This is a genomic window from Shewanella sp. 10N.286.51.B2 (genome assembly GCF_041469265.1).
Taxonomy (GTDB): domain Bacteria; phylum Pseudomonadota; class Gammaproteobacteria; order Enterobacterales; family Shewanellaceae; genus Shewanella.
Map to the genome: position 1 here is coordinate 1 of NZ_JBFRKH010000050.1, position 43212 is coordinate 43212.

General features: G+C 40.6%; 37 protein-coding genes and 1 other RNA gene. 13 read left to right on the plus strand and 25 right to left on the minus strand.

Annotation, left to right across the window (positions count from 1 at the left end):
* Positions 1-203 precede the first annotated feature (203 nt).
* Positions 204-689: a GNAT family N-acetyltransferase gene (locus tag AB4140_RS13820; protein WP_065601471.1), complete on the plus strand. Its 486-nt coding sequence runs from the start codon at positions 204-206 to the stop codon at positions 687-689.
* Positions 690-896: 207 nt separating this feature from the next.
* Here AB4140_RS13820 and AB4140_RS13825 read toward each other — a convergent pair whose 3' ends face one another.
* Complete coding sequence (locus AB4140_RS13825) at positions 897-2333, minus strand: tyrosine-type recombinase/integrase (protein ID WP_372001378.1); 1437 nt, start codon at positions 2331-2333, stop codon at positions 897-899.
* 416 nt (positions 2334-2749) lie between these two features.
* Here AB4140_RS13825 and AB4140_RS13830 point away from each other — a divergent pair, with 416 nt between their 5' ends.
* A complete protein-coding gene (locus tag AB4140_RS13830) occupies positions 2750-4447 on the plus strand; it encodes a hypothetical protein (protein ID WP_372001379.1) in 1698 nt (565 codons plus the stop codon).
* Between the two features lie 143 nt (positions 4448-4590).
* Here AB4140_RS13830 and AB4140_RS13835 read toward each other — a convergent pair whose 3' ends face one another.
* Positions 4591-6156 (minus strand): HNH endonuclease, encoded by a 1566-nt coding sequence (locus tag AB4140_RS13835; protein WP_372001380.1) that lies wholly within the window; start codon positions 6154-6156, stop codon positions 4591-4593.
* 217 nt (positions 6157-6373) lie between these two features.
* Between AB4140_RS13835 and AB4140_RS13840 the strand changes: the two genes are divergently transcribed.
* A complete protein-coding gene (locus tag AB4140_RS13840) occupies positions 6374-6928 on the plus strand; it encodes a recombinase family protein (protein ID WP_372001382.1) in 555 nt (184 codons plus the stop codon).
* Here AB4140_RS13840 and AB4140_RS13845 read toward each other — a convergent pair.
* The 5 genes from AB4140_RS13845 to rsmI form a co-directional block, all read right to left on the minus strand.
* Positions 6925-7512: a hypothetical protein gene (locus AB4140_RS13845; RefSeq protein ID WP_372001383.1), complete on the minus strand. Its 588-nt coding sequence runs from the start codon at positions 7510-7512 to the stop codon at positions 6925-6927. The genes AB4140_RS13840 and AB4140_RS13845 overlap by 4 nt on opposite strands.
* Before the next feature lie 85 nt (positions 7513-7597).
* Positions 7598-7960 carry a hypothetical protein gene (locus AB4140_RS13850; protein WP_372001385.1) on the minus strand — a complete coding sequence of 121 codons (363 nt, stop codon included), beginning with the start codon at positions 7958-7960 and terminating at the stop codon, positions 7598-7600.
* Between the two features lie 1131 nt (positions 7961-9091).
* Entirely contained in the window at positions 9092-10372 is a 1281-nt protein-coding gene (locus AB4140_RS13855) for a tyrosine-type recombinase/integrase (protein WP_372001387.1), read from the minus strand.
* 70 nt (positions 10373-10442) lie between these two features.
* Positions 10443-10786: RNase P RNA component class A (gene rnpB, locus AB4140_RS13860), an RNA gene on the minus strand.
* A gap of 113 nt (positions 10787-10899) precedes the next feature.
* Positions 10900-11742 (minus strand): 16S rRNA (cytidine(1402)-2'-O)-methyltransferase, encoded by an 843-nt coding sequence (gene rsmI / locus AB4140_RS13865; RefSeq protein ID WP_102440330.1) that lies wholly within the window; start codon positions 11740-11742, stop codon positions 10900-10902.
* An 89-nt stretch (positions 11743-11831) separates the two neighbouring features.
* On the opposite strand from rsmI, the gene AB4140_RS13870 reads away from it, so the two are divergent.
* The 4 genes from AB4140_RS13870 (at position 11832) to AB4140_RS13885 (ending at position 15240) form a co-directional block, all read left to right on the plus strand.
* Positions 11832-13655: a penicillin-binding protein activator gene (locus AB4140_RS13870; RefSeq protein WP_303462370.1), complete on the plus strand. Its 1824-nt coding sequence runs from the start codon at positions 11832-11834 to the stop codon at positions 13653-13655.
* Positions 13655-13993 (plus strand): YraN family protein, encoded by a 339-nt coding sequence (locus tag AB4140_RS13875; protein ID WP_372001410.1) that lies wholly within the window; start codon positions 13655-13657, stop codon positions 13991-13993. Before AB4140_RS13870 ends, AB4140_RS13875 begins: the two co-directional genes overlap by 1 nt.
* An 81-nt stretch (positions 13994-14074) precedes the next feature.
* The gene (locus AB4140_RS13880; protein ID WP_076541969.1) at positions 14075-14668 is read left to right on the plus strand and encodes a phosphoheptose isomerase; all 594 of its coding nucleotides are present in this window, start codon (positions 14075-14077) and stop codon (positions 14666-14668) included.
* Positions 14665-15240 (plus strand): BON domain-containing protein, encoded by a 576-nt coding sequence (locus tag AB4140_RS13885; RefSeq protein WP_102440332.1) that lies wholly within the window; start codon positions 14665-14667, stop codon positions 15238-15240. The genes AB4140_RS13880 and AB4140_RS13885 overlap by 4 nt, the downstream gene beginning before the upstream one ends.
* Positions 15241-15605: 365 nt before the next feature.
* Here AB4140_RS13885 and trpS read toward each other — a convergent pair whose 3' ends face one another.
* Genes trpS through rpe form a run of 3 tightly spaced genes read right to left on the minus strand, consistent with a single transcriptional unit; the run spans position 15606 to position 18011 of the window.
* Positions 15606-16607: a tryptophan--tRNA ligase gene (gene trpS / locus AB4140_RS13890; RefSeq protein ID WP_372001390.1), complete on the minus strand. Its 1002-nt coding sequence runs from the start codon at positions 16605-16607 to the stop codon at positions 15606-15608.
* Between the two features lie 4 nt (positions 16608-16611).
* A complete protein-coding gene (locus AB4140_RS13895; RefSeq protein WP_102440334.1) occupies positions 16612-17334 on the minus strand; it encodes a phosphoglycolate phosphatase in 723 nt (240 codons plus the stop codon).
* Between the two features lie 2 nt (positions 17335-17336).
* Entirely contained in the window at positions 17337-18011 is a 675-nt protein-coding gene (rpe, locus tag AB4140_RS13900; RefSeq protein WP_102440335.1) for a ribulose-phosphate 3-epimerase, read from the minus strand.
* A gap of 300 nt (positions 18012-18311) precedes the next feature.
* On the opposite strand from rpe, the gene AB4140_RS13905 reads away from it, so the two are divergent.
* Positions 18312-18680 (plus strand): hypothetical protein, encoded by a 369-nt coding sequence (locus tag AB4140_RS13905; protein ID WP_102440336.1) that lies wholly within the window; start codon positions 18312-18314, stop codon positions 18678-18680.
* On the plus strand, positions 18680-18862 hold the full coding sequence (locus tag AB4140_RS13910; protein WP_372001393.1) for a DUF2970 domain-containing protein: 183 nt from the start codon (positions 18680-18682) through the stop codon (positions 18860-18862). The genes AB4140_RS13905 and AB4140_RS13910 overlap by 1 nt, the downstream gene beginning before the upstream one ends.
* A 39-nt stretch (positions 18863-18901) precedes the next feature.
* Here AB4140_RS13910 and AB4140_RS13915 read toward each other — a convergent pair whose 3' ends face one another.
* The 9 genes from AB4140_RS13915 to AB4140_RS13955 all read right to left on the minus strand — a co-directional run bounded on the left by AB4140_RS13915 (position 18902) and on the right by AB4140_RS13955 (position 28082).
* A complete protein-coding gene (locus AB4140_RS13915) occupies positions 18902-19741 on the minus strand; it encodes a Dam family site-specific DNA-(adenine-N6)-methyltransferase (RefSeq protein ID WP_102475816.1) in 840 nt (279 codons plus the stop codon).
* A gap of 86 nt (positions 19742-19827) precedes the next feature.
* Positions 19828-21321 carry an AAA family ATPase gene (locus AB4140_RS13920; RefSeq protein ID WP_372001395.1) on the minus strand — a complete coding sequence of 498 codons (1494 nt, stop codon included), beginning with the start codon at positions 21319-21321 and terminating at the stop codon, positions 19828-19830.
* Positions 21322-21345: 24 nt separating this feature from the next.
* Positions 21346-22422 carry a 3-dehydroquinate synthase gene (gene aroB / locus AB4140_RS13925; RefSeq protein ID WP_102440338.1) on the minus strand — a complete coding sequence of 359 codons (1077 nt, stop codon included), beginning with the start codon at positions 22420-22422 and terminating at the stop codon, positions 21346-21348.
* An 8-nt stretch (positions 22423-22430) separates the two neighbouring features.
* On the minus strand, positions 22431-22946 hold the full coding sequence (aroK, locus tag AB4140_RS13930) for a shikimate kinase AroK (protein WP_076541984.1): 516 nt from the start codon (positions 22944-22946) through the stop codon (positions 22431-22433).
* Positions 22947-23242: 296 nt separating this feature from the next.
* Positions 23243-25291, minus strand: a complete 2049-nt coding sequence (locus tag AB4140_RS13935) for a type IV pilus secretin PilQ (RefSeq protein ID WP_102440339.1) — start codon at positions 25289-25291, stop codon at positions 23243-23245.
* Positions 25292-25310: 19 nt separating this feature from the next.
* Positions 25311-25826 carry a pilus assembly protein PilP gene (locus AB4140_RS13940; RefSeq protein ID WP_102440340.1) on the minus strand — a complete coding sequence of 172 codons (516 nt, stop codon included), beginning with the start codon at positions 25824-25826 and terminating at the stop codon, positions 25311-25313.
* Entirely contained in the window at positions 25826-26440 is a 615-nt protein-coding gene (locus AB4140_RS13945; RefSeq protein WP_076541990.1) for a type 4a pilus biogenesis protein PilO, read from the minus strand. The genes AB4140_RS13940 and AB4140_RS13945 overlap by 1 nt, the downstream gene beginning before the upstream one ends.
* The gene (locus AB4140_RS13950) at positions 26437-27015 is read right to left on the minus strand and encodes a PilN domain-containing protein (RefSeq protein ID WP_102440341.1); all 579 of its coding nucleotides are present in this window, start codon (positions 27013-27015) and stop codon (positions 26437-26439) included. The genes AB4140_RS13945 and AB4140_RS13950 overlap by 4 nt, the downstream gene beginning before the upstream one ends.
* Positions 27003-28082: a pilus assembly protein PilM gene (locus AB4140_RS13955; RefSeq protein WP_102440342.1), complete on the minus strand. Its 1080-nt coding sequence runs from the start codon at positions 28080-28082 to the stop codon at positions 27003-27005. Before AB4140_RS13955 ends, AB4140_RS13950 begins: the two co-directional genes overlap by 13 nt.
* A gap of 188 nt (positions 28083-28270) precedes the next feature.
* Between AB4140_RS13955 and AB4140_RS13960 the strand changes: the two genes are divergently transcribed.
* Positions 28271-30892: a penicillin-binding protein 1A gene (locus tag AB4140_RS13960; RefSeq protein ID WP_198589290.1), complete on the plus strand. Its 2622-nt coding sequence runs from the start codon at positions 28271-28273 to the stop codon at positions 30890-30892.
* Between the two features lie 135 nt (positions 30893-31027).
* On the opposite strand, the gene argH is transcribed toward AB4140_RS13960, so the two are convergent.
* From argH to argC, 5 genes are all read right to left on the minus strand, one after another.
* A complete protein-coding gene (gene argH / locus AB4140_RS13965; protein ID WP_102440344.1) occupies positions 31028-32398 on the minus strand; it encodes an argininosuccinate lyase in 1371 nt (456 codons plus the stop codon).
* 75 nt (positions 32399-32473) lie between these two features.
* Positions 32474-33694: an argininosuccinate synthase gene (locus AB4140_RS13970; RefSeq protein ID WP_372001400.1), complete on the minus strand. Its 1221-nt coding sequence runs from the start codon at positions 33692-33694 to the stop codon at positions 32474-32476.
* Between the two features lie 66 nt (positions 33695-33760).
* Positions 33761-34666 carry an ornithine carbamoyltransferase gene (locus tag AB4140_RS13975; protein WP_372001402.1) on the minus strand — a complete coding sequence of 302 codons (906 nt, stop codon included), beginning with the start codon at positions 34664-34666 and terminating at the stop codon, positions 33761-33763.
* An 11-nt stretch (positions 34667-34677) separates the two neighbouring features.
* Entirely contained in the window at positions 34678-35460 is a 783-nt protein-coding gene (gene argB / locus AB4140_RS13980; RefSeq protein ID WP_102440346.1) for an acetylglutamate kinase, read from the minus strand.
* A gap of 14 nt (positions 35461-35474) precedes the next feature.
* Positions 35475-36455, minus strand: a complete 981-nt coding sequence (gene argC / locus AB4140_RS13985; RefSeq protein ID WP_372001404.1) for an N-acetyl-gamma-glutamyl-phosphate reductase — start codon at positions 36453-36455, stop codon at positions 35475-35477.
* Positions 36456-36716: 261 nt separating this feature from the next.
* Between argC and argE the strand changes: the two genes are divergently transcribed.
* The 3 genes from argE to AB4140_RS14000 all read left to right on the plus strand — a co-directional run bounded on the left by argE (position 36717) and on the right by AB4140_RS14000 (position 41178).
* On the plus strand, positions 36717-37868 hold the full coding sequence (gene argE / locus AB4140_RS13990; protein ID WP_102440348.1) for an acetylornithine deacetylase: 1152 nt from the start codon (positions 36717-36719) through the stop codon (positions 37866-37868).
* 125 nt (positions 37869-37993) lie between these two features.
* Positions 37994-40642: a phosphoenolpyruvate carboxylase gene (gene ppc, locus AB4140_RS13995; RefSeq protein WP_372001406.1), complete on the plus strand. Its 2649-nt coding sequence runs from the start codon at positions 37994-37996 to the stop codon at positions 40640-40642.
* Positions 40642-41178, plus strand: coding sequence for a DUF1439 domain-containing protein (locus AB4140_RS14000; RefSeq protein ID WP_372001408.1), 537 nt, complete (start codon positions 40642-40644; stop codon positions 41176-41178). The genes ppc and AB4140_RS14000 overlap by 1 nt, the downstream gene beginning before the upstream one ends.
* Positions 41179-41256: 78 nt before the next feature.
* Here AB4140_RS14000 and AB4140_RS14005 read toward each other — a convergent pair whose 3' ends face one another.
* Positions 41257-42531: a CinA family nicotinamide mononucleotide deamidase-related protein gene (locus AB4140_RS14005; RefSeq protein ID WP_372001412.1), complete on the minus strand. Its 1275-nt coding sequence runs from the start codon at positions 42529-42531 to the stop codon at positions 41257-41259.
* Positions 42532-43212: the final 681 nt, after the last annotated feature.

Consider the following 43212-nt stretch of genomic DNA (forward strand, 5'->3'; position numbering starts at 1 on the left):
GATATAAGGGAGGGTTACATATAGACCTCGTAAACAAAGACGCATTCTTTTTCCGGCAGTATTTTGAGCGTTATTTACGTATTCGCGAAAATATTCGATTTACAACAATAACTTAGCGATGGTATCTTTGAAGTTTGAACTGAGCAGCCTGGAACATTATTGTGCTGCTATTGAATAAGCTGTTATGCGCAAAAAGGATAATGATGATAATTAGAGAAATTTTAAGTAAAGACATTGATACGATTTTAGAGTTAAACGAGAAGTTCGTAGACGTATTAAGTCCGATGGATAAAAGTAAGTTATTGAGGCTAATTGAAATATCTGCATTATCAGTTGTAATTGAAGACGAGAGCCATGTTGTTGGTTTTCTGATTGCACTAATTGAAAATGTGGAATATGAAAGTATTAATTATCAATGGTTCAATGAAAATTATGGTTCATTTTTATACATCGATAGAATCGTAATTTCGGAAAAATCCCAAGGCAAAGGCATTGCCTCAAAGTTATATCAATATGCTTTAGATTCAGCCATTGATAATTCAAAACCTTGCGTATTTGCTGAAATCGACGTTATGCCACCAAATGAAGCATCTTTGTTATTCCATAAAAAAATGGGTTTTAAAGAGTTGGAATTATTAAAGCACAGCGAAGAAAAAATGGTATCACTTCAAAAGTTGACAGTTAACTAGGCTAATTTGAGATAGCGCATAACAAATGCATCAACACGATTTGCTACACTCGGCGTTATCGAGCATACGATTGCCATACTTTTCCTAATTAAAGCCTCATTAGTTAGAGCTTTAGCACTAACACATTTCTGTCCAAATACGTGTCAGCGTAGTTCAACTGACACGTTGATATGAATTACATATTGTATTCTAGTTAACGGCCCTTACCTACCAATCTAAACAATCGATTACAGGCAAGTAATCTTCCAGTTTAAACTCTGAGGTATAAATCTTAGATACTCCTAACTTTGTAATTTTATGTCCTACAACCCTCTGAAATAGTTGGTAATCATTACAACTTGCCATTTCTGTAATAACGGCATGTCTTAAGCTATGGAACGAGTACCGCCTTAATTCATCATTAATCTTAGGAATGGATAAACTATCTAAACAAATACGAAACTTACTAGTTATATAGTGACTAGTCTTAAAACTCTTAAATAATTTTTGTTCAAGATCTCGATTTGTAGACAAACGAGTAACAAAGTCTAAAAAACCCATCGCTATTAGCTTGTTGTGAATTGGCACTTTTCTTCTAGCAGCTTTTGTTTTACCTCCTTCAATAAACAAATAATGCCTATTACAGGCCGCATCAAAACGTACTGACGATAGCTTTAAATTAAAAATATCGCCTCTCCTAGCACCAGTATAAGCACCCAGCAGTATTATCCATTTATAATCCGAGTCTTCTTTTTTCGCCCAAAAATCAACAACATCTTTCATCTGTTGATTAGAAAAACATGCATAGGATTGACTCTCAAAATCAACTTTCAACCCTGCTGTCGGAGCTGATTTAAGGAGAAATTTAGTTTTAGTCAAGAAGGTAGAGAATAGCGATTGATAATCCTTAAAAGCCTCCTTCACCGTCTTAGAAGAAACTAAATCATCTTCTGGGATTTCTCTAGTTTTAGCAGCAGATACCCACACTGATAAGTCCTTATTATCACAATAGGGTTTGATATTTCGTATTGGCATATTCTCAAGTACTGATATTACTGACTGAATATCGGCTCCAGAAATAGCCTCTATATCTTTATCACCTAGAGCCAAAAGAAGTATTTCAAAATTGATATAGCGGGCCTTTGCCGCTTTATCACTAAGTCCTTTAGCCTTACCTTTTTTAGTATCCTTTTGTTTCCAATCTTTGTAAGCCTCTATAGCCTCTGAAAGCCTCATACCACCCTCTTCAAGCTTTACTAACTCATCCGTTACACGATGTTGAATATTTAGCTTCTCAAGCTCTACAGAGTGCTTAATAGCGTTCTCTGCATCACTCTTATTATTACCTGAATCGTATTTAGTTAAGCTTTGCGGTTTACCGTTGTCATGAAAGGTCATAACAGATGCAAAATTCATTTGTATGCTTTTAGCCATGAGAGAAATCCTCATATCATTTAGATGATTAATAAATTTATTAACCAGCGTAATAGCTATTCTTGAGGATTTCGTTTGTAGGCTTTGCCGCATGATAGGCGGCAGGTTGGTATTTTCTTGGATGATTTTGGGTATACGAACCCTCAAGTAATAGACCCCGTTACGCTGGAAGGTATAAGGGATTTTAGGTGTACCAGTTTGTGGCACAGTTTGTAGCACAGGCAGAAACATAAAAGGCCTCACATTGCTGTGAGGCCTTCTACGTTAAAAGGTTGAGCTGGCCGATAAGCCGGGTCCTGTCTTGGACAGTTATTCATCTAGGCCTGCAATCGGACAGTCTCAAGCAATAAAGCATAATGTTTCTACGCGAGAAGAGCCTTCAGTGTACCAAGTTTTGTACCAAAGTCACTGACAGAGCTTCCCCTTCATTACTACCTTACTTCCTTGTAATAAGCCTATTCACTGTAAAAGTCATGCAAGTTTTGATATCGCTTAAATCACCAGCCTTATGTAACAACTTTCATTTTTCTTCGTAATATCAATTATGCAGTCCAACCACTATGTAACAAAAACCAGTTCACTGCGTGTAATTAATTAAACACTTGATGGTTCATCAATAAACTCAAATCATTTAGATAAGGAAATCTATGACAAAATTAAAACATGTTGCAGGCATATGCGGCAGCGGGAAAACAGAAGCGGTTATCAATAAAATAGGCACTGACCTACTTAACCCACTCAATCAAAGAAGAATCGTAATCTGGGCAAGCGTTACGAATAACCTCACTGAAGGCACTGCCACTAGATTTAAAGTTAAATTCCCTAGTATTAGGCAAAGGATAATTGACAGCAATCAAGATGACGTTAACTCTGTATCAGCGGAATTAATCGAGGTTTTAAACGCAGATAATGGTTCGATTTATAATGCTACCCATCAATCACAAATCATATTCACCAGTCACAAAGCATTAGCCTTAATTCCAACGCATTTAGTTTCTAAATGTATTCTTATAATCGATGAATTACCTACACTAATTGCTGAATACCAACGAGTACCATTAGTAAATAGCACTGATACTCTGGCTAAAGTTCAGCCTTACCTTAGTTACAAGCCAAGTGAGCATGCAGGCTATCAGTGCGTCCACTTAGTTCCAGAAGGGCAACAAGATGCTGTCAGCCGTGCTGAAAATCTTTTAAACGAAGACGCACAAATGTATTTCAAACCAGCTCAAATGCTTAAATACTTAGCTAATGGCGGAGAAATGGTATATCACAGCACCAAAAATAAATCAGAATATACATGGCATAACTATGAGTATTTCACAGGGTTGAGCATTATCAATAATATAAGGTCAGCAGCTGAAACGTGGCTACTATCTGCAAGTTTAGAAGGCTTGTTTACTGAAAAATTGTTGGCCATTCACAATATTCAAATTGAATGTGTCACTGAGTTAAATGGTTACTTGTTACCAGTGAAGCATCCCAACACTCAGCGAGTCACTATAATCCCATTTATAAAAAATAACCCTGAACATAAAGGTGGTAGCTTCAGTGGCTCATTTGCTGATGAACACATGAAAAATGTGGTTGAAAACAATTGTTCCAACAAACGAGTACATGAAGAGTTTGCCATTTGGGTATCTAATACCTTTGCTGGCAGCGAGTATATTTATGCCGCTAACAAAACTCGTGAAAAGCCAATAGCGCTTAATCACGGTAAAGCAGTGAAGGTTCAAGTTATGGCACACGGTCAAAATGACTACAGCCAAATAACCAAAGCTGCATTTCTTGCGAATTTAAGGCCTAGTCCAGATGAATCAAATGCAATTAAACGCTTAGCGATTGATAATAATCTAGACCCAAAAGAATTAGAAAAATCATATATTACGCAACAGTGCCATGAAGCTTGCTATCAATTTAGTTGCCGAATCGCATTTAGAAACTTATCACGCAACAATGGTGTTATTGCTTCGGAGCAAGAACAAAAACCTTGTATTATCATCGTACCCGATATGGCTCATGCACTTTATCTACAATCTAAAATGGATGGGGCGACTATTGATACCAGCATGAGCTTTACCCGTAAGAAGGTAACTGTCAGCGCAGATGAACTGACAAAACGACAAGTTCAAAAAGAAGCAAATAAAGCTATTAAAAATGCAGCTAAGCAAGCCGAACGATTCAAGATATTGACCACTATTGAACTATTAAATGCTGATGGAATGTCGCTTAAAGAGGCATGTTCAATTAATCAAATCGACCCTAAAACAAGAAGAAATTGGATAAAGATGTACCAGCAAGACTGGGATGATTATCAACAGTACAACCTAATTAGCTGCCAGTAATCCACTAAATAAAAGAAACAAGCGAAGGTCAAAAGAACGCTGAAAAAGAAAGGGAGTTTTTTTACTATAGAAATCCTATGGTAATTTTTTTCCCTTAACAGTTATATGTCCTCGATTTACAGAATAAGTCCATAAGTTTAGTTTTAATTCTCAAACTCTTGCCTGTAGACCCCATTTTCACTGAGATTCAATCTAACATTAATTGCTTTACCAATTTCAAAATTATTAATTTCACTTTGCTCAATGACTGCAATTGCACCAGTGATATGAAATTGCCTTTTGGGTAGTTGATGCTTCACTCCAAATAACTCAATATGCTCTTGCATAGTCGATGTGATTTTAAAGCTATTATAGCTATCGTTATTAACTAAATAGTCAAATGCATCTTTATCATGAAAATCAACATCCACAACTATCGGAGTAGTAATTTGTTCTGCTTTCGTAATAATAGGCGCTTCAAGTAAATTAACGACTCCATCGATAAATCTGAAATCACTAGAAGAACAAGTAAACTTATCCATAATGACTTTCACACCAAGTTGTTTTGAAGCCCTCCTGGCTATAGCAGCATAATCAAGGATACTAATAAAACTATTCGTTAACTCACTATAATCTTCTGGATTTGCTCCATATAGCAATCGAATTTCGTTGCCTCTAAAATCTGCTTCTAATGAAAAAAAACCACCTTTCTTCAACAGTTTTACAGCTTTAAGTAATCTACCAAAGTATGGGATTTTATTAACGTCTATTCCTTTCCAACGTTCCATATGAATTGATAAACTCAAATCAACTTTTTTACTCTCATGGCAATGATACCAATGAATACTAAAGAACCCCTGCAAACACACAGCTTCAATAGTTGTGCATTTTTTTGTAGAAATATGCTTCCCCGTGAAATCTTGCAGTAAAATATTATTATCATTACCCACTACAGAGAGGCTTAAGTCTAAGTCAGAACCTAAATAACTAAGCTCCATTGTCGGATGCTGATCTTTTTTTACAATAGATTGTTCAAACAATAATGGTCCATCTAAAACCTCAAACGCTCCAGCAGGCAAGCTAACTGAAGTTCCATAGTTTTCAAGGTTAGCAAGTTGCTCGTCAAAATCTCTAGAGTAAGGGGCTTTAACATTCAACTTCATCTCTTTATCAACACCTTGTTTAGCCGTCGCTTTTGTAATTGCTTTGCCATCGAGAATATCTGTAAAGTAATTATAATTTGGGTCTAATTCATCTAATTGTTTATCATGTCTTCGGACTAGTTCTTGCGCCCCTATCTCCACTAGTGGTTGAATTAGTGACTTTATTAGAACGTCATTTACATGACTGTTTTTCTCACATTCAGTAAGAAGCTTTTTCCCTAAGTTTTTTTTAGCCCTCAGTTCAGCGACAGACTTCCATTTCTGCAACATATCTGTTGAGAAACTGTCCTCATCTCGATCAATAGCCGTATGACAATTACCGCATAACCAAATGCCGTTACTAATATCCTTACGCTCAATTTCAGTCATAAAGATTTCTGCACGAGGGCCATCTGAAGATGCAGCGACTATGTGTGCTGCCTGACCGACGCTAATGGATTTATCATTTGATGAGTGAGCTGCTTTAGTTTGTATACAGCACTCTGGATTACTACACATTCCACCAACACGCTCAAATAAAGTACGCTTAGTGCTTTCACTAAAGTCAGAATTACCTCTACCTTTCATATACATCCCAAATTTGCAGCTACAAGATTATTAGGCACAATTAACACTCGAACACATGGTAACCCAATAGACATAAGTCCCCAAACAGTCTCAGTGACACTTAACCACACCCAAGTGACACGTGTCACGAATAACCATTAATAGTGTCATTTAAGTTGATAATTAGTTTGTGACACACTACAGTGGCAACATCTAAGACTTAAGTGACACAGAAAACATGCCTCAAATTATTGGATATATCAGAGTATCAACAGTTGACCAGAACACTGCTAGACAGCTTGATGACATCGAATTAGACAGAGAGTTTACTGATACCTGCTCTGGCAGCACCGTAACCCGTCCAGCACTGAACGAACTAAAGAGTTACTGTAGAGAAGGTGACACCGTAGTTGTACATGATATAAGCCGCTTAGCTCGTAACATTGAAGACCTGATTAACTTGATACGCTTTTTCAATGATAAGGGGGTAACTGTTCAATTCAAAAAAGAGGCTATGATTTTCACCGCTGAGCAATCGCACCCAATGAACACATTGATGCTCAATCTATTAGGTTCCGTATACCAGTTTGAGCGTGAGATAATGCTAGAACGTCAACGTGAAGGCATTGCCAAAGCTAAGTCAGCAGGTAAATATAAAGGACGCCCATTATCTGTCGCCCCTTCTGAGATCGCTGAACTACTAACTCAAGGATTATCAATTCGAAAAATTGCTAGTCAGTTAGGGATAAGTACAACAACAGTACAAAAGATAAAAAAGAATAAGATCAGTTAGAATAAACGTTTTACGGATGAGCAATCACCCATTCCGCTTACTTTTTTATCAAAAGTCATCACCTTTAATTTTCCATTAAGTCTATCTATTTCTAGATATCTGAAAGCATCAGCAAGGTAATTCCCACCACCTGACTTAATAGTAGTAGGTGCATATTCACTGGTTAATAAGATTTTGTCTGATTGCTTTTCAACCCAGTATGATGAATTAGGTGAATAAGCAAATCCCATTGATTTCCTAGCTAACTCTTTCCCATTATAAGAGGTTGTATAAATATATACGGTATCCAGTTTCTGATAGTGTTTAGGGGCAAAAAAACTATTCAATTTTTCATTTTCAGGAACTGGGGTAATAGTAAACTCAAATTTTGGAACTTGATGTTCCTCCCCTTCCCCATCAATATATTCCGCCCCAGATATTGAACACTTAAGAAATAATTCTGATGCGTAAGATATTGGACTGATTAATATCACAAGCCAAAACAATAAAGATTTCATCACAGTACAACCTTGATTTCTTAGCGTTAACAAACAATTACGAATATTGAACAAATAGGCTATTTGAATATCATTCCACTTCTTCACTTTACAGTGTGCTCTTTCTTTAAGAGGCCAATGCCGCAAACGAACCACTTAAGAATTTTCACGAACAAATACTTTAATGCTTAGGCTAACTTTCTACACAAACTAATTTTTCACTAAATCCCGTGGCGAGAGAGCCGTCAGGGTAAAAGAAAGCAACCGACATCTCCCACAAATTATTATCATCCCATTTGTTAACGGTGAAAAAGCTAGAAGCGTCTTTTCCAGTATATCGGTCAACCCCATATTCACTATGAATGCGTTGATAGTTATGTTTTTTCACCCCATGCTGGGGTAAGACCTCAGTCCATATTAACTTTTCATTTGTAACCTCCAATTGCATCTGCTCGCCATCACTATCACCAAAATACTGACAATAAAGCTTTACTTCATTGGCAAATAGGCAAGGAGAGAAAGCAAATAACAAGGTGAAAATTGTTAATTTTTTCATAACTTTTAATTTAACCCAAACAGTTCTAGTTTAATTACTGCGCTATAGCGCTTACGTTTTGTGATTTATTGATCACGTTGTCACAAATTTGGAATAGTTAATGATTCAGCGGTTAACTATTCATAAGGAGTATAGGTGTTACTGGCATACTGATAATCTTTAAGACTAATGTGATTAACCTTCTACAACAGGACGAGCAGGTTTTTCAATTGGCTACTCACCCCAAAATATTTCCAATTTAAAGAGCTGGGTATTTAAAGAAATATACGCTACATGTTTGAACGGGCCATAGTCTGGTACAGTTGGCAACCCGTCACTATGTATCACCCGCTTATGTCTTTATTCACTTTACAGCGTGCTCTTTCTTTAAGAGGCTATTGCCGCAAACGAACCAGTACTCACTGCACCTTAATCACTAAACTTATTAAAATAAATACCAAGCGTTATTGGTCTGCTGTGGGTTTGTTATAGGATTAATTGCAATTAAGCGATACTTCCATTGCTAAGTCTACTCGCCCACGCTGCCTGAGTGCCCAACCAGCTTTAGACGATGTTAAAGACTCAAAGGGTGTTAAGTCTGGGTTGTCATCACACATTACGTGCCTATGAAGCTTCTGAAGATGTTCATTTGAAGAAGCTAGAACAACATCATTCATATGGTCATTGAACATTTCTAACGAGTAATAACCAATAAAGATAATACCTACTATAAACCAAACCTTAACCATAAATGCTTTCCAAAATCATACAGAACCTTATTTTATAACCCACTTGTCAATCTATACGTTAATACTCAATAACATAACTCTAAATCATTGGTAAACGAGCATGGTATAAAACCAGCAAAAATTCCAAATTAATTATTTATTTATTTTATTCAAAGCTAACAGATAAGTACAATAAGTCCCCTACTAACAACGATTTAAAAGCACTATTTACACATTTAAACAACATTGACCTAACCGCTCCCACACTTTATGTACAGACCTACTTCCCCCTTTTTACAATTAATCCTGTGTCCATTACCTGCATACCCTTAAACCATGCTTTGAAAGCACATGTATACGTTTATCGGGAGAATAACGGTGTCAGCTAAGGCTATGTATACTTGCAACTTAATTCAATCATTCATCAATCAAATTCAATTCTGTCGATAACAACCAGTAATGACTTCAGCGGGTAGCTATGGGTGTACCTTTTAGTGATACCAGATTCCGACTTCTCATGTCCTACTACTTCTTGTATTAGGCCTAACTCAATACCACCAGCACGTGATTTGGTTATGAATGTGTGCCTAAAGCTATGAAACACCTTACGTTCACCCATATCATTCACAGTAGTTATTAACGATTTCTCCATTGATTTGTGCAAGTGAGCAGTTAACGCATTAGACCTTCTCGCTAGCTCTGGGAAAAGGCTATCAGCACACAGAGAAACATAGGAGAGAAACCCTGCATCAAGTAACTTTTGATGAATAGGTACTCTTCGTGTGGCAGCTTTAGTTTTACCTTCTGCTATCCATAAATAATGCCGCTGAGTATCTTTATCATAACGTACATCTGATACTTTCAATTTGGTGATTTCACTGCGTCTCGCACCTGAATAAATGGCAATCAGTAACACCCAACGTCTCCAGCCCTCATGCTGATTCGCAAATGATTCAACCTTTCTGATTTCAGTATCACTAAATACACCAAATCGAGTTGAACTAGATTCAAACTTAATATTATTTGTTGGCGACTCACTAAGAATATCGACTTCTTTTGTCAGGTAACTACTAAAGAAACTCTGACACAGCTTAAACAGTTCCTTCACCGTCTTAGAAGATACAAGGTGGGCTTGCTCTACCTCATTAAGCTCAAGCAGTCCTTGCGGTGACATTAAGTGATAAGGCTTTATGTTTCGCCTAGGTGTTGAGGCATATCGGTTTAACAGTGATTTAATATCTTGCTTAGTTATCTGTGTCACTGCGACATTGCCCAAACAGCACTTTATAAATTCAAAGTACCTTTTAGCACCACTCTCAACTTTCACACTCCACGATTTCCACTCAACAAAGTCAGCCCAAGCATCCTCAAGTAAGTAAGGTTTCGGTGTTATTGCTGGTGGTATAGGTAACGACCTCTGAATGCTAGCTGTAAGCTCATATGCTGCGCTATGAGGCATTATTACAGAGTTCAGCTCACATTGTCTTAGGTGATTAATTAGCTGCGTCACATGATCACACGGCGCTATCAATTGATTGATTTGATGTATTACAGGGAAATGATTAGCTAAACGGGACACAGCAATACTGTATGAATCAGTGCGCAGTGAACGTTTGATTTCTTTATGGGGATATAAGTGTCTAAATCGCTGAGGAATAACAAAGCGGAAATGATAGGTTTTATTTCGAAGATGGATGTACTGCATAATGTACCAAACCTTGTACCATTTAAGGCATAAAATCTAGAAACACTATGCAATACATCCACTTACGGAATGGTTGAGTTGGCCGATAAGCCGGGTCCTGTCTTGGACAGTTATTCATCTAGGCCTGCAATCGCTCACAGGCTCAAGCGACCTACCCGGTCCCAACGCGAGCAGCGCCATACGGGACCCTATTTGGTCTTGCTTCGGATAGAGTTTACCTTGCTACGAACTATTACTAGCCGCACGGTGCGCTCTTACCGCACCCTTTCACCCTTACCAACCGAAGTTGGCGGTCTCCTCTCTGCTGCACTTGTCGTCGGTTTACACCGCCCAGGCGTTACCTGGTATCCTGCTCTTTGAAGCCCGGACTTTCCTCCCCGTTCTTGCGAACGCAGCAACTGTCTGGCCAACTCGGCGCGGATTATAGCCTAAGCCACTGCAACACACCAACTAAAATATGGCTTTATGGCAAACCATATGAAGCTGAGGTAAACAGGTTGAGCTAACTACTCAACTCAACCTATTCTCTATAGACCGATTTCTAAACCGTATTTGTAAAGCGCATTCTTTTTAAGGCCGTAGATTTCGCCAGCCAATGCCGAGGCTTTTTTAAGTGGCAGTTCTTTACATAGCAATTTTAAAGTATTGATCACCACTGTGGGTATTTCTGAATCACTGTCACTGCGGTGACCATGGATCATTAATACGATTTCGCCTTTTTGCTGATTTAAGTCATCTTTAACTTGTTGCAGTACAGCGCCTGCTGCGCCAGATAAAAAGGTCTCAAAGGTTTTAGTCACTTCACGGGCCATGACAATTTCACGGTCTTCGCCTAATGCCGCCACAATTGACTCTAAACTGTGCACTATGCGATGTGGTGATTCATAGAAGATTAAGGTTCTTGAGTCTTCTTTAAGTGCTGATAATTTGTCTAAACGGCCTTTTTCTTTTGAAGGTAAAAAGCCTTCAAATGAAAAACGATCTGAAGGTAATCCTGATGCACTTAAGGCGGTAATTGCTGCGCAAGGGCCCGGCAACGGAATAACATTGTAACCTGCTTCACGCACCTGTTTGACCAAGTGGTAGCCAGGATCTGAAATGAGCGGCGTGCCCGCATCAGAAATAAGTGCCACAGCTTCACCATTACTCAGCTTTTGAATAATCCACTGGGCTCTGTCACGTTCATTATGATCATGCAACGCCGTCTTACGGGTTTCAATGCCAAAATGACTGAGCAATTTACCACTATGACGCGTGTCTTCACAGGCAATAAGTTTAACGTTATTAAGCACCTCGATTGCACGGCTGCTGATGTCTCCTAAATTGCCTATAGGAGTGGGAACGATATAAAGTGCGACCGATAGGTCCATAACTACCTCTGTATTGACTATCATCAAGACTTTCGCCAAGTGAAAGAGCAGGTTAAACTAGAGTCAGCATCTTACCAGAGTGAAGCCCTGTGTTAAAAAGACTGAATACAACTAAATTTGTTTTCGCCGCCATTTTATCAGCCGTGTTATTTGGTTGTGCGACTCAACCTACTGAAAATAAACAGGCTATTGATAGCTCAATGGCATCCGTTGAACAAACGGCTAATGTTTATTTATCTGCAGCAAGCAATGCTAAACAGCCGCAAATTCGCGACCGCTATTTGCTACTTGCCGCCCATGCTTATATCAATGATGGCAATTTTGTTGCCGCAAGCAAGCTTTTGACCTCGATGAAAGCTGATTTGCAAAGTGATTTAAGCATTCAGGCTGAGTATATTTACCTTTCTGCGCGGGTGGCTGAAAACACCAGCTCAGATGCCGATGCATTAGCAATTTTACGCTATCCTAGCCAATGGAAATTACCCCAGTGGCAAAGAGTCACTTATCATCAATATAAAGCCCGCTTATTTAATCAAACTAAGCAGCCTATTGATGAGCTTAGACAATTAAGTTTACTCAGTTTATATCTTCCGCAGCAGCAAGCCTTTGAAGTGAATGACACTATTTGGCGTACGCTACAGCCACTGCATGAAGAAACCATTAAAAGCTTTATGAGTGACAACAGCAATCCCACTTTTTCAGGCTGGTTACAGTTAGCCTATATTGCCAAACATTATGCGGTTGACCCATCACAGCTAGTTCGCTACTTAGGCGAATGGCAACAAACCAATCCTAATCACCCAGGTGCGAGCAAGCTACCTTCTGATTTAGAGCAAGCCTTAAATGCCAAGCCGTTTAAACCGCAAAATATTGCGGTGCTATTACCGCTTACGGGCAGCCGCGCTGATGTTGCTGAGCCTATTAGACAAGGTCTGTTAGCCAGCTATATGGCCGCAATTGAAGACAATGTGGAGCTTAATTTTTTTGACACCAACCTTGGGGTTGAGCAGGCCTATCAAGCTGCTATTGCTGCAGGTGCTGAATTTGTGATTGGGCCGCTATTGCCTTCAGCAGTTGAAGAGCTGCAAGCCCTCAATGAGCAAGGCTTACTCACTGTGCCGCAGCTGTATTTAAATCAAACCGACAGCTTTACCCCAAAAAATGATCAGTTTTACTTTTCGTTATCGCCAGCACAAGAAGCCAGTGATGCCGCGCAAAAACTGTATGAAGATGGCATCACGCTACCGTTATTGTTAGTCAGTAATGACTCAACGGGTAAACGTATGGCAGAAAGCTTTAATAAAAAGTGGCTTGAGCTCACTGAAGACAATGCTGAAGTCCACTTTTATGATCGCGGCGATCAGATGAAGCTAACAGTACAAGAAGCCTTAGGTGTTAAAGACAGCCAAGCGCGAATTGCTAGAATAAAAGAGCTGATTGGCAACAATATTGAAGCTGATTTTCGCTCACGTCGTGATATTGATGCTATTTACATGATCTCAGCCGCAAAAGATTTAGTGCTATTAAAGCCCTTTTTAGACGTCAATTTTAGTGTGTTTGCCGATCCGGTTGCCCTGTATACCACCAGCCGCAGCCGTTTAAGTGGCAGCTCGACTCAATCGGCTCAAGAGCTTAACAACCTGATGATCAGTGATATCCCTTGGTTAATGGGCACGAATACTGAAACCACCATGGTCAAAAAACTCTGGAGCAATTGGAATAACAGCCAGAAGCGTTTATACATCATGGGTTATGACGCCCTTGATTTAGTCAATCGTTTAGCGCAAATGCGCGCCTTTCCTGGCTACCAGTTCAATGGCCGTAGTGGCGCATTATCGGTGGATGAAAATGGCGTCATTGAGCGTAAACTCAGTTGGGGTAAATACCAACGAGGCCAGCTGCGCCCATTATGATGTCGTCAACTGTGGGTCAAGGCCAACAGGCTGAATTAACCGCGCGCACTTACCTTGAACAGCAAGGCCTTAAGTTTGTGGCTCAAAATCAGCGTTACCGCTTTGGTGAGATTGATTTAATCATGCGCGACCAACAAACTTGGGTCTTTGTTGAAGTAAAATTTCGCTCATCAACCCAATTTGGCGGCGCACTCACCGCCCTGTCTGCAGCACAGATTTCTCGCATCAGAAAAGCAGCCCAACAGTATATACAAACCCATAAAATCAATGCCCCATGCCGTTTTGATATGGTTGCCATTAACACAACCGACATTCAATGGCTTCAGGGGTGTTTTTAAACAGCCATTTTTAGCTATAATGCTGCTCAATTGAAGAAATAAAGCATGCTAGCAACACTTTACCTTGTAAGGATTTAACCCATGTTAGAACGTATTAAAGATAGCTTTACAGAGTCAATTCAAACCAAGATTGATGCTGCTGAAGCATTACCAGAGTCGATTGAGAAAGCGGCTGAAATGATGGTGCAATGTCTTTTAAGTGGTAACAAGATCCTAGCCTGTGGTAATGGTGGCAGTGCAGGTGACGCGCAGCATTTCTCAGCTGAGTTATTAAACCGCTATGAAATTGAGCGTCCACCGCTACCTGCTATCGCGTTAAGTTGTGACACTTCAACCATTACAGCTATTGCTAACGATTACAGCTATGACGAAATTTACTCAAAGCAAATCATGGCACTGGGTCAACCAGGTGATATTTTATTAGCAATTTCGACCAGCGGTAACTCAGGTAACATCATTAAAGCCATGGAAGCTGCATTAAGCCGTGACATGACTATTGTGGCATTAACCGGTAAAGACGGCGGCGCTATGGCGGGCTTGATGAGCGCTGGCGATGTTGAAGTACGAGTTCCATCCAATGTCACTGCGCGTATTCAAGAAGTTCACTTATTAGCAATTCACTGCTTATGTGACAATATTGACCGCACTCTGTTCCCACAGGACGAGCAAGCATGATAAAAACGGCTCTTGTCATAGCAATACTTTTCCTTCTTCAAGGCTGCGCTGGCGTGGTGATGGTTGGTGCTGTTGGCGGGGCCAAAATGGTCAATGATGAGCGTAGTATGTCGACACAAATCAGTGATACCAATGCCGACTTTGAAATTACCAGCGCACTGTCTAAGCATGAAGATATTCATAACCAGACCAATATTACCGGTGTGGTGTTAAACAGTAATGTATTGATGATTGGTCAATCTCCTAACTCAATGTTGCGGGATAAAGCCATTAAAACGGTACAAGAGCTGGAAATTGGCGGCAAATTACATAATCAAATTCGCATTGGTAACCCTACCTCATTTACCACTCGCAGCAACGACACTTGGGTAACAACCAAGGTTAAAACGCGGATGCTAAATGAGAAGTCTTTGGATGTGACCCGAGTTAAAGTGATCACGGAAAACGGCGAGGTATTTTTACTGGGGTTAATCGATCGCGAACAAGCGGATATTGCGGTTGATATCGCCCGCAATACTTCTGGTGTACGTAAGGTAATCAAAGTATTTGAGTACGTCGATAAAGATGACTAGCTCAATAACTCATCATTAGACTGCCAATAAAAAGAGTTTGTATAGACTATTTTTATTGGCTGTTGCTAATGAGTAACCTTCTATTATTGCGTTTCGACCAACCTATTAGCCAATACTTTACGCTTGGCTATCAAGACTTTTCCACATATTGAAACGAGTGTTGTCGGCAGCACAATCAACCCAGCTCCCAGCCAACCGAGCCAACCGAGCCCATCTAACCATTCCCCAAACCATACCCATCCAAACATGACACAAAATAGTAATCCTGAGTATTCAGCCACGGCGATTTCAAACCATTAGCCTTTATTGGCAGCTCACAAAAAGCCAGCTTGATGCTGGCTTTTTTTGTCTTAAAAAAACAGATACTACACAATCATACCGATTTTCTCGTAGACCTTTTTGATCGTCTCTTCTGCACGAGCTTGTGCCTTTTCAGCACCGGCTTTAAATACTGCATTAAGATAATCTTCATCGGCTCTAATCTCACGGTAGCGCTCTTGCAGCGGCTCAAGCATAGCGACAACTGCTTCACCGGTAGCGACTTTTAAGTGACCGTACATTTTGCCTTCAAAGTCTTTTTCAATTGACTCGATTGACTGACCATTACAACCTGACATCAGGCTTAATAAGTTTGAAACGCCTGGTTTTTCTTCAACGTCAAAACGCACCACTGGTGGCTCTTGGCTATCGGTCATGGCTTTTCTCACTTTCTTCATAATCGCTTTAGGATCATCAAGTAAACCAATAACGTTGTTACGGTTTTCATCCGACTTAGACATTTTCTTAGTCGGCTCTTGCAGTGACATGACTTTTGCGCCCGTTGGCGGAATAAACGGCTCTGGCACGACAAACGTATCACCATAGGCATTATTAAAGCGCGTCGCGATATCACGGGTTAGCTCTAAGTGCTGCTTTTGATCTTGACCAACAGGTACTTCGTTAGCTTGATATAGCAAGATATCTGCAGCCATTAATACAGGGTAATCAAACAAGCCAACATTGATGTTGTTTGCATGCTTTTGCGACTTATCTTTAAACTGGGTCATACGGCTTAGCTCACCCATTTGGGTGTAACAGTTTAACGCCCAGCTCAGCTGTGTATGCTGCGGAACTTGAGATTGTAAAAATACCGTGCTTTTTTCAGGGTCGATACCGCATGCAAGGTAAATAGCTAAGGTATCTAAACAGGCTTCACGTAGTTTCGCAGGGTCTTGTCTTACAGTAATTGCATGTAAATCAACTACGCAATAAATACAGTCGTGGCTATCTTGCATGTTAACCCATTGACGAAGTGCGCCCATGTAGTTACCAATACTCAGCTCACCTGATGGTTGAGCACCACTAAACACGATAGGTTTTGCAGTCATTCGTTTATTGCTCCATTGATGTTGCATTCATTTCAGCGGATAAATTCAGTAGCGCTAAAATTTCATTAAATTGTTCACATACTGCCGTTGGGCTGCTCAGGGCGATATCTTCACCGTAGTTGTAGCCATAGGTCAAGCCAATTGAGCTTAGACCGGCAGATTTCGCAGCGAGTATGTCATTCTTTGAGTCACCTACCATAAGCAGTTGTGCTGGCTCAAGTTGCCATTGCTGCAAAATATGCGTTAATGGCAATGGGTCGGGTTTCATTTTTTCTAACGAGTCGCCACCAAGTACAAGATCAAAAAACGCACTTATGCCAAAAGACTCAAGTAACGGTGTGGTAAATTTGTACGGTTTGTTAGTCACAATTGCCATGTTATAGCCAGCAGCTTTTATCTGCTTCAAGGTGCTTAACACGTTAGGGTACAAGCTACTGTGTTTTTCTAAATGAAGCCCATAGTGGTGCATAAACCTTGGCATAACTTGCTCTAATTGAGCGTCAATAGCCTGCGTATCAGTCACTTGTGGTTGAGCAAACATTAAAGCGCGGCGCATTAACATATTGGCACCATTGCCAACCCAGCTTCTAACTTGCGCTTCTTGTGCGTTAGGTAATGATAACTCTGTTAGTGTTGCATTAGTTGCCGCAGCTAAATCAGGAACGCTATCAATAAGTGTTCCATCTAAATCAAAAGCGATGGCTTTAATATTAGAAAATACTGTCATAATTAGCCTTCAACTTTTGCTAGTTCATCACGCATTTGATCAACAACTACTTTGTAATCAGGTTGATTGAAAATAGCAGAGCCTGCGACAAACATATCGGCGCCTGCAGCGGCGATTTCAGCAATATTATCTACTTTTACCCCACCGTCGACTTCTAAACGGATGTCATAACCGCTGGCATCAATAATGTCACGCACTTGCTTAAGCTTAGCCAGTGTCGATGGGATAAATGACTGGCCACCAAAACCTGGGTTTACTGACATTAATAAAATCACATCCAATTTGTCCATCACATGGTCAAGGTAATGTAATGGTGTACCAGGATTAAACACTAAGCCTGCCTTACAGCCTGATTCTTTAATCAGCTGTAGGCTGCGATCAAGATGTTCTGTGGCTTCTGGGTGGAAAGTTATAATTGATGCGCCTGCTTTAGCAAAATCAGGAATTAGACTATCAACTGGCTTAACCATTAAATGTACATCAATATCAGCAGTAATGCCGTAGTCCCGCAACGCTTTGCATACCATAGGGCCAATGGTTAAATTAGGCACATAATGATTATCCATAACATCGAAATGAACAACGTCAGCACCGGCATCTAAAACGGCTTTAACATCATCACCTAAACGGGCGAAATCGGCAGATAAAATAGATGGGGCAATCAAAAATGGACGCATAGTCTTCTCGAGGCGGTTATAAGTGACAGTATTTTACCCTTTGCAGAGAAATCGCTCTAGTCTCAATCGCTAATAAAACTTTTTCAACAGCAAAAAATGTAAATTTTAGTGCTATGTCGATATTAAGTTGATCTAGATCACACATGATGACTGTTCAATATCTAAACAAACTTGCTATAATGCGACACATGTCACTGTGTATTGTGAACAATCTTCTGCTAGGCAGCGTATGTGCCAATGTAGATAGATGATTAATCCCTTTTGAATAATTTCTGAAAGTATAAGACAAGGATAGCCCTTATGATGTGCCGTCAGCTAAAAATGAGTACTAAGCAAACAGGTAAAGTAACATTAAAACCTGCTGTTAGCTTATTTTCGACTAGCGCATTAATGCTTGTTGCCTACTTTTTCATGTCAGAAAGCGAGCCCGCCTTGCAAGCTCAGCAATGTGATTGCTCTGACAATGTTGCCTATAACGCGAGTTTACCCAGTAGCCATCCGACTAACCGCTGTGCAGTTGATTCAGATAATGTCAGTTGGGGAAGTTGGGTAACAGGCAATAGCCGCTCAAGTCAGTTTCACTTTTTAGATTTATTGGAGTTACTGCATAGTAATGACCACAATAGACCAATAAGTGATATGCCAACGAATAACCCTAACGCACTTTAATGTCTATTTGGCAGGTATTTACCAGTACTATCGCCGCATTTTTTGGGGTGCAAACGGAAAATAATCGCCAACGTGATTTTAAGCAAAGTCGATCACCCTTACCCTTCATCTTTATGGGCATTGCACTGGCAGTGCTGATGGTTTTATCGCTAATATTGATTGTTAAGCAGGTACTGAGCTAAGCCACTATTTATCAGCTAAGCCTTTGCTTAACTCAAGATTTAATCAATAACTTCTTGATAATGATGATCATATAACGCCATCACTTCAGCTACTTTCTTACGTGAATTACCCTTTTGACTAATATTGCGCTGTACGTCTATCGAGGCCATTTTTGCGCCGCGATATAGCTCTCGAGTCAGTGGAATATCATGATTACTGATCAGTACCGGGATATCACGCTCAAGTGCAGTGTGGCGAGACTTTCTCGCTAATAGCGCTTGGTCGTCAAGACTAAAACCTGGGCCGGCATAGGTCGTAAAACTTGCTGTAGTTGATAGCGGAGCATAAGGAGGATCACAATAAATGACATCACCTGCTTTTGACATATCAAATGCTTGCTCGTAACCCACACACTCAAAAATCGCTTTTTGAGCTTTTTCAGAAAAATAACGCAGTTCTTTTTCAGGAAAATAAGGTTTTTTGTAAGAACCAAACGGGACATTAAAGCCGCCTTTACGGTTATAACGGCATAAACCATTAAAACCATGACGATTCATATATAAGAAATAAACGGAGCGTAAAAACGGATCTTGAGTTTGGTTAAACTCTTCACGCACTCGGTAATACTGCTCTTTCACGTTCATCTCTGGAACAAACATGGCCTTTGCTGCTGCAATGTATTTCTCAGGCTGACTTTTAACAATATTATAGAGGTTAATTAGATCATGATTAATATCGCATAGCAGATATGAGTCGTAGTCAGTATTGAGAAACACTGATCCTGCACCGACAAAAGGCTCAACTAGCCTTTCACCTTGAGGTAAATGTTTTGCTAGCTCATCAACGAGTTTAAATTTTCCACCCGCCCATTTAAGAAAGGCTCTATGCTTTTTAGTCATGAATACCATTTACTAGCAAAATTAAAGCAGATGATTGTACTCTTTTTATTGAGAATAATCATTGCTGATTTAAGGGCTTTAACTAATTAATTTGAACTAAGTTGATAACCTTGAAGATCGCTGAATTTTCGAACCCAAGGGGCACTTAAACCGAGTTCGGTTTGTAATTTAAGCGCTTTATCTTGTGCTTGGCTGGCGTTATTAAACTGCCCAAATAAGACAACATGACGTTTATTATAATTAGCACGAATTACAGCGGTTTCATTATCTAATTTTAACAAGATACTGTTAAGTGATTTGGGTTCGATAACGCTCGCCAGTTGTAATGTGTAACCCGCTCGATATTGCAGCTCGGCTAACGCTTCATTGGCTGTGGCAATATCGTCAGTATTGCTCAGCGCTGCACTGTTGTCAGTAAGCTGTAGCTTATCTGTTTCAATAATGACCAATGTCTCATCAACTTCAGCGGTATCAATATCTTCATTTACCACTAACTCAGCTGCTATTAATTCACCAGCCACTAATTCAACAGCCACAGTATGAACGCTCTGGTAATCCTGTTGAGTGTTTGCTGCTTCGATTTCAACTGCGCCACTTTTTGTAGTGCTGGTTAATATTTGCTGCTCAGTAAGCAGCTGTAAAACAAGATCGCTTGGCTCATTAGCCGCTATTAAAGATTGCTGAGATGGCAAATGTAATTGAAGCCAAGGCAATAATAAGCTTTGGCCATAATGATGGTTTGCCCATTGCGCTGGAGATTCTGGCGCTTGGTAAGCCCTAAAGTTAACTTGGTTTGCTTCAATAGATTCTGCTGCGGGTTCATTATAAAAAAAAACGACAATCGCTAAGGTTAAGCACAGCAGCAAGCTGAACACCCCTAAGGGAAAATATTTTGGCCAGCGTTTTGGCTCTTCAACCTTATCCTCAAGCGCAAGCTTAAGTAACTCAATCACTTCGGTAGGAGTACCCATTTGTTTTTCAATTTGTGATTGAATGATTTCGCGAGGTATAAATGGCGTTTTATTGCTTCTAACTAATAAAGTGCGATATAGGCCTTCACGTTCAGCTAAGGATAATGGCTCTACCTCGACATGAAGCAATAAATCCTTCATGGTTTTAGTTAATTCATTAAACTCTGCAAATGATTCAGTGGTGACCGTAAAAGTCAGTGATACCGGTTTATCCGCACAACGGATTTGAGTCAGCACTATACATTCTGCCCATAATTCTTTAGGCAGCAAATGTGCATCATCAATAATGATATGCAGCGGTTTTGTTAAGCTAGATTGGATGCGAATTAAGGTATCTGATAGCGGTAAGGTATCATCAAAAATTGGTGATGAAATCAGTTGGATCAGTATTTTACGCCGAATTTCAGCACTATCAGCGTGCATTGGGCAGATAACCAACGCAGAGTTATAGTTATCAAGCTCGCTCGCCAATGCTGTAACTAAGGTGGTTTTACCTGAACCTTTAGCGCCGCAGACTAATACTAGCTGCTCACTATAGCTGGCAATATGTTGTAGCCGCTGAACTAAAGCTTCTTGGGAAGGTAATAAAAGCGTTTGTTGAATGTCCACAGCTCCACCATTAGACAAAAAAGCTTAAACTTGGCTAATGACGTCAGCTAATAAAGACTCTTCAACATCAGAGAATACATCAGCAGAGCCTATTGAGGTGGGTAAAACCAATCGAATTTGACCCGCGAGAACTTTTTTATCTCGCTGCATATGCTTAATAAAGTCAGCAAAGTTCATTGAATCAGGAGAGCTTATCGGTAAATCAAACGCCAACATCAAACGAATAATTCTATCGACATCTTTTTGCTCGATTAGACCTAACTTTTGCGATGTTACCGCCGCCATAATGGTTCCGGTAGCAACAGCTTCACCATGTAACCATACACCGTAGCCCATTTCAGCTTCGATAGCATGACCAAATGTATGGCCTAAATTTAGCAGTGCCCGTACACCACGCTCTGTTTCATCTTGGGTAACGACATCAGCTTTTATCTGGCAGCATTTAGCAATCGCGTAGCTTAATGCTTCGGTATTTAATGCTTTTAATGGAGCAACATTTTGCTCTAACCAGCTAAAAAAATCGCTATCCCAGATAACGCCATATTTAATGACTTCTGCCATTCCTGCAGCAAACTCTTTTGCAGGTAATGTCGATAAACAATCGGTGTCAATTAATACCAGTTGTGGCTGATAAAAAGCCCCAATCATATTTTTACCAAGCGGATGATTTACTGCGGTTTTACCACCAACAGAAGAGTCCACTTGAGATAATAAGGTGGTTGGAATTTGAATAAACTCAACTCCCCGCTGATAGCAAGATGCAGCAAAGCCGGCCATGTCACCAACGACACCGCCACCTAGTGCTACGATTACACAATCACGGGCATAATTATTTTCTAACAGTGCAGAAAAAATTAAATTTAAGTGAGTTAAATCTTTATATTGTTCACCATCCGGCAATACAACCACACCTATATCACTACAAGATGCCATAGCTTGCTGCGCTTGTTTCAAGTACAGCGGAGCAATGGTGTCGTTAGTGACAATAAGTGCTTTTTTACCGGAAAGGTAATCGGTGAGATAAGCGTTTTGTTGCAATAAATTCTGGCCAATATAAATGGGATAACTTCTTACACCTAATTCAACCTGAACTTGTTGCATAAACCTACCTAAAAACCGAGTTGCTCAATAATTTGATTTGCGACAATCTTCGCGCTTTGTTCATCAGTCTTAACTATTACGTCTGCAATCTCTTCATACAAAGGATTACGAACGTCAGCAAGATCTTCAAGCACTTCACGTGGATCATCTACCTGAAGTAAAGGTCGACGTTTATCACGTTGAGTACGAGCCACTTGCTTATCAATTGTTGTCTCAAGGTATACAACGATACCGCGAGCCGACAGATGATTACGAATGTCTTTGCTTTGTACAGATCCGCCGCCAGTAGCTAGGACAATGCCCTGCTTTTCCGAAAGGTCGGCGATGACTTGAGCTTCACGTCGACGAAAACCTTCTTCGCCTTCAACGTCAAACACCCATGCAATATCTGCACCTGTGCGTTGCTCAATCTCGTGATCTGAGTCGTGGAAATCTAAATGCAGCAGTTGGGCTAAGTGACGACCAATTGTGCTTTTACCTGCGCCCATAGGGCCTACCAGAAAAATATTGCGTTTTTCAGCCATTGTATATACGTCTGAATCTTATATGAAAAGTATGCCTTATCGACTTAAACTCAAGCCGACCTATTATTTAACCTTGCTCTAATGAGACTTGACGAAGGATTATCTCAGTTATGCACCAGTTGTTGCAAGTGATGTGAGCGATTTATAGTGAGTTTATTAAAAATAAATAATTTAACCCTAGATTCAGCGAGTTTAAAAAATGATGGTATGTTTAATGACCTTAATATAATCAAGCAATTAATTATTTTAAGGCAAAAAAATGCCAGCAATTAAGCTGGCATTAATATTTTTTATCTTTACAGTTTTTCAGTCACGATTTTCGGTGTCACGAATATCAATAACTCTTGACGTTCATTTGTATCTGATGTGTTTCTGAATAAGAAACCAACCAGAGGAATGTCACCTAATACTGGCACCTTACTAACTCGACTGATTAAGTTCTGCTGGTAAATACCGCCTAATACAATGGTTTCACCATTATCAACAAGCACCTGAGTACCAATTCGCTGAGTATCAATAGAAACCGCTTCACCCGTACCAGTTGAAACAACTTCACCACGGGTATCTTGAGTAATTTCTAAATCAAGAATGACACGGTCATCTGGGGTAATTTGCGGGGTTACTCGTAATGACAACACTGCTTTTTTAAATGACACAGTTGTGGCACCACTTGAGGCAGACTCCACATAAGGGATCTCTACACCTTGTTCGATATAGGCCGCTTTTTGGTTTGAAGTTGTAATACGTGGACTCGCAATAATTTCGCCTTTATTTTCTTGCTCTAACGCGCTTAGCTCTAAATCAAGTACGGTTCCATCAGCCATTTTCGCCACACTAAATGCAATACTGGCAGCATTAGAGGCCGAAGAGGGCAAGTTCACATTTAAGCGGTCACTTAGTGCAGGAATAACCCCAGCAACAATATCATTAGCGCCTTCTAGTGACCCAGAGGTACCTCTTTCACCTTGTTGATCAGTAATTCCCCAACGAATGCCTAAATCTTCAGAGACGTTATCCTTAACCGTCACCATTCTGGCTTCAATTAATACCTGCTTAATCGGGATATCCAGTACTTCAACTAAACGATGAATAGTTTCTAAAGTATCTGCGGTATCTTTGACTAATAAAGTATTGGTACGTTCATCAACCGCAACGCTACCGCGATTTGACAATAAGCTTGAATCAGCACTTTTCATCAACTCGGCAATATCGACCGCTTTTGCATAGTTTACCTGAATATATTCAGAATAAAGCGGCGCTAACTCTTTGACTTCTTGCTTGTTAGCCAAATCTTGCCTTTCTCGAATAGCCAGCTCTTCACTTGGGGCAACCATTAAGATATTGCCTTCAATACGCTTATCCAACCCTTTGGTTTGGAGAATTAAATCTAGCGCTTGATCCCAAGGCACATCATCTAAACGTAGAGTGATATTGCCTTCTACGGTATCACTGGTGACCAAATTGAAATCATTATAATCAGCAATAATTTGCAGTACTGTTCTTACAGAAATATTCTGGAAGTTAAGCGACAAAGAACGGCCATTATATTTTTTGTCATCCTTAGCAACGATGGCACGTTCTACTTTATTAATACTCACTTTGAACACATTACCGTCTTGCTTGTATGTGTAATCATAGTTGCCATCAACATCGACCATCAAACGGGCAGTTAAGTCTTCTTTAAAGGTCTCAAAGCTCGTGACTGGTGTATTAAAGTCTTGTACATCCATCACATATAAAAGCTCGCTTTTAATATCTGTGTTATACAATTTCACTTCTAATTTAGAGCCAACCTGAGCTACGTTGGCAGCAACAGAGCGATTATCTAAATGAATTAATAAATCGCCACCACCATTTTTATTGCGGCGAAAATCAATAGTATCAATGCCATTTACAAATGGGTTATCAGCGCTATCAGGCCCAGATACAGTATCGTTAACCGTTAAACGGTAAGTATTACCTACCACTTTGCCTTGATAAGGTTTTACCTCAGCTAAATCTACAACGATGTTCAGTGCGCCATTTTGTTGAGAGGTTTTTAAACTCTCAACCCCAACTCTATCGATAGTAATATCGTCTTTATCGAGGCTTGAAATACTATCGTCAAAACTTAATAGAATTTGAGCAGGTGACGCCTTCAAATCAACTTCAGGCTGAACAATGTCAGATTCGAACACCAATTCTAATTCTAATTGGTGATCAACAATAGAATGATACTTTACATCCACTAATTTATTCGCAGCTAACGCGCTTGGTAATGCACCAAGCAACAACACAGCACCGAGTACGGTTCTGAACAGTGATATTTTTGTGGTCGATTTTTGCATCGAGGCAGAAGATTTCATTATTCCCTCATCCTTCGCATTATTTGCCAGAAAGTTCTAAGTTGCTTGCTCTTTCAGCCCAGCAACCTGAACCATCAGGAATTAATTCTATAATTTCAATGTATTGCGGTGTGACTTCAGCTATTTTGCCATGGTAAAGTCCAAGATACTCACCGACACCTAAGCGATAAACATTGGTATCTGATGATTCAACTAAGGCCCAAACTGTGCCATCTTCACTTAACGTACCGCGCATTTTTAAATTATCTATAGCATACGTTTCTAAGCGCCCTTTACGACGTTTCAAATCTGGCTGTAAACAATCTCTACTTGTGTCAATCACTTCCTCTGTGAGCTCTCGAGAAGGTGGAACAAAAGGACTTCGCATAAGCTCTGCTTGATAGGCAAAATGCTCAAACTTAGGTGTTTCTTTTAACGGAGGAATGCGAGCAACATGCTGGGATTTAGTCGTTGTTACAAACAACTCCAAATCACTTCTGTCACCAATACAACCTGTTAGCAATAGCATGATGAGTAATAAGGGTAAGAGTTTCATTATTTCTTCCCCTTCTTATTCGCAGGTACTTTCGCACCTTCTTTAAATCGATAGGTTTTAGCTAAAATATCCATCGATAGACTACCTGAATCATCACGCTTAATGACAAAGTCATGCAAGCTGACAATCCGCGGCAATTTTGCGACACCGCTTACCATGCTGCCTAATTTATGATAATCACCTACAACTGACATTTTTATCGGGAATTCTAAGTAGAAATCACGCTCAATTTCAGTATCCCAATCTAAGCTATTAATTCGCAGTCCAGCATCTGTTGCTACGAATGTGGTGTCATCCAGTAAACCTGGCATTTCATTTTCAGATGGTAACATTTTTAAAAGTTCTGCAAACTGAGCTTCCATTACCACAAGTTGCTCACGATACAGTTTTAAGTTTGCCGCCAAACGATATTTAGTTTGAAAGTCTTCTTTTAGGGTTATTTCTTTTCTTTCTTCAGCATTAAGGACATCTATCGCATCGGAAATAAATAAATAATAACTGGCGCCAAGTACACAGATAGATAAAAAAGCAGCAAATACAATTTTAACTAATGCAGGCCAAGCGCCAATATTTTCAAAATCAATATCATTAAACTGCTCTAAGTCAAGATTCATTGCTGACCTCCTTGGCTTGAGCCAGTACTGATTTGGTCATCAAAAATAGTCACTCTTAATCTAAACTTTTGCAATTGTCGTAAGTTTTCATTATGACTAACAATTGACTGCATGCTTGGATCATTGAGGTATTGAGATGTTTTAACTTTTCTCATCATATTCGCGACGTTATTATTAGATTCACTGCGACCTTCAATCCACAACAAGCTACCTTTCTTTTCAATACTGGAAAGATAAATTCCTGGCGGCACAATTCTAACTAGTTCATCTAATACATGTGTTGGCAAATTACGAGATTGCTGCAGGTCTAGAATAATTTTAGTGCGACGTTCAATATCATCTTTACGCGCTTTAATTTTTCTAATTTCGGCAATTTGCGAGTCTAATAATGATATTTCAGACTGTAAGTATGAATTTCTAGCACGTTGATCGTCGATAACGACTTCAATAAAACTCAATGCCAGAAATACAATTAAACAGGTCATTAAAAACACTAACGCTAATATGCCAATAAAGTCTCGTTTGTGTTTTTCTCTGGCCTCTTCACGCCAAGGTAGTAAGTTTATGTTCGCCATTGAGCGTAACTCCTAAGCGCTAAACCACATGCAACCATATATTTACTGATACTAGGTTCTATTTGGTTTTTAATATCATCATCAGCATGTAAACAACCTTGAAAAGGGTTAGCAACAATTGAATGCACCCCTAAGTCATTAGCCAATAACGTTGTCATACCTTCAAGTTTTGCAGTGCCACCACTTAAGACAATATAGTCAACTTTATCTTTGCCGTTGGCAGTGCAGTAAATTTGTAAGGTACGTTTTATTTGTTGTAATAATTGGGTTTGAAATGGAGATAACACCTCAAACATATAATTGCGTGGTAAATCACCTGTGACTTTAGCATTTTCAGCTTCATCGTAAGACATACCGTAAAACGATAGAATTGATTGGGTAAATAACTCACCGCCAAATGCTTGCTCACGAATAAATGTCGTTTCGCCATTTTCTACAACCGCAAATGTCGTCATATTGGCGCCAACATCCACTAGCACAACGGATTTTTCATTGGCCCCTTCAGGAAGTTGAGCCAGAATAAGTTCTGCTGAACGCCCTAAAGCATAAGCTTCAACGTCAACCACTTTGGTATCAAGCTCAATTGCATCAAGTGAATCCATTCTTGAATCAATGTTGTCAGTACGGCAAGCACTTAATAACACATCTACCTTTGTTGGGTCGGTAGTGTTGGGATTAAGAGTTTCAAAGTCGATACTCACTTCATCAAGTGAATAAGGGATAAGATTATCTGCTTCAATTTCAATTTGCGCTTCCATTTCTTCTTCATTTAATGAAGCGTCCATGTAAATCACTTTTGTCATCACAGCAGAACCAGAAACAGACACTGCGGCAGATTTAATACCTTTCGGTAGTCCACGCTTTATGTGCCTTAATGATTCAATAACAGCTTCAGAATCACGAATTTCATGATCAACTACAGCTCCTTTTCGTAAAGGAGCTGATATATAATTTTGAATTTTATATCCATCAGCAGTCTTACCCAGCAATATGGCCTTTATTTCATGGGATCCAATATCGATCCCCACCATTTGCGGAGCTTGACGCTTCCAAAATTTAGAAAGCATATTCCATCATCGCATTTATTATTTTATATTTTAAAATAGATTAGCACAAAATCAACTCGTTATAAGTATTTGTATAAAATGTTTCTACATTTTACAACTAGTTTTTTTTTGTTTTCATGTTTTTACTTCACCAAAAACCCTCCCGCTTATATACTAGAAGCCATATTGTCGAACTTTGGATTATTTTGGTGAAGTGGTTTAAACGAATACTTATTGCTATTTTTAGCTTAACTTTATTGGGCGTCGGCACCATTGTCGCTGCTTATTTCTACGTTTTACCAGAATTACCGGATGTAAACTCGCTTAAAACGGTCAAACTACAGACACCTTTAAGAATTTATAGTCAAGATGGTTTATTAATTTCTCAATTTGGTGAAAAACGACGAATACCGGTTGAATATGAAGATGTGCCTCAGCAATTAATTAATGCGGTATTAGATACCGAGGATGCACGTTTCTTTGAACACCAGGGTATCGATCCTATTGGTATTATTCGCGCAGCCGTTATTTTGGTTACTACAGGCAAAAAAAGCCAAGGCGCCAGCACCATTACTCAGCAAGTGGCTCGAGGCTTTTTCTTATCCCGTGAAAAAACCTATATTCGTAAAACGAAAGAAATTTTTCTTGCGCTAAAAATTGAAAAAGCATTATCTAAAGAAGAAATCCTCACATTATATTTAAACCGCTCATTTTTAGGTAACCGTGCCTATGGTGTCGGCGCTGCAGCTCAAGTGTATTATGGCAAAGATTTAGCCCAACTTTCTCTGCCAGAAATGGCCATGATTGCCGGCTTACCCCAAGCGCCTTCTGCAGCTAATCCAATTCGTAATCCGAATCGTGCCATGACACGCCGTAACTGGGTTTTAGGCCGCATGTTGGAAAAACGCAATATCACCGAGACACAATACCAAGAAGCCATAAATGCCCCTATAACCGCGAAATATCATGGCGCAGAAATAGATCTATATGCACCTTACGTTTCTGAAATGGCACGTGATTATATGGTAAATAAGTATGGTGAAGAAGACGCCTATACTAATGGTTATAACGTTTACACTACCATTTCTTCAGATCTGCAATTAAAAGCTCAAAGCGCCCTACGCGATAATGTGTTTGCTTATGATCAGCGTCATGGCTACCGTGGAGCAATTAGCACCTTGTGGACAGATACACCTCTGGCCACCAGCGACATTATAGAAAACCTTAAAACGACCTCTGCAGTACAAGGTATTATTCCAGCAGCTGTCATGTCGGTTAGTGAGCAACAAGCAACTTTACTGAATACTAAAGGTGAAGAAGTTGTCATCCAGTGGAATGGCCTGAAATGGGCTCGCAAATTTATTAACGATCGCCGTCAAGGTAAGCCACCTAAAACAGCAGCGGATATTTTAACTGTCGGTGAAAAGGTATGGATTAGAGATAATGGCGAGTTTTGGCAATTATCTCAAATTCCACAGGTTTCAAGTGCAACGGTTTCATTAGAACCAAGCGATGGCGCTATTCGCACTTTGGTGGGCGGTTTTAGCTTTAGTCAAAGCCAGTATAACCGTGTCACCCAGGCCAAGCGTCAATTAGGCTCTAATATCAAACCGTTTATTTATGCTGCCGCGCTTGAAAAAGACTACACCCTTGCAACATTAATCAATAATGCGCCGATTAATAAGCCCGATACTCGTCAAGGTACGGCATGGCGACCAAAAAATTCACCTGACATTTATGGCGGTCCAACACGTTTACGCATTGGCTTAGCTCAGTCTATCAACGTAATGTCCGTTCGTACCATGCGTCATATTGGCTTAGATAACACCATAGATACCTTAGTTGACTTTGGATTTGACCCTGCTGATTTACCACGAAATGAATCTGTCGCTTTAGGGTCCCCTTCAGTAACACCACTGCAAGTCGCCACCGCCTTTAATGTCTTTACTAATGGCGGCTATTTAGTTGAACCTTATTATATTAGTAAGGTTACTGACTCATATGACAATGTCATTGAAAAAGCGTCGCCTGCACTGGCCTGCACCCCAGATGTCAATGAGGTTGATGATGCGACTAATAAGACAACCAACAGCATTGATGACCCTTTTGCAGCAATGGCTAATGAGTTTGTTAGCTCACAGCAAGCACCAGTTGAAACTGAAAACAGCTTAGACAATACACTTGCTAGTGCTGAGACTAGTTCTAATATTAGTGATACTGGTATTGCTGCTTGTGGAGATGAAAACGCGCGCTACGCTCCTAGGATCATTTCTGAGCAAACCGCCTTCTTAATTACTGAAGCCCTCAAAAGTGTAATCTGGGGTGGCGGCAATTGGAGTAAAGGCACAGGCTGGAATGGTACCGCTTGGCGAGCATCACGCTTGATAAAGCGTCGTGACATTGCAGGTAAAACCGGTACCACCAATGAATCCCGCGATACTTGGTTTAGTGGCTTTAACCCCACTCTCACCTCGACATTCTGGGTTGGTTTTGACGATCACAGCCGTAAACTAGGCAGAACCAGCTGGGTTGCCGATGGTCCTGAAAATCAAATATCAGGGGCTGAAGCTGGGGCAAAAACAGCAGGGCCTGGTTGGAATGATTTTATGAACCAAGCGCTCACTGGTACCGAAGAAGTTGCGAGCATTCCACCTAAAGGGATTATTTCGGCGCGTATTGACTTAGCTAGTGGCAAATTAACCCGTAAAACAGATTACACCACTTCATTTGAATATTTTATCGAAGGCACTGAGCCGACTGAATATGCCACAGAAGAAGTTATCGAAGATGATCTGTTTATAGAGAATCCGGCAGATGATTTATTTCAGTAAATAAATCCACCAGCAGTTATTTTTAAAAATTAGTCTGGTGTTAATGCATTAAAAAGTCCGCAATGATTAATCACTGCGGACTTTTCATTTAAGCCTAAAAGAAACAAATATAAACTAATAAGGCTTACATATTGTTTAGCTATTAGCTTGTTTCTGCGCTAATGCATATTTTACTTGCGCTAACGAGGTACCGCCTAAAGCTTCACGTTTTGCTAAGCATGACTCAATCGTTAAGCACTCATAAACATCATCACTGATAATTGGACTAAATTGCTGTAGCTCTGAAATAACAAAATCTTCTAATGGAGTTTGTTTGGCAATGGCAGCCACGACCACCTCACCAACAACATGGTGCGCTTCTCTAAATGGCATACCTTTAGCGACCAGATAATCTGCAAGCTCGGTAGAATTAGCATAACCTTGCTGAGCTGCTACTAAAGTTCTTTCACGGTTAACTTGCAAGCCACTTAATACTAATGCTGCCATTTCAAGACAAATAGACCAGCTATCCATGACATCAAATAAGCCTTCTTTGTCTTCTTGCATATCTTTGTTATAAGCCAGTGGCAATGCTTTCATGGTAGTAAGAATACCCATTAAGCTGCCATAGACACGGCCCGTTTTGCCTCGAATTAACTCTAAGGCGTCAGGGTTTTTCTTTTGTGGCATTAAAGATGAACCAGATGTCACTTCGTCATCAAGCTCAATAAAACCTGCTTCACCACTGTTAAAGAAAATTAAATCTTCAGCCATACGGCTTAAATGCATCATGCTTATTGAAGCGTCGCTACATAACTCAACAACATGATCACGATCTGACACTGAATCTAAGCTATTTAAGGTTGGCGCAGCAAAGCCTAATGATTGTGCAATTTGATGCCTGTCCATTGGATAAGCTGTTCCCGCAAGGGCGCCAGTGCCTAATGGACAAGTATCAGCACGCTTTAGTGCATCTTCTAAACGGCTAATGTCACGTTCAAACATTTCTACGTAAGCTAAACACCAATGGCCAAATAAGACTGGCTGAGCTCTTTGCAGATGGGTATAGCCAGGCATCACAGCATCAATTTCACGCTCAGCAAGCTTAACAAGTTCAGCAGAGAGCTTTTTCAGTAATGTAAGTGAGTGCTGACCTTCTTTTTTACACCATAGTTTTAAATCTGTGGCTACTTGGTCATTACGCGAACGCCCTGTATGCAGCTTTTTACCTAGGTCGCCTACTTTGGCAATTAAAGACTGCTCCACAAAACTGTGAATATCTTCTGCGCCAGAAGCAATAATCAATTCTGGTTTGTCAGCAACTTCGCTAAGTAGCTCATTTAGCGCACCATGCAATTGCTCACATTCTGCTTGGGTTAAAATGCCCACTGAAGTGATTGCTGAAGCCCATGCAATTGAGCCAATAATATCTTCTTCAATTAAACGATAATCTACTGGTAATGAGTCATTAAATAATTTAAATAATGCACTGCTTTCTTGACTGAATCTTCCGCCCCATAACGCCATGTCGATACCCTCTTTTAACTTATTCTATAAAAACGGGGCTATATGAGCCCCGTATCAATCTTAAATAACAGGAAATTACTTGGTATTTAATGCTCTAATACGGCTTGATAAAGAGTAAAGGCGGATAAAGCCTGCTGCATCTTTTTGGTCATAAACATTGTCGTCACCAAAGGTCGCGAACTCTTCTGAATATAAGCTGTTTGGAGAGCGCTTTTTCACCACACTTGCTTGGCCTTTATAAAGTTTGACGACCACTTCGCCGTTAACTAATTCAGCTAAAGATTCTGACGCGGCAATCAATGAATTACACAATGGCGTAAACCAACGTCCATCATATACAAGATGAGCCATTTGTGCGCCGACTTGCTCACGCCACTCACGGCTTGTTTTATCGAGCACTAGCTCTTCGATTGCGCGTAGGCCAGCAAACATCACTGTTCCACCAGGGGTTTCATAACAGCCACGAGACTTCATGCCCACTAAACGGTTTTCGGTAATGTCGATACGACCAACACCGTGTGCTGCAGCTAATTCATTTAGCTTCATTAGTGCGTCATATGGAGATAGCGCAACATCATCAACATGAGTAACACGACCATTGGCGATGGTTAGCCCAACATACTCAGGGGTACTTGGGGCATCTTCTGGTGCCACTGTCATGGTCCATACTTCTTTGCTTGGCTCATTCCACGGATCTTCTAACTCACCGCCTTCGTGAGAGATATGCCATGCGTTGGCATCACGGCTATAAATCTTAGTCGCTGACGCTGTAGTTTCAATATTTCTTTCAGCAAGGTAATCAAGCAAATCTTCACGGCTGACCATTGACCATTCACGCCAAGGCGCAATAACGGTTAACTCTGGTGCAAGTGCGGCAAAACAACCCTCGAAACGTACTTGGTCATTACCTTTACCGGTACAACCATGACATACCGCATCAGCGCCAACTTTACGGGCGACTTCTACTTGCGCCTTAGCAATAATTGGACGCGCCATTGAGGTACCCAGTAAGTACGTACCTTCATAGATAGCACCTGTGGCAATAGTCGGATAAATATAATCAGCCACCAGCTCTTCTTTTAAATCGACGATATAACACTCTGAAGCACCTGATGCGATGGCTTTTTCATATAAACCTTCAAGTTCTTCTGCACCTTGACCAACATCAGCACAAAAGGCGACAATTTCACAATTATCATAGGTTTCTTTTAGCCATGGGATAATCGCTGAGGTGTCTAATCCACCCGAGTAAGCTAATACGACTTTTTTAATATTTGGTTGTGCTGCAATTGACATGGTAATTCCTAACGTAAATTTGTTTTATAAAAGCTCGCTAACGCCAGCTGATGAAAATATGATTTATTAACCTAACAAAGTAACCAATACGGCGTTTTGTGCATGCATTCTGTTTTCTGCTTGCTGGAGGATAAGTGAACCTTCACCATCCACTACTTCTGCTGTTGCTTCCACTTCACGGTAAGCTGGCAAACAATGCATAAAGTAATTGGCACCTACCTTATTCATTAATTCACTATTAACTTGATAAGGCTTAAATTTCGCTTCAATTTCTGCCATTGAAGTATTGTCGCCCATTGAGATCCACGTATCTGTGTATATGGCATCTTGCGGGCCCATTTCACTCACATCCGAGGTCAAGATAAGCTTGCCACCATGCTTGGCAGCCAAAGCTTGTACTTCACAGACAATATTGCCGTCAGGGAAGTGGCCTGGCGGGCAAACTACAGTCATGGTCGCACCTAAGATAGCAGCGCCATACATCAAAGAGTGTGTCACATTGTTACCATCACCTAGGTAAGCTAATTTCACTTTACTTACATCATCAAACTTCTCTGATAAGGTCAAAAAGTCTGCTAAGCCTTGGCAAGGGTGGTACAAATTACATAGCGCATTAATCACCGGAACTGACGCATGTTCAGCAAGACCCGCAATAGTTGTATGCGAAAAAGTTCTTGCTACAATCGCATCTGCCCAGCACGAAATGTTAGTCGCAAAATCAGATACTGGCTCACGTTTGCCTAATACACCATTTTGTTGATCAAGATAAACTGAATGACCACCTAGCTTGTTAATACCGATATCAAAACTTACTCGAGTACGCAGTGATGGCTTTTCAAATAACATCACCACACTTTTGCCTGCCAGCGCTTGATTATAATCAGCTGGGTTTGCTTTAATTTTTTTCGCCAAAGCCAGTAAGTCTAATAGCTGGGTTTGCGACAAGTCTTTAAGTGATAATAAGTGTTCCATTAGCTTTGCTCCTAAGGCTGAATTTGAGTGCCAACGGATTGTCCGTTAGTTAATGCTATTAATTGTTGGGGTTGTTTCCATGAGGCGACCTGTACGGCTTTGCCCATCCATTGAGCGACCTCTAATGCCGCTTCAACTTTTACTTTCATGCCTTTTTCAATCACACCTTGCTCCACAAGCGAGCTAATTTGTTGTTGATCTAATTGGGCAATTAACTCACCTTTAGCATCAAGTACACCGGGTACGTCTGACAATAACACCAGCTGACCGGCAACGAGTTTAGCTAATGCGGTAGCGGCTTGATCGGCATTGACATTCAGCATATCGCCCGCTGGTGAAATCGCGATTGAACTGCAAATAGGTAACCAGTTTTGCGACAATAAATAAGTTAAATAACTCGGATCATTCGGTGATACTTCCCCCACCAAACCTAACTTTTCATGTTTAATTTTGGCATTGACGATATTGCCATCAGCCAAGCTCATGCCCACACTGACGATGCCAGCTTTAATTGCCGCGGCCTGTAAAATTTTATTCGATGTGCCTGCCAAAGCGCCAACAACAATCGGGATCTGATCAGCAGGGGTAACACGCAGGCCCTCAAGCTTAATCGTTTGCTTGCCATTAGCTTCAAGCTGTTCATCGACCAAGCAACCACCGCCGTGAACAAAAATCACTTTCTGCCCTTGCTGCATCATTTCAGCAACTACTGACATCAACTCTGCCATGCCAGGCTCTGATTGCAACAGCGCGCCACCCACTTTAAGTACGATAACAGGGTTGGTATTAGACATAATCAAGGCTCCTGTTATAGACCGAAGTGAATATTAATGCACTGCAGACCTTGGCTTGCAGCGCCTTTCATTAAATTATCAATGGCGCTAGCGACCACTAGGTAATTGCTTTGCGGGTCAAACTTCCAGCCCACGATACAATTGGGTGTTAGCACCACATCATCGACTTTAGGAAATTGGTTATGCTTTACGCTCACCAGTGGCGAGTCATCATATACGCCATAAGCTTTAGCAATGTCAGCTTCTGTAGTACCCGCTTTAAGTTGCACAGTAATGGTGGCTAAAATTCCACGCTTAAAATTACCTAAATGCGGGGTAAAGATAACTTCTTGACCCAGCTGGGTGGCGATTTCTGGTTGATGTCTATGCCCTAATACACCATAGGGGGTTAAGCTGACTTCACAAAAACTGGTATGCAATTGGGCTTTTCTGCCTGCACCGGTCACACCACTGACTGCGTTAATTACAGGGTAAGCATCAGTTAACAATGGTTTTAATGGTTTTAGCGCTGTGAGTGATGCAGTTGGATAACAACCTGGCACAGCAATCATTTTGCTATTAGCAATGGCTTGCGCGTTCCATTCTGCTAGGCCGTAAACCGCATCAGCAAGCACTGCTGCTTGAGTATGTTCAAAACCATACCATTTAGGATATTGAGCGGTATCAGCAAACCGATATGCGCCACTTAAATCAAATACAGCTAAACCTTGGTTATAAAAGAATGCGGCCAATTCCAAACTAACTGAATGCTCTGTTGCTAATACAACAGCGTCAGCTTGATCAACGATGGCTTGTTTAGCATCAGCCGATAACGGTGACAGAGGAATTTGAATGTGTTGATAACTCGGGTATAGATCTGCTAATAACCGGTCTTTATCTAGGCTGTTTTCAGAAACATATAAGCCTTGGATCGATAGTGACGCTTGCGCATCAATAAGAGCGGTGATTTGTGCTCCGGTATAACCACTAGCACCAATTATTGCGATTTTTTTCATTATGTTGTCATCTTTAAGTCAGTAAACTATTAATTTTTATTTGAAATATGAGCAGGGTGCTCGAGATTAAAACTATCGTCGAGAATAGTTTACTTTGGGATCTGTTACAGTGAATTGAATCGCAATTACATACATATCTATAGTTCTTAAATATTTATCAAGTTATGGTGAATTCCTTAGCTGTTTGCTAGACTAACACAAAACATTACTTATGCAATAATTATGAATGATTATTTAATTAAATATTTATAAAAGGCCCTTATGAACTCACTACCAGAATTAAAAGATGCTTTTAAACAGTTGATTGCACTACCTTCAATCAGTGCCTTAGAAGTAGAACAAGATATGAGTAACCATGCAGTTATTGCACTGCTACAGTCTTGGTTTAGCGACATGGGGTTTGACTGCACAATTAGTACTGTCGCTGATAGCAGAGGTAAACAAAACCTTGTCGCCACCATTGGTTCTGGCAAAGGCGGCTTGTTATTAGCTGGCCACACCGATACCGTTCCCTTTGATGAAGGTCGTTGGAGCCAAAGTCCATTTGAATTAACTGAGAAAGACAATCGCTGGTATGGCCTAGGTACCTGCGATATGAAAGGCTTTTTTGCCCTAATCATGGAAGCGTTAAAAGACATCCCATTAACTGAGTTAAAGCGTCCATTACATATTTTTGCCAGTGCCGATGAAGAAACCACCATGAATGGCGCTAAAGCCTTTGCTGAATCAACATCTATAGCACCAGATTATGCCATTATCGGCGAGCCAACCAGCTTAAAGCCGGTGTATATGCATAAAGGCCATTTAGCCCAAGGTATTCGCGTTATTGGTCGCAGTGGTCATTCATCAGATCCTGCACGTGGGCTTAATGCCATCGAGATAATGCATCAAGTCACAGGTCAGTTAATAAAGCTCAAGCAACACTTAAGTGAAAACTACCGAGAAGATGCCTTTAGCGTGCCCTACCCAACCATGAACTTTGGCCATATTCACGGCGGCGATGCAGCCAACCGTATTTGTGGCTGCTGCGACTTACACCTTGATATTCGCCCACTGCCCGGTATTGAATTAGCTGATTTAGAGTTAATGGTCATTAACTACCTTGCTGAAATTAATAAGCAATATCCAGGCAGTATTGAAGTACGCACCTTATACCCAGGCTCTGAGTCATTTGCAGGAAAAGCTGATAGTTATTGGACCAAGCTGGTTACTGAGCTTGCTAATAGCCAAGCTGAAGTGGTTAATTACGCCACTGAAGCGCCTTATATAAATCAATTAGGCTGTCAAACATTAGTACTTGGCCCCGGGAGTATCAATCAGGCCCATCAGCCCGATGAATATATTGGCCTTGAATATTTAACCCCAACGGTTGAGCTCATTAAAAAACTGATTTATCAAGCTTGTATTAAATAACAACAAGCAGATTAATGGCTTTTGAATTTATCTCATCAGCCATTGACCAAGCAGTTGTCGCTCGCTATTGTGCTAAAGCTTATGGAAAAATTGTCACCGCTTATTAAGTAACTTATGGAGTAATTATGGCAGATCAAACCGCCGATATGTATGCATCCTTGCGTTCTAATGTCAGCAACTTAGGACAAATTTTAGGTGATACTATGCGCGATCATCTTGGTGAAGGTTTTCTCGAAAAGGTCGAGCAAATCCGCATTTTGGCTAAAGAATCCCGCCAAGGAAATGCAGAATCACGCCAACAGATGCTCATTTTACTCAACTCGCTTCCTGATGAAGAATTAGTTCCTTTTGCCAAAGCCTTCAATCAATTCCTTAATTTGGCGAATATCGCGGAGCAATTCCATACCATTAGCCGTAATTGTGATGAGCTTGTATGTACACCGGATCCAGTAGAGCAGCTACTTGGACGAATGCTTAACAGCAGCTCCAATGAGCAAGAGGTTATTCAGTGTCTTGAAAACCTCGATATCGATTTAGTACTCACAGCACATCCCACCGAGATTTCACGTCGCACCCTCATTCAAAAATACTCCGCGGTGGTCGATTGTCTGACAGAGCAAGAAAATCAGCAACTAACTGAGCGAGAAATAGGCCAATCTCATTTACGCTTACGCCAGCTCATCGCACAAATATGGCATACCAATGAAATTCGTCATGACAGGCCAACCCCTGTTGATGAAGCTCGCTGGGGACTTAGCACAATTGAAACATCACTATGGCAAGCTGTACCCGACTTCTTACGCCAGCTCAATGATCATGTACAAGCTAAAACGGGCAAACAAATTTCCACAGACATATGCCCAGTACGTTTTTCTAGCTGGATGGGCGGAGATAGAGACGGTAATCCATTTGTTACCTCAGTCGTCACACAAGAAGTATTACTACGAAACCGCCATGCTGCCGCACGCTTATACCTCAAAGATATCGTTAAGCTGATTAATGAATTATCCATGGAAGATGCCAGTGAAGAACTGATGGCATTAACCAATAACAGTAAAGAGCCCTACCGTGATGTGCTGCGTGATCTACGTAACAAATTACGTAATACCATCGACTACTTAAATATCCGCCTTGAAGGTCATCAAGTCGATATGAAACCTGATGAAACTATTTGGGAACTTGAAGACTTAAAGCTACCACTAGAGCTGCTATACCGTAGTTTAACCTCATCAGGTATGCGGCTTATTGCCAACGGATTATTGTTAGATATTCTTCGCCGTATGGCCTGTTTCGGTATCCATATGCTCAGGTTGGATATCCGCCAAGATGCTGAACGTCACAGCGACGTCATTGCCGAGCTAACACGCTACTTAGGCCTAGGTGACTATGATCACTGGGATGAAAACGAAAAGCAGGCGTTTTTATTACGTGAACTAACAGGTCGCAGACCGCTTATTCCAAGCACGTGGCAACCAACGGCTGACGTACAAGAAGTGCTTAACACCTGTAAACTGGTTGCAAGCCAGCCTGCGACAGCACTGGGTTCATATGTTATTTCAATGGCAAGTAAGCCATCAGATGTATTAGCGGTGCTGTTATTACTTAAAGAAAGTGGCTGCCAGCATCCAATGCGCGTAGTGCCATTGTTTGAAACATTAAGTGATTTAACCACAGCAGCAGATTGCATGACTCAACTGCTTAATATTGACTGGTATCGCGGTTACACCAAAGGCATGCAAGAGGTGATGATCGGCTATTCTGATTCAGCCAAAGATGCCGGCGTGATTGCTGCTGCATGGGCGCAATATCATGCCCAAGAGCAATTAGTAGCAGTATGTAAGAAAGCAGATGTAAAACTGATGCTGTTCCATGGTCGTGGTGGCTCCATTGGCCGAGGCGGCGGACCAGCTCATAAAGCAATTTTATCGCAACCACCGGGTTCTGTTGATGGTCGAATTCGTGTCACCGAACAAGGGGAGATGATCCGCTTTAAATTTGGCCTACCTAAAGTGGCCGTTCAAAGCTTGGCTTTATATACTTCAGCAGTTATGGAGGCAACCTTACTGCCGCCACCTGAGCCTAAACAGCAATGGCGTGACTGTATGCAGCGCTTAGCAGATGATTCAGTTAAAGCCTATCGCGGCATCGTCCGTGAAGAGCCTGATTTTGTGGCTTACTTTCGCGCAGCGACACCTGAAGTTGAACTAGGTAAACTGCCATTAGGGAGTCGCCCAGCAAAACGTCGTGTCGATGGCGGCATTGAGAGTTTACGTGCCATCCCATGGATATTTGCATGGTCTCAAAACCGCCTAATGCTACCAGCATGGTTAGGTGCAGGCGAAGCACTACAAGCCGCGTCACAACGAGGTGAAGCTGATTTACTCATAGAAATGGAGCAACAATGGCCATTCTTTGAGACCCGTGTTTCAATGCTTGAAATGGTATACATGAAAGCGGAGCCAAACCTTGCTAGTTATTACGATAGCTGCCTTGTTCCTGATGAATTAAAACATTTGGGCATAAAGCTGCGCGCCAGCCTACAATTAGGTATTGATGAGGTATTGTCATTAACCCAATCAGAAGAGTTAATGGCGCATACACCTTGGAACCGCGAGTCTGTTAAGTTACGTAACCCGTATATTGACCCACTCAACTTTTTACAAGCTGAATTGCTCGCTCGTACCCGTAATGAAGATCAAGCATCTAAACAAGTTGAACTTGCACTGATGTTAACCATTGCTGGCGTCGCAGCAGGAATGAGAAACACTGGCTAATGCGCATACTTAAATGTGGTTTAGGTTTACTAATGCTATTACTGACTGGTTGCGCCACTCAGTACAGCATTAGTGAGTCTGAAGTTGAAGATTACCTAAATAACGAGATGCATTATGAAGTCTCCCAAGGTAACCAAGTTTTTGGGCTTCAACTTAAACTCAATGATATGGAAGTAGAATTGGGCCACAAGCCCAATACTATTTCGGTCACAGCCCAAACAAGAATGGCCGTTAAAAACCCTTTCAAATCTATAGAAGCGGATCTTGTGACAACATTTGAGGCTGAGCCTTGGTATGACGTTGAAACCAAAAGCATCTATTTAAAGAAGTTAGATTTGGTTGAGGTTAAATCAACCCCCGCAGATATTGAAAAAATGCTTTCATCAATCACACCACAGCTAATGATGTTTCTTAGTACTTTTCTAGCATCGCAACCTGTCTACGTGCTGGATGAAAATGATGCTAATCAAGCACTAATGGCCTCAATCACCAAAGAGATTGAAGTGCAAAAAGGCAAGATTGTCATTAAGTTTTAAACCTTAATAACTCAACAGAAACAAAAAAAAGTAGCAATAAATATTGCTACTTTTTTTATATAAAGACAATACGCTCAATTACTTATCAAAACGTTTTATTGATGGGTAATCAACAATAATCGCTTCATCTAATAATGCTCTGCGTAACATGTCATAGGCAACTGCAGCGCTTAAACTGCGCACCAAACTTCGTGAGCGGCTGGAAACTTTAATCATCTGACTATATACCGCATTTTTAGTCGCCAGCGCAATGGCCACTGTCCCAACAGGTTTTTCCTCTGAACCTCCATCAGGTCCAGCTATGCCACTAGTAGATAAGGCGTAGTCACTATCTAAAATCTCTCTAGCGCCTTTAGCCATAGCCTCAACAGTTTGAATAGAAACCGCGCCGTGATCATCCAAAACCTGTGGATTAACCCCTAGTACTTTGACTTTCGATTCATTGCTATAGGTCACTAAGCCATGATGTAAATAAGATGAGCTGCCTGCAAAATCAATTAACTGGCTCGTTACTAAACCGCCAGTACAAGACTCTGCAACACTTAAACTAAAACCAGATTGATATAAACGTTGATGAATTTCTGCAGCAAGTGTGGGCTTATCATCAGCGACCACTGCAGTACCGAGAATCGCTTTGACTTCTTGGGTCACGCTTGAGAGTTGTCTAATTGCTTCATCGCCACGAGCAAATATTTTAATCTCAATATGTGGCATAGAAGAGCGGTAACCTAAGGTGACACCATCAGGCAAAGTTAAATCCGCTAGGCTATCAGCTAAAGAAGACTCCCCATGACCTATGGTAAGCAGTTTTTTTAGCGCAGTGTTTTCACTAGCTTTAAATTCAGCCTTAATAAAAGGAATAAACTGCTCGGTGATCATGTGCTTTAATTCAAAAGGAACACCGGGAGTAAAAAATAACCATGCTTTATTTAACTTAACTCTAAAACCACATGCTGTTCCAACAGGATTATCAATCATTACTGCAGACTCAGGTAACCAAGCCTGTTTAAGGTTACTCTTGGCCATCACACGGTTGTTACGCGAAAACCATTCAATTAATTTCTCTCGCCATTCAACATTCTCAACTAAAGGCTCCCCCTTAGCTAACGCCATCGCTTCTGCTGACATATCATCACTGGTTGGCCCTAAACCGCCGTTAATAATAATCACATCGGCATGATGGCTTCTATCAATAAATGCTTGAACAAGATCAACTAAGCGATCACCAACTGTAATACGGTGCTGCATTTCAATACCTAACTCCATCATGGTATTAGCAACCCAGGCAGCATTAGTATCTATAATCTGGCCAGATAGTACTTCTTCGCCAGTACAAATCATCTCTAGTTTCATCATTATCCCTAAAAAGCCTGTCTTGAAAAGAAACAACAAGCAAGATTAAATCCGCAAAATAACCTACAAGATAGCTTACCATCATGATAGCTGCATTACGTTACTGCTATTTAATACTGCAATAGGTTGTTTTAAGTTCAACTTGTGCACTCAACAGGTTCTTAAGTGAATTATTAATTGTAAGCAGCGCTATAATCACAAACACAATAAAGCCTGACTCTTAAGTAATAGGCTAATTATTCTATTTAGAAAAATTAGGCCATTGACTTAAAGCTGGTTCTACATTGGCTTATTGCCCACATTTATATTCAGAAAAATATGGTTAAACACTTCAATTATCAGAACTTGTTGATATTTATATCCTAAAAACGAAAAAAGCCCTAACTGTTAAGTCAGGGCTTTATCGACTCTCTTATGAGAGATATTAGGCGCTTGGCGATGTTCAGCTGCGGATAAATCCTTCGCGTTCCATGTCTGTATAAAACCTTGCTTTATAATCACAGACATTACACCCTACTTTCACATGGGCATTCGTCCACACTCACCGCTCACGCTGATATGTTGCAGCTAATGACTCAAGTTATCAGCATTAGGTATTGTTGTTTCCCCCCAATACGAAAAAAGCCCTGACTGTTAAGTCAGGGCTTTATCGACTCTCTTACGAGAGAAATTAGGCGCTTG

Bases quoted from the DNA above. Each gene is read 5' to 3' on its own strand.
- rsmI (WP_102440330.1), bottom strand. From the start codon at position 11,742: ATGGACCTATCGGTCGCACTTTATATCGTTCCCACTCCTATAGGCAAT.
- AB4140_RS13970 (WP_372001400.1), bottom strand. From the start codon at position 33,694: ATGTCAATTGCAGCACAACCAAATATTAAAAAAGTCGTATTAGCTTAC.
- AB4140_RS13820 (WP_065601471.1), top strand. From the start codon at position 204: ATGATAATTAGAGAAATTTTAAGTAAAGACATTGATACGATTTTAGAG.
- aroK (WP_076541984.1), bottom strand. From the start codon at position 22,946: ATGGCTGAAAAACGCAATATTTTTCTGGTAGGCCCTATGGGCGCAGGT.
- rpe (WP_102440335.1), bottom strand. From the start codon at position 18,011: ATGCGTCCATTTTTGATTGCCCCATCTATTTTATCTGCCGATTTCGCC.
- AB4140_RS13955 (WP_102440342.1), bottom strand. From the start codon at position 28,082: ATGCTTTCTAAATTTTGGAAGCGTCAAGCTCCGCAAATGGTGGGGATC.
- AB4140_RS13885 (WP_102440332.1), top strand. From the start codon at position 14,665: ATGATAAAAACGGCTCTTGTCATAGCAATACTTTTCCTTCTTCAAGGC.
- AB4140_RS13830 (WP_372001379.1), top strand. From the start codon at position 2,750: ATGACAAAATTAAAACATGTTGCAGGCATATGCGGCAGCGGGAAAACA.
- ppc (WP_372001406.1), top strand. From the start codon at position 37,994: ATGGCAGATCAAACCGCCGATATGTATGCATCCTTGCGTTCTAATGTC.
- AB4140_RS13905 (WP_102440336.1), top strand. From the start codon at position 18,312: ATGATGTGCCGTCAGCTAAAAATGAGTACTAAGCAAACAGGTAAAGTA.
- AB4140_RS13915 (WP_102475816.1), bottom strand. From the start codon at position 19,741: ATGACTAAAAAGCATAGAGCCTTTCTTAAATGGGCGGGTGGAAAATTT.
- AB4140_RS13855 (WP_372001387.1), bottom strand. From the start codon at position 10,372: ATGCAGTACATCCATCTTCGAAATAAAACCTATCATTTCCGCTTTGTT.
- AB4140_RS13950 (WP_102440341.1), bottom strand. From the start codon at position 27,015: ATGGCGAACATAAACTTACTACCTTGGCGTGAAGAGGCCAGAGAAAAA.
- AB4140_RS13835 (WP_372001380.1), bottom strand. From the start codon at position 6,156: ATGAAAGGTAGAGGTAATTCTGACTTTAGTGAAAGCACTAAGCGTACT.
- AB4140_RS13880 (WP_076541969.1), top strand. From the start codon at position 14,075: ATGTTAGAACGTATTAAAGATAGCTTTACAGAGTCAATTCAAACCAAG.
- AB4140_RS13895 (WP_102440334.1), bottom strand. From the start codon at position 17,334: ATGACAGTATTTTCTAATATTAAAGCCATCGCTTTTGATTTAGATGGA.
- argB (WP_102440346.1), bottom strand. From the start codon at position 35,460: ATGTCTAATACCAACCCTGTTATCGTACTTAAAGTGGGTGGCGCGCTG.
- AB4140_RS14000 (WP_372001408.1), top strand. From the start codon at position 40,642: ATGCGCATACTTAAATGTGGTTTAGGTTTACTAATGCTATTACTGACT.
- trpS (WP_372001390.1), bottom strand. From the start codon at position 16,607: ATGACTGCAAAACCTATCGTGTTTAGTGGTGCTCAACCATCAGGTGAG.
- AB4140_RS13945 (WP_076541990.1), bottom strand. From the start codon at position 26,440: ATGAATCTTGACTTAGAGCAGTTTAATGATATTGATTTTGAAAATATT.
- AB4140_RS13825 (WP_372001378.1), bottom strand. From the start codon at position 2,333: ATGTTTCTGCCTGTGCTACAAACTGTGCCACAAACTGGTACACCTAAA.
- AB4140_RS13840 (WP_372001382.1), top strand. From the start codon at position 6,374: ATGCCTCAAATTATTGGATATATCAGAGTATCAACAGTTGACCAGAAC.
- argC (WP_372001404.1), bottom strand. From the start codon at position 36,455: ATGAAAAAAATCGCAATAATTGGTGCTAGTGGTTATACCGGAGCACAA.
- argE (WP_102440348.1), top strand. From the start codon at position 36,717: ATGAACTCACTACCAGAATTAAAAGATGCTTTTAAACAGTTGATTGCA.
- AB4140_RS13935 (WP_102440339.1), bottom strand. From the start codon at position 25,291: ATGAAATCTTCTGCCTCGATGCAAAAATCGACCACAAAAATATCACTG.
- AB4140_RS13875 (WP_372001410.1), top strand. From the start codon at position 13,655: ATGTCGTCAACTGTGGGTCAAGGCCAACAGGCTGAATTAACCGCGCGC.
- argH (WP_102440344.1), bottom strand. From the start codon at position 32,398: ATGGCGTTATGGGGCGGAAGATTCAGTCAAGAAAGCAGTGCATTATTT.
- AB4140_RS13910 (WP_372001393.1), top strand. From the start codon at position 18,680: ATGTCTATTTGGCAGGTATTTACCAGTACTATCGCCGCATTTTTTGGG.
- AB4140_RS13850 (WP_372001385.1), bottom strand. From the start codon at position 7,960: ATGAAAAAATTAACAATTTTCACCTTGTTATTTGCTTTCTCTCCTTGC.
- AB4140_RS13975 (WP_372001402.1), bottom strand. From the start codon at position 34,666: ATGGAACACTTATTATCACTTAAAGACTTGTCGCAAACCCAGCTATTA.
- AB4140_RS13940 (WP_102440340.1), bottom strand. From the start codon at position 25,826: ATGAAACTCTTACCCTTATTACTCATCATGCTATTGCTAACAGGTTGT.
- aroB (WP_102440338.1), bottom strand. From the start codon at position 22,422: ATGCAACAAGTTCAGGTTGAATTAGGTGTAAGAAGTTATCCCATTTAT.
- AB4140_RS14005 (WP_372001412.1), bottom strand. From the start codon at position 42,531: ATGAAACTAGAGATGATTTGTACTGGCGAAGAAGTACTATCTGGCCAG.